Below are 51,683 nucleotides of genomic sequence, written 5' to 3' on the forward strand. Positions count from 1 at the left end.
TGCGTCATGCAAAATCCGACTGGAATATTTCCACCCGGTCAGATTTTGATAGAACCCTAAATGAACGTGGATTTAGAGATGCCTCCAATATGGCTAACCGCCTAAAAACAGCTCCATATTTACCGCAGCAAATACACCACAGTGCCGCTATACGCACTCAACAAACAGCTCAACTTGTCGCAGAAAAAATCAACCTATCCTCAGAATACCTTACCGCCCACCAAAGTTTATATGAAGCCGGAATCAATGAGTGTCTGAAAGTTATCCGTACAATACCGGATACCTTTCAAACAGTATTACTCGTTGGTCATAACCCAACTATTACGCATTTAGTCGGATACCTTACCCCCCAAAATATTACACACATGCCCACATCTGCCATAACCTGTATTCAGTTTGAGATAGGCTCATGGACAGCCATTGAGCCTCTACTGGGAAAATTTTATTGGTTCGATTACCCCAAAAATGAATTTATCCCTGTATATTTGTAAACGTAGCTACGTATTAAATAATAATTATGGATACCGCAATATACATAAGCCAACATACCGAACTGTTAGCCCATACATTAAAAAGCCTTAATGAATGTATTGTTATAGCTGATTCATCAGATATTATAAGATACGTAAATCCGGCCTTTGTGGAAACCTATGGTTATTCAGAGGCGGAAATTATCGGTAAGCCGTCTTCTATAATGTGGTCTGCTAAAAATAAACCTGAAGTTACTCAGAAAATTCTGGAAGAAACAAAGCTATTTGGCTCTTTTAGAGGAGAATTATTTAATCGGAGAAAAGATGGCTCAGATTTTCCTATTTTATTAGTTACTTCAATCGTCCGTGATGACGATAAAAATCCTATTGCTTTTGTAGGCATTTCCAAAGATATAACAGACATAAAGCAATACGAATTAGAATTACAAACCAGAGCCAAGACTATAGAGGAACAAAATAGAGCTATTTCTATTCGGAATGCTCAGTTTGAAATTGGCATCGAATATGCCAAGAGTTTACAGGTTTCATTACTAACCCAGCGAGAAACAATAGAGCGTTTTTTGTTCAATCCAGTATTTTTTCATCATCCAAAAGAGAAAGTATTTGGGGATTTTTTCTGGGCTGACCAAAAATTTGACAGATTGTTATTAGCCTCTGTTGAAGGTGGAGCTTCCGGAATTGCCGGAGCAATGCTTTCTATGCTGATTAATAATTATCTCAACCAAATTGTTTCAGATGAGCACTTAAACCAGCCCAATGTTATTTTGGAAAAACTACATGAAAAACTAAGTATTCATTTTAACAAAGAAGAGCCCTTAAATTTGGAAAAAGGGATTCATATTGGGCTGATTACAATCCCTAAAAATCTACGGTCGTTTAAATACAGTGGGGCGGACACTGATTTGATGTTGCTGCGGGACGGTCGCTGGATAAAACTTTCCGGAGATAAAGCAGATTTAGGATTTTTGGTTCAACGAACACACGGCAATTACAGACCTTGCTCCTTCATAACGCATAATCAATCGCTTAGGCCGGGCGATTATATGTTTATGTTTACCGGCGGAATTGTTCGGCAAATAAACCCCTCCGGTGAATCTCTCGGAGTAGAAAGATTGCTTGACTTTCTACAGACAAAAGAGCACAGTCCCGCCCAACAAGTTGAAAAATCATTAGAAGCCTTTATCCAAAAATGGAAAGGCTCTGCCGACCAAACCGAAGATTGGATGCTATTAGGATACCGGTTCTAAAACACTGATTTTCAATAAAATACCGAATTATAGTTAAATTGGTAAAAACATTACTTTTAGGCTACTATCATAATTTTTGCTGCATAAACCCAAATATCAGCAAACATACTTGCTTTTGGCCTAAATTCGCGCTTTAACTTATTCTATTATGAGCGTTCAAGACCTTCATACATCTGTTAAACAGTACCTTGCAGCAAATCAAGATAGATTTTTGGCAGAATTATTTGATTTATTACGGATTCCGAGCGTAAGTGCTGATCCTAAATATAAACCCGATGTTTTAAAAACAGCCGAATTGGTAGCAACCCATTTTTCCGCAATAGACTTAGAAAATGTTCTGCTGATAGAAACATCCGGATTTCCGGCTGTGTATGCAGAAAAAATATTAAATAAAGACTTTCCCACTGTACTTGTTTACGGTCATTATGACGTTCAACCCCCGGACCCATTAGACCTTTGGCAAACGCCGCCTTTTGAGCCTGTTATCAGAGAAGGAAAAATATACGCAAGAGGATCTTGTGATGATAAAGGGCAGTTTTTTATGCACACAAAGGCTATCGAAATCCTGCTAAAACTACAAAAACTGCCGGTAAACGTAAAGTTTTTAATCGAAGGCGAAGAAGAAGTGGGAAGTGCTAATTTAGAAACCTTACTTCAAAAATATCAAGAGAAACTTCATTGCGATGTTATTTTGATTTCAGATACCTCAATGATTGCCAATGATAGCCCCTCCCTAACGGTGGGTTTACGCGGGCTTGCCTATATGGAAGTAGAAGTCATTGGTCCCAATAGAGATTTACACTCAGGGGTTTATGGCGGCGCAGTAGATAATCCGGTGAATGTCTTGTGCGAAATCATCGCATCCCTAAAAGATGAAAAAGGCCACATCACCATCCCCGGATTCTATGACGATGTACTGAATCTTTCTACCGAAGAACGTAACGAAATGGCAAAACGCCCATTTGACAAACAAGAATATTTGGATCATTTAGATATACAAGATACTCGTGGTGAAGATGGCTATTCAATTATTGAGCAAACATCTATCCGGCCAACCTTAGATGTAAATGGAATTTGGGGGGGATACATTGGTGAAGGTGCTAAAACGGTATTACCGTCTAAAGCAAATGCGAAAATATCCATGCGTTTAGTACCTAACCAAAGTTCAGAAAAAATCATGAAGCTATTCACTGAACATATTCAGAAGATAGCTCCTCCGACAGTAAAAGTTACTATAACGCCGCATCATGGAGGAGAAGCTGTGGTAACATCCACAAAATCAACAGGATACTTAGCTGCCGAAGAAGCTATGTTGCAATCTTTTGGGAAAAAGCCTATTCCTACCCGTGAAGGCGGCTCAATCCCTATTGTAGCATTATTTACCAGCATTTTACAAGCTCCGGTAGTTTTGATGGGCTTCGGCTTAGATTCAGATGCTATTCACAGCCCCAATGAGCATTACGGCGTATTTAACTTTTTAAAAGGAATCGAAACTATTCCGTTATTTTATGCTCATTATGCTCAATTAACCCAAGAAAAGCACTAAGATAATGCTAACACGTTGTTTATACCTCCTTTGTTTGATTTTGGGTGGTTTTATGAATACACTCAATGCCCAGATTTTTCCAAATTTAGGGGGGCAACGGGTAGGTATTTCGGCTCTTTCATTTATGAAGTTAGACCATAATCCCAGAACTAGTGCTATGGGGGGAGCTGCTGCTGCTGTTTCAGGCGATCCATTTGCCTGCCAATGGAATCCCGCAGCTATAACGGACTTAACTTCTATTCATACTGCTGCTTCTGCTACCTTGTGGCCGGCTGGCTTAAATCAAGGAAGTTTTGTAGCCATTTTACCAACGCTAAAAACAGGAACCTTTGGACTATCGGCTGCATCTTTGACCAGCGGCCCTATGGAAAAACGAACCGAGTTTTTACCCAACGGAACCGGAGAAACATTCTATGTAACCAACACGGCTATCGGTGCTACTTATGCCAAAACCCTAACAGAAATGTTTAGCTACGGAATAACTGCACGATACATCAACGAAACAATAGACCAATTTTCAGCCCATACAGTAGCTTTTGACTTGGGATTTGCCTACAGAACAGACTTCAAAGACCTACGTTTCGCAGTGGTAATAAACAACTTTGGCCTAAACTCGAAACTAAAACCCAGATTAAAATCAAATATGGCTCCCGTTGATTTAGAAAGCTACGCCGCCCCAACAATATTCAGTATTGGTGCTTCTATGAACGTTTGGAAAAACGAACGAAACACGCTATTGGCAGCATTTCAGCTGAATCACCCCAGCGATAATGCAGAAAACCTCCGAATTGGTGTAGAATATAGCTGGAGAAATTTGCTCTATTTACGAGCCGGCTACAAAATTAACGTCCCTGACCAAAATTTACCAACTGCCGGAATTGGATTCAGAGGCAGAATAGCCCGAAACCCATTGCAACTCGACTATATGATTGAACCAATGCAGCGTTTAGGTTGGGCTCAACGGCTTGCCTTAACCCTCAGCATTAACCGCGAAAAACGTACCGATCCGGAAAACTCCCAGCCAAAGTAAAACCAACAAAACCCAATGACTATAGACGACCTAACCCGATTCCTCTTTTTTGACATCGAAACAGTTCGCTCAACCCATACATGGGAAGATTTATCAGAAAAATGGCAACATTTGTGGGCACAAAAAGCAGCTACTTTTCCCGAATTTAAACAAGGAACGGCTACTGCCGAGCAACTTTATCTCGAAAAAGCCGGAATATTCGCAGAATTTGCCAAAATAGTCTGTATCTCATTTGGCAGAATAGATAGTTTTAAAAACGAAAATCAAGAAACTTCCTACAAAATCAGCCTAAAAGCTATTCAAAACCACGATGAAAACCAACTCCTAAAGGAAACTTGCACCCTATTAACGTCTTTTTTTGATAGAAATATTAACCTATTAGCCGGACATAATATTAAAGAGTTTGATATTCCCTTTTTAGCTCGTCGCTTATTGGTTCAAAGTGAACCCTTACCTCCCCAAATCCAACAATTACGCGGTCGTTCAAAATTTGAAAATAAACACTTAGATACCTTAGAACTTTGGCGGTTCGGAGATTACAAAAACTACACCCGATTAGACCTAATCGCCGCTTGCTTAGGAATAGACTCTCCCAAAAATGACATAGACGGAAGCCAAGTAGGGGAAGTCTATTGGTCAGAAAATAATTTAGCCAGAATATCCGACTATTGCACATCTGACGTTGAAGCAACAGTTCAGATAGCATTGCGGCTCTTTGGCCATAATATCATAGACAATGTTGAAAGAAAATAACCTAAGAACAGATAAACTGTATTTACAATTACTGTTAGCCAGCGGTGTGTTGATTTGCTGCTTAGTGTTGATGCAGCAAATTGCTGTTCAGGTGATTGGCCCTTTATTTGGTATTTCATCGGAAAATACAGCTATGATGCTGGCTAACTTTACCTTTCAAAATTCCCAAGAAATACTTGCCTTCAAATGTATATTAGCTTCCATCCAAGCAGGGGCATTTGGCTTAGCAACATTGATATTGGTGTTGATTTATCCAGATAGAAAAAAGACTTTGGGAATTTCAACGCCTATTTCTGCTGTAACTGCGTTTTTGGTTATCTTAACATTACTTATTTCTTTACCGTTTATTCAGTTTACGACATTCAATCCGGAGACGTTTCATTTACCGGAAAGATTTAAAGAATGGGAACAAGCACTCAAAGATGCCGAATCTAAAACAGAATTAATGCTCAGGACAATTTTGAAGCAAGATTTAGCGTTGAATATATTGGTTGTAGCACTATTTCCGGCAGTTATGGAAGAGTTATTTTTTAGGGGCTACATCCAGCAGTTATTTCGCCAATATTATTCTGCGAGGGTTTCGATTATCTGTGCGGGATTCATTTTTAGCATAGCTCATTTTCAGGTTTATGGCCTGATTCCCAGAGCATTGTTAGGCATCGGATTAGGTTTTTTGTTGGAATGGAGCGGCAGCTTGTGGTTGAGTATTTTGGCACATTTTACCAACAATGCCATCAGTGTCTTAATTGCATGGTTCGTTTTACAGGGAAATATTTCTGAAAAATTTATGGATAATTCGTTCCAACCGCATTGGACTCTTGTGCTTTTATCCGCAATATTGGTTCTTTTAGGTTTAAATTTTATCAAACGAATTATTCAAAAAAACAACTGATAATGAATAATTTACAACAAAGAATTTTAACCGGAATTATTGCTGGATCGGCTGTTGTAGCCGCTATTTATAGTCATCCGGTTGGTTTGTTGGTTTTCTGCATCATTGTTTCTGTACTTAGCTATATCGAATACAAAAATCTACACGGACTAAGCAGCATAATAACAGCCGCATTGGGCGTTGGCGCAATTGCGCTGTGGGTAAGTGTTACAGCAAATTACTTTTTGCAACCAATTCATAATCAATTAATCTGGATGATACAACTGCTAATTATCTCATTTTCAGGTATTATCATTTTGTATCGTAAACCAATTCAGCAATCTTTTTTGCAATGGGCGGTAGCCTTAGCCGGCTATGGATATATTTTTATTCCATTTGTGCTGCTGTTTTGGCTTTCTTTTCCCAACGATTCTAAGGAATATCACTTTATGGGTTCTTTAGGGTTACTATTTCTTATGTGGACTGCCGACATTGGGGCTTATTTTGTTGGAAAATTTTTGGGAAAACATTATATATTTCCGAGCATAAGCCCTAAAAAAACGTGGGAAGGTTTTATAGGCGGGTTATTGCTAACGTTATTATTGGGTTACTTTCTGCAGCAATATCAGGCATTATCAGACAGAAATTGGGTTATTTGTGGCGGAATAATTGCCGTTTTGGGCTTGTATGGAGATTTATTTGAATCTCTGATGAAACGAAACGCAGATAAAAAGGATTCGGGATCGTTGCTGCCTGGCCATGGCGGCTTCTTAGATAGATTTGACGGCGTTTTTTTGGCAATCCCGCCGGTCTATGTCTATATCCAACTATTAAAAATAGTTTATTGAAAACCAGCAATTCATTTCCATAATTGATTTTGGATTAACTTTGTATCAACTAATTAAACAAATTATCTATGAACCATTATCTAAAACTATCCTTATTTGTGATCCTGATTTATTCTTCGGGCTGTAAGCCTAATGCTCCACAAACGAACAATACCGCTCCTACTGATGACTTTCAGTATTTTTCAGAGCAATTTGCAGATTTAAAGGTTTTACGGTATCAGATTCCGGGATTTGAAAAACTTGATTCCAAACAAAAAGAGCTTTTATATTACCTATACCAAGCCGCTCTAAGTGGCCGAGATATTATCTGGGATCAAAATTATAAGCATAATCTATTGATTCGCAGAACATTAGAGGCTGTACAAGAAAAATATACCGGAGATAGAAATAGCCAAGATTTCAAAAATTTTGAGATTTACTGTAAGCGGGTGTGGTTCTCTAATGGGATTCATCATCACTACTCAAATATGAAATTTATCCCCGAAATATCCCCGGAATATTTTGCGACCCTAATCAAAGAAACCAAAGCAGATTTTCCCAAAGAAGAAAAACAATCTCTGGATGAGTTTATCAAGTTTATAACACCCCTTATTTTTGACCCAAACGTTGCCACCAAGCGGTTAAACCAAGATGCTAAGCAAGATATGATTACAACTTCTGCCGGCAATTACTATGAAGGCGTTACCCAAAAAGAAGCAGAAGCCTATTACAGCAGCATTATAGATAAAAAAGACCATCAGCCTATCTCTTACGGACTTAACTCCAAAATGGTAAAAGAAAAAGGAAAAGTTACCGAAAAAGTTTGGAAAGTAGGCGGTATGTATGGCCAAGCCATCGAAAAAATCGTATTCTGGTTAGAAAAAGCCGTTGCCGTTGCCGAAAATGACGTTCAAAAGAAAACACTGCAATTATTAGTAGATTTTTACAAAACCGGCAGCCTGAAAACTTTTGATGAATACAACATTTCTTGGGTACAAGATACCGCTGCTTCGGTAGATGTCGTGAACGGCTTTATTGAGGTTTATGGAGATCCACTTGGCTATAAGGCTGCTTATGAATCTGTTGTGTCTTTCAAAGATATGGAAGCCACTAAACGTATTGATGCAATCAGCAAAAATGCCCAGTGGTTTGAAGACAATTCACCCCTAATTCCGGAACACAAAAAGAAAAACGTAACGGGAATTTCAGCCAAAGTGATTACCGTAGTAGTAGAATCCGGAGACGCTTCCCCCACAACGCCTATTGGAATAAACCTACCCAATGCTGAATGGATACGAAAAGAGCATGGATCTAAATCTGTGAATCTGGGAAATATCGTCAATGCTTATGACGAATCCGCCAAATCAAGTGGAATGCTACAAGAGTTCGCCGCTTCAGAAGAAGAAATGCAGCGAACCAAGCAGTATGGCGCATTATCAAGTAAACTGCATACCGATATGCACGAAGTCATTGGCCACGCCTCCGGCCAAATTAACCCCGGTATTGGTACTCCCAAAGAGACCCTTAAAAGCTACGCATCTTGCTTAGAAGAAGCCCGCGCAGACCTCGTCGCCCTTTACTACATCTATGACCAAAAACTCATTGATATTGGCGTTCTGCCCAACTTTGACGCTTCCAAAGCAGAATACGATGGCTACATCCGAAACGGCCTAATGACCCAACTTGTACGGATAAAAGAAGGAGAAGAAATCGAAGAAGCACACATGAGAAACCGGCAACTTATTGCAAAATGGGTATTTGAAAAAGGAAGTGCCGATAAAGTTATCGAAAAAATAACCCAAAACAATAAAACCTACTTTGTAGTTCGGGATTATGCGAAGCTAAGAACCCTTTTTGGGCAATTATTACGTGAAATTCAACGAATTAAATCCGAAGGGGACTACAAAGCCGGTAAAGATTTAGTCGAAAATTATGGCGTTAAAGTAGATGCAGAATTACACAAAGAAGTTTTAGAACGCTATAAAAAGCTAAATATCGCTCCTTACGCAGGGTTTATTAACCCAAAATTAGTTCCGGTAGAGCAAAACGGTAAAATAGTGGACGTAAAAGTAGAATATCCGGCAGACTTTACGAAGCAAATGCTTGAGTATGCCAAAGAATATTCATTCTTACCAACCCAAAATTAGTTAAGAACTCCTAAAACAGAATGAAGCCGCCAAAAACATTTGGCGGCTTCATTCTGTTTTATTAAGAAAATCAGTTTTTTTAAGTTATTAGCTAAGCAAACTACTTACTCTTACAAACTTAAATCAGTTCTTTGATAATATCTTCAAGCGAGCGTGTAATCTTAAAACCAGTTACTTGGCACAATTTAGAAATATCGGCAGTTCTTCTATCCATATCTTCAAAGCCTTTTCCATAGGCCTCTTCGTAGCTCATGTAATTTATCACAGAACTACTCTTGGTCATAGAAATAATTTTTTGCGCAAGTTCCTCGATGGTGATTTCTATAGGGTTTCCAATATTAAATACTTCTCCCATAGCTTTTTCTGTGCTCATTAAGGTAGTAATCGCTTGGATTGTATCTGAAACATGAATAAAACTGCGTTTTTGTTTACCTGTCCCATAAATTTGAATAGGTTCATTTTTTAGTGCCTTCTGAATAAAGTTTGGGATAACCATACCATACTGAGATAACTGCTTAGGTCCTACAGTATTAAAAAAGCGAGCTATAACTACCTTTGTACCAAATTCTTTGTAATAAGCCAATGCTAAAAACTCTCCCATAGCTTTGGTATTAGCGTATGCCCAGCGATGATTATATGTCGAACCCTCGATACGATAATCTGTTTCTGATAGTTTTCGAGTTTTTGTTAAATCTAAAAGGTCAAGGCTTTTTCCATATACTTCTGATGTTGAAGCTATTAAGATAGTTTTTTTATATTGATTAGCTAAATTAAGAATTACATCTATACCGCGAATATTTCCCAATATAGCTAATACCGGATTTTGCATGATATACTTAACTCCAACTGGGGCTGCAAAGTGGTATATATGGTCTGCCCACTGAACAAGAGACTCCATAAGGGGTTTATCTGCAACATCACCATAGATAAACTCAAAATTAGGATTCTGCTGCAATGCTTGGATATTTTCAATCCTGCCGGTTGAAAGATTATCTACTACACGAACAATTTGTCCAGATAACAATAAGGAATCAGCTAAATTAGAACCAATAAAGCCTGCCCCGCCTGTAATTAGAATATTCATAGAGAATTACCGTTGTTTTTTAGGATTAACGTCTTTTAGGTCTATCATTAGAGTATCTGTCGTTTCTCCTCTGCGGTCTATCTTCTCTATTATTATTGTGTTGTTGCTCTTCATTAGTACCTTCTTTTGGTGGTAGTAATGCTTTTCTACTCAGGCGAAACTTACCTGTTTTAGGATCTATTCCGGTAATTTTGATTTCAAATTCTTCTCCGATTTCTAAAACTCCTTCCATAGAAGCTAAACGGTCATGAGATATTTCTGAAATATGTAATAAACCTTCTTTACCGGGTAAATATTCCATAAATGCACCAAACTCCTTAATAGATTTTACTTTAGCTAAGTAAACATCACCTACTTCGGGAACTGTTGTAATGCCTTTTATCCAATTAGCAGCGGCATCTAAGCAAGTTTTATCTGGAGAAGATATAGTTACGATTCCTTCTTTACCTACTTCTTCTATCGAAATAGAGGTATTTGTAACGCGCTGTATTTCCTGAATAACTTTTCCGCCTTGCCCAATCACAGCACCAATAGTATCTTGAGGAATTGCCATTTTCAATATTCTGGGAGCATATTGAGATATATCTGTTCTTGGAGAAGCTATGGTTTCAAGCATTTTTTCTAAGATATGGGCACGGCCACGTTTCGCTTGCGCTAAAGCTTCTGCGATAATTTCATACGAAATTCCGCGTACTTTAATATCCATTTGGCAAGCAGTTAGTCCTTGCGTAGTTCCGGTTACCTTGAAGTCCATATCACCCAAATGATCCTCATCGCCCAAAATATCGGAAAGAATTGTATGTTGATTTTCGCCTACGACTAAGCCCATAGCAATTCCGGAAACTGGCCGAGTTATGTTAATTCCGGCATCCATTAAGGCAAGAGTACCGGCACAAACAGTAGCCATTGAACTTGACCCGTTTGACTCTAAAATATCTGAAACAACGCGGATAGTATATTCATTATCAGCAGGAATCATCGGTTTTAAAGCTCTCTCGGCAAGGTTTCCATGCCCTACCTCTCTTCTGGCAGGTGCGCGGAGTGGCTTGATTTCACCCGTAGAATATGGCGGAAAATTATACTGCAGCATAAAACGCTTAACACCTTGAACGGTAGCTAAATCAATCATTTGCTCATCTAATTTTGAGCCAAGCGTAACGGTAGTTAAACTTTGTGTTTCCCCGCGTGTAAATATTGCTGATCCGTGCGCGCGAGGTAAATAAGAAACTTCACACCATATTGGGCGAATTTCATCAGGCTTTCTACCATCTAAACGCAATTTGTAATCTAATACTTGGCTTCTAACTACATGATATTCAACCTCATTGAAGAATGAGGTAATCTCCTCTTTTCTATCTAATATATCAAAGCCGGTACGCTCCGAAAAAGAATCTATTAATTGTTGCAGAATATCTTTAATTTGTTTCCGGCGTTCGTCTTTGGGAAGTGAAGCACGTACAATTGCCGTAAGCGGCTCAGTTGCAAATTCGGCAACAGCTTGGTATAGAACTTCATCTCTTTGTTTTTGCTCATACTGACGTGTAGTTAGATTTACCTCAGAACGAAGTTCTCTTTGCAGTTGATTTAATGATTTAATTGCATCATGGGCAACCTTGATAGCGTCAAGCATGATTTCTTCTGAAACTTCACGCATCTCTCCTTCAACCATCACAATAGAATCATCGGTAGCAGCTACTATCAAGTCTAAATCATTTCCTTCGCATTGGCTTATACATGGATTAATGTAAAAAGTACCATTCTTGCGCAGTACACGGACTTCCGATACAGGGTCAGGAAAAGGAATATCTGAAACCATCAATGCTGCCGAAGCCGCTAAGCAAGCCAATGAATCTGCTTGATGCTCTCTATCAGAAGAAATTAAGTTGATAATCACTTGAATATCTGCATGATAGTCATCAGGAAATAATGGACGTATAGCTCGATCTACCAATCGAGATATTAGAATTTCATAGTCGCTGATTTTGCCGTCGCGTTTGAGAAACCCTCCGGGAAAACGCCCCGTAGAAGAAAATTTCTCTATGTAATCAACGGATAATGGCAAAAAGTCAATTTCCGGGCGAACTTCTTTATTGGCTACAACGGTTGCTAAGAGCATTGTTTCACCACAGCGTAAGACTACGGAGCCGTCTGCCTGCTTGGCTAAACGTCCCGTCTCTATGGAGATGTTCTGGTTTCCGACCGTTACGGATTTGGTAATACTTCGCATAGTTATGCCGTCTCAAAATTAACGGCGAATTCCTAATTTTTTAATCAGTACCCGATAGCGCTCAATATCTATGCGGCTTAAGTAATTTAGTAATCTGCGACGTTTTCCAACTAATTTTAAGAGAGAAAGTTCTGTGGATTTATCGTGCCTATGTTGCTTTAAATGCTCTGTTAAGTGTGCTATTCGGTGGGTAAAAAGAGCAACTTGTGATTCCGGTGAGCCGGTGTCTTGCGCATCTCCGCGGAGGCTATTCTCCTGAAAGATAGTGCGTTTTTTCTCTGTGTTTAAATACATATTTGTACGTCCCTGTAAATGAACCCGCAAAGTAACGGCTTTTTGTGCAAAAAACAAAAAACCTTTTCAAATTTGCAGCATGAACGCTTTCCAACAAACAAGCTATCAATTTCCGCGTCAAACCGCTTTTTATCGGGGAAAAGTGCGTGATGTCTATGAAATTGAAGAACAAGTATTGGTCTTGATTGCCAGTGACCGTATTTCGGCATTTGATGTAATCCTCCCAGCTCCTATTCCACACAAAGGCCAGGTTCTAAATCAAACGGCGGCCTATTTTTTAAATTCCCTAAAAAATATTGTCCCAAACCATTTTTTGGTTTCTCCTGACCCAAATGTAACACTTGCTTTAAAGTGCAATCCTTTTCCGGTTGAAGTTGTAGTACGCGGCTACCTCTGTGGGCACGCATGGCGCGTGTATGCAGCCGGTGAAAGAACCCTGTGCGGAAATAAGTTGCCAGACGGATTACGAGAAAATGACCCTTTCCCAGAGCCAATCATTACGCCAGCCATCAAATCTAAATTTGGCCATGATGAAGATATTTCTGAATATGAAATTCTGAAATCTAAGCTCTTAGATGAAGAAGATTGGTTTCCAATTCGGCATTATGCGCTACAATTATATCACGAAGGAACAAAATCTGCTGAAAAACAAGGGCTTATCCTCGCTGATACAAAATATGAGTTTGGAACTTTTGAAGACAAAATTCTATTGATTGACGAAGTGCATACGCCTGACTCTTCGCGGTATTTTTGGGCTGATGGATTTAGTGAACGCCAGCAAGCCGGCGAATCTCAGATGCATCTTTCAAAGGAATTTGTGCGGGAATGGCTTCTCTCGCAGGGATTTCACGGCCAAGAAGGAGCATCGCCTCCGCCAATGTCTTCCGAAATCATCACAGAAATTCGGCAACGATACATCCAACTGTATGAGCAAATTACCGGTCAGCACTTTGAACCCAGAAATTATTCCGCCAGCACAGAACAAGAATTATTTGAAAAAACAGTACAAACACTACTCGATATGGGGCTAAAAGTGTAACATAAAAAAGAGGCTGCCCAAAAAATTTGGGCAGCCTCTTTTTTATAAGATACTTGTTATTGTGGAATAACAAACGTCATCCCGAGATTAATAGCTCCTACAATATTGGTAGCTGTTTCACGAACTTTGGGTGATGGGTTGTTTGCATCCGGAGTAAACCAAATAAATGGATTAGTAGGGTTATCTCCAAATCGGTGATAACGGTCTTTCCAGTATTTTACGTTGCTAAATGTACCAAGTGTTTGACCACTATTAGTTTTGTAAGATCCGCTAATGGTAGCATCCTTGTTTTCAGCATTAGAAAGGCTGTAATCAAAGCGGACATCGAAGTTAATATGGATTCTATCGCTGACTTTAAAGATAACTCCCATTCCGAATACGGCATCAAAGAGGGTTTTACTAAACTGTGATTCGTTAAACTGAAAGGACATAGTTTGACCTAATGTTTTGTTGGTAATGCTGCCATTTACTCCGTCAATTTTGATGTCTGTGAAGCCGTCATAGCTGTGTTCTTCCTTAGATCCCATTAAAAAAGATAATTGCGGACCTAAGAAAAAGGAGAACATAGTTCCGGCATCCGGCGAGGTATTAAATTTAAGCAATAAGGGCATTTTGAAGTAGTTTAGATTTGTAAGTCCCTTAATATCATGGGTTACCGTTTCCACTGGGCTCTTATAGGTACCTTTCCATTTTTGCCCTTGGCTGGAGTATAAAAAGTTTAATTCCAAACCAATGTTATCCGTAAAGTGGTATCCGCCAAAGATACCGCCTGACAAACCATACTTATAGTCATAATCTAAGGTTGAGTTAGCATCTGCGTCATTTTGGTTTCGCAGCCACGTAGATTGTGGGGAAACTTTAAAACCCAAATGAAATCCTTTTTGGCCAAAAGCGATATTCTGGCTCAGTACATAAACAGTAAGTAGTAAGAGTAATTTTTTCATTTCTCTGTTTTTTTCAAATATACAGCAAATATATGTGAAAAGTATTTATACAAAGGTAGGGGTTTTATTTTTAGGAGATTTTTGGCTTGTGATTTAATAATCAATCATTTCTGTGGGTATCTATTTTCGTATTTGCTTTTTGTAAGAAGGTTTAAAATTCCGTAACTTGCCCCCATGTTTGTTTTTCAAGTTGCCGGTAATAGCTATCAAGTATCTGGTAATACTATAAACAATGTTGATTATCAGCCTAATATATGTAGTTTAGAAACTAACTCATGGCATATTTTGTTGGATAATTTTTCGTATCGAATCCAATTATTAGAATGGGATTCGGCGGAAAAGACTATTCAGTTTCAGATAAACGGAAAATCAATTTTGTATAAATACTTAGATGAGCAAGATATTTTACTGCAAAAATTAGGATTAAATAAATTAGACACACAAAAAAATAGCATCATAAAAGCACCTATGCCCGGTCTAATTCGCAAAATATTGGTAAACCCGGGAGATACTGTGCAAAAAGGAGACTCTTTGCTCGTTTTGGAAGCTATGAAAATGGAAAATGTCCTAAAAGCATCTGCTAACGGAACTGTTCAAACTATAGAAGTAACAGCAATGCAAGTGGTCGAAAAAAATCAAATCTTAATTAAATTCCAATAATATGTTGTTTCAAGGTCTTGGTGTTGCGCTGGTTACGCCTTTTCATGCGGATGGAAGGTTGGACAAAACCGCCCTACGAAATTTAGTAAAGCATACTTTACCACATGTAGATTTTTTAGTTCCATTAGGCACAACGGGAGAAAATCCGGTATTGTCAGATCTTGAAAGCCAGCAGGTTATAGAAATTGTTTTAGAAGAAAATCAAGGGAAAAAGCCAATTTTAGTTGGTTGTGGTGGAAACGATACCCGCAAGGTTTGTTTACGTATTGAGCAATATACCAAACTATATCCGATTCAGGGTTTTTTGAGTGTTACTCCGTATTACAATAAACCTTCCCAAGCCGGCCTGATTTTGCATTACAACCAAGTTGCGCAGGCTACCCAATTGCCGATAGTTTTGTATAACGTTCCGGGTAGAACGTCTGTAAATATGCTTCCTAAAACCGTATTGGAAATTGCCCATGCACATCATAACATTGTAGCTATCAAAGAGTCATCAGGGAGTTTAGAACAAGGGATGGAGATTTTTCGCTCAAAGCCGGCTCATTTTTCGGTTCTTTCCGGTGATGATCCCTTAGCCCTTCCCGGAATAGCACTCGGCTTTTCAGGGCTTATTTCTGTGGTAGCCAATGTTTTTCCGGCAGAAACAGCTCAATTAGTTCGGCTATGTCAAAAACAGTCGTTTGAATCTGCCTTAAAAATCCACTATTCATTACTACCAACTATTTCTTTATTATTTCAAGAGGGAAATCCAACGGGCATTAAAGCCTATCTTGCTGAAAAAGGCATTTGTGGTTCACACACCCGCTTACCCGTTCCCCCGGCATCTAATCAATTAACTAAAGCCATTCAACAAGATATTGAACGAATTCAAGGCGAATTTGTATTGCTATCAACATGATTGCACTGATAACCGCTACGAATCGTTCTAATAGCTATTCCAGTAAAATTGCTGCCATTTATGATAAATTTTTAACAGAATTAACCGAAGAACCTGTTTTTCGGTATTCTTTAGACCAGTTGCCTGCAGATTTTCTGGCCTCAAACCTATACGGAAAAAGAAGCGATAACTTTATACCCATAGAAGCAGCTATGCGTGAAGCGAATAAGTACTTATTTGTTGTTCCGGAATATAACGGGAGTTTTCCTGGCGTTTTAAAGCTATTTATAGATTCATTGAAGCCGCAGGAAACATTTTATGGGAAAAAGGCCGCTTTGGCAGGTGTTTCCAAAGGAAAATTTGGAAATATTCGCGGGTTAGACCACTTAGTATGTGTCTTAAACTACCTGCGAGTTATAGTTCTTCCCAATCGTGTTCATATAATTTCAGTACATCGCATCTATGACGAAGCTACTCAATCCCTTGATCCTACGAATACAGAAGATATTCGTACCCAAATCAAGCAGTTTGTTGAATTATAGTTTTTCTTAAAAACCTGTTTTTTAAATACTTACAAAATAAGTTTATTTTTTCTTTGACATTCAACCTTTTTGTTGCAACTTTGTTGCAACAAAAAGGGTATGCGTAAAATAGGAGATTGGTTGGGAATTTTCAGCACAACGGTTTGTTTAATACATTGTATTGCAACGCCATTGTTGATATTGGCTTCCGGCTTAGTGTTGGGCTATGAAGGTATTGAATATGTTTCTTTGTTGGGGGCTTTTGTTGCTGTATATTTTGTTTGGTCTCATTCTCGCAATAAAGTTACCAAAACTGCATTAGCGTTTGGTTTGGTTTTTTTAACGATTGGAATTTGTGCGGAGCATTTTACAGAGCATTTTATGCAATTAGTTCCCTACGTAAAATATGCCGGATCCGGTATCTTGATAACTACTCATTTAAACAATATTCGCTCAAAACACTAAGGAATTATATTTTGTAATTTTCTTTGAATAAGGAATTTACAAAAAATCACGTAATTCGGGATGGGTTTTCTTTTACAAAGTTTTCCCAATTACTGTTGGCTTTAGGCTTTCGTGATGATGTTTTTGGGTTTAAGGTTTTTTCAGTTTGGTACTGAAATAGGTGGCATACAGCAACGGCTAAGGCATCGGTAGCATCTAATAATAGTTTTTCGGTAGGAAATTGGTTTCCGAATAGTTTTTGGAGTACAAACGCGACTTGTTCTTTGGTGGTGTTTCCATTACCGGTTACAGATTGTTTGATTTTTCTGGGGGCATATTCAAAAATAGGGAGTTTATGCTGCAAGGCAGTTGCCATAGCGATTCCCTGTACACGGCCTAACTTTAAAAGTGTTTGTATATTTTTTCCATAAAAGGGAGATTCTATGGCAAAATAGTGGGGCTGAAATTGCTGAATGATATTATTTAGCTGTTCAAAAAGGGTTCCAAATTTCTCATAATCAGATTGTTCTGTTTTTTCAAGATGAAGTACGCCGATGGTAATAAGTTCGAGGCTATTTGCTTTCATAGCGGCTACGGCATAACCGGTAATTTGCGTTCCGGGGTCAACGCCCAACACAATGGTATTAGTTTCTTTCGTCGTCATCAAAGATGTCATCAGAATAACGTTTTTTTTCGGTTAGTTTTCCTGATTCAGAGTAGTAACGCCAAGTTCCTACTTTTTGTCCATTTTGGTAATAACCGGTTTCAGCTTTTTTTCCGTTAGGGTGGTAAAATGTGTATTTCCCGTGTAAGCGGCCATCTTTGTAGTTAGCAACAATTTTATGGGTTTTATCGGGATAATCTTCAACATATTTACCATTTTGTTTTTCTTTATCTAAATCATTGTTGTTTAGATTGTTTGATATTTCTTCTTGCGTGCTTGAGTCTGGTTCAGAGGTGGCGGCTTGTGTATTTTTCAGGATAGTGTCTTCGGCTTGGTAGTGAAAGCCGAACTTCATTGAGTAATGGTCTTCTTGGCTTGCCCAGTGGATGCCTCCATTTCGGAATGCTTGGATGTAAGGAGCATTTTTTTCGATGCCGGATAAGTTTTCTTTGGAAACATAGTTCGGGATTATGCGGTACAGAGATGGCATATACCAATATGCCCGAATAGTTGATTTCGCAGGTGTATTTTTCCAAAAGGCAGAATAATCTGTCTTCTTAGCCAGAATTTTTTCACTGTTGTAGCTGTCTAAGGTCGCTTTAAGGGTTTCTAAGTCATTGGAAAACAGAACAAAGTTACCAACGGTAGCAAAAAAAGGTCTGTCAAAACTGGCAAATAACTTTCCAAATAGTAGTTTGAAGAGTCCTTTTATTTCGAGGTAACGAATGTCATGGCCGTTATAGTCAAGTAGGTCAAATTTTAGGGGTGTTTTTCTTTTTACCTGCCTGACCATCAGGTCTAATCCTATTTTTGCTTTGTCGGGTTCTGCTGTATGCAGCACCATTAGATGGCCCGGCTTGGTGGAATTGGATTTTGGGATAACTGCCAATGCTATTTCCTGCCCAATCCAAGATAAAAAATGCTTTTCAAGGTCATAATTAAGCCATTTCTGTATTTTGTCTAAGTTTTTTTGCCAATTAGAGGTCTTTGCGTTGCCCTCATTATATTGCTTTTTTAATGCTTGCCAAAATGTATCCCAATCTTCAAAACCAATACTGCAATATAAAGCAGTATTGGTTGGTAAAATATTGTGTATCAATGGTTCAGCAGGAGAAACACCTTGTAGTGCATGAAAGTATGTTTGGTTGGTGTCATTGAGCAAAATAGCTCCTTCTAACCACACTTCTTGGTTGTCTAAATTGATTTGGATACCGGCAAAGGAAAGCATTGTAGCTAAATCTTTGGTAAAATGATCGTCATCTTGAAAATAAATTCTGAGATAATCATCAAAGCGGTTAAATTGGATATAGAGATTAGCTAAGCCGGTTTCTGTAAGTTGTTGTGTTTTAAGTAGATTAGGGTCAGTAGCTAAGGTTGGATTTTGGGCTGCTTCGAGAGAGGCTTCTACCAAAGACGGAGTATAGCTTGCTAATAGATAATTTTGATATAAGCATAAAGTAAGAATATCTCGATTTTTGGGGTCATAGAGTTCAATCAGTTCATTTCCTTGAAAAGATCGTTCTGTAACTTTAAATCCTTGCTGACCGGCAATCGTTCTAATTAGCTTTCCTAAAAAATATATTTTGCTAATTTCTTGTAAATCAACGATATACAGGAAGTCGTAATCTTTAAGGCGGGTTAAATGGGCTGATATTAACAATTGTCTGGAGCCTAAGAAACTAAGCGTACTTTCATTTTGCTGGATTAGGGAATCTAAGAAGAGGCAGCTATTATTTATTTCTGCAAATTCCGGGTGGGTTCTCAGATGTTTCCAAAAGTTAGTTTGCCGAAGTGTGTTCCATGCTTGGATAGGTTCATGGGTTTCTACCACAAACACAGTATTGGCAGGTACTAAGCCCCATGAGCGCGTAGCCGGTGTTTTTTTTAGGAAATATAAATATCCTACGTAACCCAAACCGGCTATTACCAACAAGAAAAAAAGCCATTTAGCTACTTTCATGGTGATTTTTTGTCATTTTGAGTATCTATATCTTGGGGAGTAGGAGTGTTTAGTTTATCCAACATATCCAGCACTATGGTATGTAAATCGCCCCGATTGGGAAGAACTCCCATCATTCCATACATAGCTGCTTGCCGTTTGGGTATTCCTTCACCACCCATATTGCTACCAAAGGAAGTTAATTTGCTAACTACTTTTTCCGGTAATAGTCGGGTTAGTGTTTTGGCTATTCCTACTACTACTTTGTTTGAAACTTTATTAAGGCTAAATTTTTGTACTTTTTCGCAGGCTAAGGATAGGTCATTAATAAATTCATCAACAAAAGGGGTATTTCCGAATGAGATTGTTAGGTGTATAGATGGCGGAAGTTGCTGTCTATCTAATGCCCAGCCTTTTAAGGTGAGTTCATCTGCTACCTGATAGATGTCAAATTTATCTGAAGCGAGGGCAAGTACAGTAGCTTCTGGGTTTGAAATCACATATAAACCGGATATTTTTTTTACAGCTTCTTGGATTTTAAGGCTGGCATCCATCACTGATTTGGTGAGTTCTAAGTAGCCCTCTATTCCTAAGTGGTTGATTAAAGCCCATGCAGAGGCTATTGCGCCTCCTGGTCGGGTACCCGTTATGGTGGCAGAAGCATAAAGTCCGCCCGTCCACTCTGTATAAGCAAAGAACTGATGCCTGCGATAGCTTTTATCTCGGTACAAAACGACCGATGTTCCCTTTGGGCAATATCCGTACTTATGTAAATCAACAGACATAGAGCGCACTCCCGGAACCCGAAAATCAAATACCGGAATCGGATAGCCTAATTTCTCTACAAAAGGGAGCAGCATACCCCCAACACAAGCATCTACATGAAGCCAGATGTCGTATTCTACGGCAAGGTCTCCCAACTCAGCAATTGGATCAACAAGCCCATGCGGATAAGAAGGAGATGAACCTACTATCAAAATGGTATTTGGATTAATTATTTTTCGGACAGCTTCAGTATCCACTCTGCCGTCTGGGCGCAGTGGAGCATGATGAATGGTAAGGTTAAAGTAATGAGCTGCTTTATCGAAGGCGGGGTGTACAGAGACAGGGACTATTATTTCCGGTTTCTGAATGTGGGTTTTGTAGGCACATGCACGCTCGCGGGCAGCAAATACCGCCATCAAAATACTTTCGGTACCTCCGGCAGTCATACTCCCGGCTCCATTTTGGGGCAAATTGAGTAAATCTCCAACCATAGATACTGTTTCTGTTTCAAATTTCCGAAGGCTTGGGAAAGCACTGATATTTAGACCGTTTTCACAGAAAAAACGAGTATAGGCTTCTTTTGCAAATTGCAAAATCTCCTCTCCCGGGTAATATACCAAACTGAATGTTCTTCCTTTTTTCCATACAACATCTTGCTTAGCGGATTCTTCCATACGGGAAAAAATAGTGCTTTTTAAGGTTTTGTTTTGGGGAAATATAATTTTTGTTGATTCCATAGGCGTAAATTAACGCACTTTAATTTCCAAATTTAAAGCATTTTTGTATAATAACTGTACCATCGTGATAAACAAAATAATCAACTGCTACGCGAACTATTTAGTTTTTTTTAAGTAAATAGCTATCAACTTGATAGTAATTTACAGTATAATAATTCTAATGTTCCACCAATGAATTGTTTATTATGATACAGCCATGGTTCTCAGTGTCTTATATGGAGGATTTAGAAGATAGTTTGTATATGTATAAAATTTTTTACATAAATTTGGGTAATTTTTGGCCATGCGCGGATTAAATAAAGTTTTATTAATTGGAAAATTGGGAAAAGATCCTGAAATTCAGACTCTTGAAGGTGGTGTTACTTTAGCTAAGTTCTCATTAGCTACGTCTGAAAGTTACAAAGATGATAAAGGTATTTTACATTCAGAAGCAGAGTGGCATAACATTTTGCTTTGGCGTAATTTAGCAGAGTTAGCTGAAAAATACCTAAGAAAAGGAAGTACTATTTATCTTGAAGGTAAGATAAAATCCCGCAGCTATGAAGATAAAGCCGGTAATAAAAGATATATAACAGAAATTGTGGGTGATAGCTTTATTATGCTGGATAAAAAAACCGAAACTCAACAACCACCGTTGTAAAATAGCCCTTCTAAAAAAACAACAGTAGCCCTAAAAGTATCAAAAATCTTTACTTTTAGGGTTACTACAATATTGTGAAGTTATTAGACTGCTTTGCTCGGTTGTCTTTGAAAGGAGGCAATGAAGATAATCAGCCCACTCAGTAAACTAACGAAGAATAAGTCTCCCAGTAAGGAATAATGGAAAAATGGAATGGCTGCTGCATAGCACATAAATAAGCCGGATAAATTAGGTGCATACATACCGGTTGTGAGCCAAACTCCCAAATTTGTAAGTATAAAAAATACAATACTTGCTAATAATGAAGCTAATATCGTTTTTTTCCAAGTAATTGAGGCTATCCACTTTCCGATAAAAGTAGTTAGAACCACCCCGATATAGACAAACAGCATCGTTTCATGGAAGCCTATCCATAAATCAGAGAGAAAGACTGCTGCTAATGGAATCACTATCGGCAGAACTGTTCCGGAGAGAAACATCCCGCCAAGTAAGGCCATTGCGCCTATGGGAGTAAAATTTGGCGGATGTGGAATTAGGCGCGCAAAGGCTGCCAATAAAATAATAACGGAAATTTGAAAAATAGTTGGTTTAAGTTTCATCACGATGTAGTTAAAGCTCTTGATATAACAATTTTTTGTATCTCGGTAGTTCCCTCGTAAATCTCTGTAATTTTTGCATCCCTAAATAACCGTTCTACGTGGTATTCTTTGACGTATCCATTACCGCCATGAATCTGAACGGCTTCTGTAGCTACGTAATTAGCCATTTTAGAGGCATAGTATTTAGCCATAGATCCGGATAAGTCATAATTGGCGTGCATATCTTTGTCGTGGGCAGCTTTCCATACTAACAATCTGGCAGCGTCCACTTCTGTGGCCATATTAGCTAATTTAAACTGAATAGCTTGATGATTAGCGATTTCTGTTCCGAAGGCTTTCCGCTGTTTTGCATATTCTACGGCAAAATCATAGGCACCTGCCCCAATTCCGAGAGCTTGTGCAGCTATGCCTATACGCCCTCCTGACAACGTTTTCATGGCAAACTTGAAGCCAAAGCCGTCTTCACCTATTCGGTTTTCTTTGGGAACAATAACGTCATTAAACTGCAAAGTATGTGTATCTGAGCCGCGTATTCCAAGTTTATCTTCTTTGGGGCCGATTTCAAAGCCTTTCATACCACGTTCTATAATCAGGCAATTGATTCCGTGATGTCCTTTATTTCGGTCTGTTTGGCACATAACTAAATAAGTTTTGGCGCGTCCTCCGTTGGTTATCCAGTTTTTAGTGCCGTTTACTACGTAGTGGTCTCCTTTGTCAATAGCGGTAGTGCGTTGGGCAGTAGCATCGCTACCGGCTTCCGGCTCTGATAAGCAAAAAGCACCAATATCAGTTCCTTGTGCTAAGGGAACAAGATATTTACGTTTTTGCTCTTCTGTTCCATAGGTTTCCAAGCCCCAGCAAACTAATGAATTATTTACCGAAACCATAACGGAAGCAGAGGCATCTAACTTTGATAACTCCTCCATTACCAGCACATAGGATATTGTGTCTAATCCTTGGCCGCCATATTCCGGTGAAACCATTAGGCCAAGATAGCCCATTTTGCCCATCTCCAATACTAATTCTTGAGGAAACGTCTGGTTATTATCACGTTCAATAACTCCCGGCAGCAAGATGTTTCTTGCAAAATCCCGCGTAGATTGTTGAATCATGGTATGTTCTTCGGACAGTTCAAATAGCATAACAGTTTATATTCTCGTGCAAAAATACATTTTTTAGGTGTTGGTTGCTACAATAATTGGGGTGTAGTTATTTTAATTTTTAGGGTAGATTCCCAAAGATGCTACGGATTTGTATTTCTTCGGTTACGGCGTATTCAGGAAGCGAAAGTGCTGAGACAATCATCTTTGCGATTTCGTTAGGGTTTAAAAGTCTTCCGTTAGGGAAAGAAGAATCTCCCCAGCTTTCGGTTTGTGTTGAGGCTGGATAAACACCTATTACGCGAATTTGGTGTGGGCGTAACTCTTCCCGTAGTGATCTGGTAAAGCCGTCTAAGGCAAATTTAGTGGTGGTATAGCCCACACAGTTAGGTAATATTTCACGGGCAGCTATGCTCACAATGTTGAGAATAGTACCTTGTTTACGGGTTATCATCGCCGGCAAGACCGCTTGGGTTAATTCATAAGGCGTTACTACATTGAGTTGCCATTGCTTACCAAAGTCAGTTGCACTTTCTTTCCAAAATTCTCCTGAGAAAAAGATGCCGACATTATTTATCCAAATATCGAAGGCCGGCAATTCTTTTAGAGAAGTGCAGAACTTTTGCCGTGCTGAAGAATCTGCTAAATCAACTGGATATAGTATGCAATTTGGGTTTTCTGTTTGAAATGCCTGAAAAGCAGTACCTTGCCGTGCGCAGCCGCTTACCTCGTAGCCTGCTTGTAGCAAAGCTAACGCTATTGCTTTTCCAATGCCTTTGGTGATTCCGGTAACGAAAGCTTTTTTCATGGGTTAAAAGAGATTATAAAAATCAAAATTCTACAGGTAAAGTTAGTTTTTTATCTCCTCTGAGAACAACAACTGTTGTTTTGTTACCTGCTTGAAATGTAGCTAAGGCTTTCATATAGGTTTCCACATTGGTAACGGTATTTTCTCCCAGAGCTATGATAATATCACCGGCTTGGATGCCGGCTTTGGCAGCGGGTTTATCTTTGGTAACTCCATCCACCCGAAGCCCATTACCGTCATAGCTATAATCAGGCATAATCCCTAAAGTTACTTTAAACCTTACCCCGCTGCTCTCCGGAGCGCGTGTTTCTAAGTAGGGAAATTTATCTGGATATTGTTTTGTGCCAAGTTCAATTATCTGGATAATAAACTCTAACACATCTTTTTCGCCTGAAAAATTTATTTTTTCAACATCATCGCTGGGTTTATGGTAGTCGCTGTGCTGCCCGGTAAAGAAAAATAGAACGGGAATTTTTTTTAGATAAAAAGAAGTATGGTCTGATGGGCCTATTCCACTGCTATCCGTTTTAATAGAAAAAGTATTGGATATATTTTGAATCAGCGGAATCCAATGTGGGGAAGTGCCCACGCCATAAATCATCAAGGAGCGTGTATGTTCATTCAACCGCCCGACCATATCGAGGTTAAACATAAAGTTAATATTATCTGGTTGAATTACAGGGAGTTCGCAGAATTTTTTAGAACCGATTAGGCCAAGCTCTTCTGCGCTAAAGCAGACAAATATAATGTTGAATGGTTCTTGGATGTTATTTTGAGAAAAGTAACGGGCAAGTTCGAGGATGCCGGCTGTGCCGGAGGCATTATCATCTGCGCCATTATGGATTTTTCCTTCAGGATTAGCTTCCAGCGAGTTATGGTCATGCCCAAGCCCTAAATGGTCATAATGCGCTCCCAATACAACAGTGAATTTAGCGCCGTTATCTAACTTAGCGGCAACATTGTAAGCCGTTCGGGTTGGTGTGCCTTCGGTAGCTGTGCTATGTGGATTTTTGGGCGTTTTGAAAGAAAAAGGGAGCAAATAATCTTTATCTACCGGTTTTAATCCTAATTTTTGGAAGCGTGCGGCAATATATTTAGCAGCTTTTTTTTCTTCTTTAGAGCCGCTGCCCCGCCCTTTGAGTTTATCCGAAGCTAAAAAGCCAATATCACTTTTTAGCCGGTCAGGACAAGCATTGTCTAAAATCTGCGCATGAGCATAAACTACAAACGCACAGAAAATAGTTAGTAAATTAAACTTGATATTAAACTTAATAGCAAACATAACAACTCAGATTTAAACTCCGTTTGCGGATAAATTATTGAAAATGAATTACTTTTATTTCAGTATTATGGCTACTGAACGCCGTGCATCATTTGCAGTAATTTTTTGTAGCTGAGAAACAAGACACCGGAAGCTATTAATGACATGGTCATAAACAGCATAAAAAAGGCGTATAAGCTGTCTATTTCGTAGCCTAAGAAAACCGGAAATGCTTTGCCTGCTTCTGGATAATAGCTACTTAACACACCGGCAAATTTGTTTGCAAGGGCAGTAGATAAAAACCAAACACCCATAAGTAATGAACCAAATTGTGGGGGTGAGAGCTTGGTAACCATAGAAAGCCCAATTGGCGATAATGAAAGCTCCCCAAAAGTGTGCATTAAATACATGGTTACTAACCAAAGCATACTTACTTTGACACCCGGCTCTATACCTTTAACACCGAAAGCTATTATTAGGTATCCCATAGAGAGTAGGAATAAGCCGATTGCCATTTTTAGGGGGGAGGAAGGTTCCAAACCGGCTTTATTCAGTTTGGTCCATAGCCAAGCAAATAGTGGAGCAAATATAAATATTGCTAATGCGTTGATAGACTGAAAGAATGATGCCGGTATAACCTTACCAAAAAGGTTTCGGTCGGTTTGTTCTTCGGCAAAGAAAGTAAGTGATGCTCCTGCCTGCTCAAAAGCTGCCCAGAAAAATATCACAAAAAATGACAGGATAAAAATTACGGCAATACGTTCTTTTTCTTGTTTGGTCAGTGGAGCTTTGGCTGCTCCGCCTTCACCTTTGGCTTTGGATGCAGGTGGTAAACCAACGGGAGTGCCATCAGGGCCTTTGATGTATTGGTCTTTTAAGGCGATAAATACTCCTAAGGAAACAAGCATTCCTAAGCCGGCGGTAAGAAACCCCCATTTAAAATCAGCAGGATTCCCTGTATCTCCCAGAGAACCACATACTAACGGAGAAAAGAAAGCGCCTAAGTTAATCCCCATGTAGAAGATAGTAAAGGCAGAATCCCGCCGAGAGTCCCCTTCCCGATACAAAGAGCCAACCATTGTGGAAATATTGGGCTTAAAGAATCCGTTACCTAAAATAAGTGCAGCTAAACCGAGATACATTATTGGTACTGCTGTACCGGGATTTTCATAGATTAAGCCGGAAGCAAACATTAAAAACTGGCCTATAGCCATCATAAGCCCACCAATGATAATGGATTTTCGGTTTCCCCAAAAGTTATCTGACAAATAGCCCCCTAATAACGGTGTTAGATATACTAAACCGGTGTAGTTTCCATACAAATCAGATGCCTGTTCTTTGGTCCATAACAACGCCTTTACTAAAAATAACGTAAAAATGGCGCGCATTCCATAATAGCTGAAACGCTCGGCCATCTCTGTTGCAAAAAGCAGGTATAATCCTTTAGGATGCCCTTTTTCTGTTGTGTTTGTTTCCACGATATAAAACCTTGACTTGGGCAAAAGTAGAATATTTTTTGCTTACAGTATGATTTCTCATTAACTTTTCATAAGAAAATATCCTTAGAAATGAATTGTATCTTTTTTTTCAGTAAGGTTTTAGCCAAGCGTTACGTATTTTTAGCTGGTTAGTAGTTGGATTTTTAAGTGATTTTACAGCAAAACGTTCTTCTTTTTTGATAACTACCGCTTTGGCTGAGAGTGTGATTAATTTAGGTTTATTATTTTTGGCTGGTCGGTTTACCACTATTTGAAGTTCATCTCCACTGCGAACCTGCCGTAGCCACTCTCTAAATAACTGGCTATAATTTTCCACATCAATTGGCTTTCCGTTAAATAAAATAAGCTCATCACCAATTTTAAAACCAAACTGTTTGCCAAAGTTATCAATATCCTTTAGAGAGCTTATTATCAGCCGGTTATTTTCTAAGTTTACACTTAGGGTAATATTTCCGAGAGAAAACGACTCTGATTCAAATTGGTCATAATATTGGACTCCTATTTTGTTGAATATTTCATTTAGGGGGAGTGGTTCTTTGCCGGCTACATATTTTTGGAGAAAGGTTCCAACTTCGGGAAAGGTATATTCTTCAATAACTTTAAAGAGGGTGGAGTCTTCAAAGGGTTTTTCTGCGCCGAAATTCTGTGATAATTTTCGCAAAAGATGTTGCAAGCCCATTTCTCCTTGTGAAAGATCTCGCAGTAAAATATCTAAGCAAAGCCCAATCAAAGCACCTTTTTCATAAACATTATCATATTGTTTTTCATATTTTGACAAAACCCCTAAGCTCATTTCGGTGAATGGGAGTTTATCTTGATACATTGTGCGGCTATTTTGTATTTTTTGCTGGATTTGGCTCCAAAACTCATCATAACGGATAAGGCCGTACATCATCAAACAATGTTGCGCTTGATATTCCGTAATTCCTTCATAGAGCCATAAATGTCTGGACATTTTAGGCTCTAAAAAATCAAAATAGGCAATTTCTTTGGAGTGAATGTTCAGCGGTGTTAGTATATGAAAAAATTCATGTGCAGCAAACTCTTTGATAATCCGCGATAATTCTTCACTGTCTTCAATGGGCAGATAATACATCGAGGAGTGGTTATGCTCCAAAGCTCCGTATCGGTAACTGCGTTTGTTAGACGGATCAAATAAGTATATCAAAAAAGAATATTGCGATACGGGTAATTTTCCGCCCATATAACGCTCTATCGCTTTGAGTACATCCTGAATATGTTCGGTAATTTGTTTCGCATATTTCTTATTGTCAGGAGAATAGACAGAAACTAAAACAGTGGTATTGGATAATTGAAGAGTTTGGGTATCCGGAACACAAAATAGAATCGGATTATCGGCGAGTTCATAATAAGACGGGGTAAAGAAAACCGTTTCGCTACCGGAAACTATCTTGCCGGGTAATGACGTACTGGCATAAAATCCTTCTGGATATTTGATGGATAGCTCATAATCATCCTCTTCATGACCCTCAAAAAAACCAACTGTTGTGTAAGGATTTAACACGAAAGCAGAATCTTTTTCAAAGCTGCTCCCTGCCGGCTGAAACACAAAATTATCGAAAGCACTTGCATCAAAAGTATCATCTACTCGATATGTGATTTTATGAATATTTTTTTCAGTTTCCCACACATTAGCATTTAAGCGACTGATAATAATTTTGTTACCTATTGAATCAAAGGCTTGAACATCTTTTACAAAACGCCCAAAATCATAAATTGCATAAGTACCCGGAACTATTTTGGGGAAACAAAAACGTTTTCGTCCTTGTTCGGGAGCCGTTAATTCTACCGTAAGTTGGTCCTTTTGCACAGAACGCAAGTCAATATTTACCCGACAAACCTGCCCTCTAAGACTCAAAAAACTAAGCAGTAACAGCAGATTAAAAATTGCTGTAATAAACAGTTTGTTTCTTTTTTCTGTAACCGGATGAAGTACCATTTCTCTAAGTCTTGCTAAGCTGTGCCAAAACAGTGGCAAAAATACCGGATTTATGCAAAGAACATCATGAATAGGTGGCTTTTAGACCCCCAAAGGTTTTAACGTAAAACGGTAACAGACCCCGTTTTGCTACCATACAGAAGTTTTCCGATCCCACTATAAAATTGATAATCAACTTTATAGTAATAAACCCCTTCTGCTACAATAGAACCGGAATACATCCCGTCCCATTTTGGCTTATTTGTTCCAGAAAAAACCAAGTTCCCCCACCTATCAAAAATAAATAAAGAATAATTTTCAACACCCTCTAAATCAGTTGGTTGAAAAAAATCATTTATTCCATCTCCGTTTGGCGTAAAAACATTAACATAACTAATATTGCAATGACCTACTTGTATTTGCAGGGTATCGCAAACCTGTACTTGGCTGGAACAATTTGTGGTATCGGTAGAGCAAAACCGCACAGAAATCAACTTATCTGCTGCATAACAATTGGGTTCTAAGCAAACTGTTACACTAAGTGGATTTCCCAAAGTAGTATCTTCAATAAAAGTATTGCTCCCGAAGCTAAAATCATCATCCCATGATTCACCGATAGGTTCAATGGTTAGCAGTGAGACTGTATCCGGGTCTGTTACTTTTATTTGGTAGCAAAATTTTTCGCCAACAGTTACACTCACCGTGTTTGGCAAAATATATGGCTTGGTAACGTGATGCGAAATTATAGGCGGACGACTGGCTAATTCATCTACCCAAATCCAAATACTGTCATTCACGAAGGAAACCGGCTCACATAAAAATGATTTTTTTCCGATGATATTCAGCAGGATATAATTTTGAAAAAAATCACAAGTTGGTCTCCAGCAGATAGTTGTATGAAGGTTTAAGCTGTCTTTTTGGGTAAAAATTTCCACAGGAATACTTACTCCGGAAGGGGTGTAAGCAGTTACCGTCAGGTCTAATGTTCCGGGGTAATTTGGCTGTATATCTGTTAAAATTAGATTAAAGCAATTTCGTTGATTCGCACGGTAGAGAAGGGTATCATTTTGTGCCGGAATTGAGCCAAACTGGGCCGTTAAAACTGGCTTGATTAAAATAGGAGGAATTAACCGAACTTTTAGGGTATCTGTAATAACATAATCTTGCGAACAAGCACTTGAGTCTATTAAGCTGATGATAACGTAAAAGGTTGCGGGGGTGTATCCGCAAGGTGCTTTCCAGCAGGCTTTTCCTTGCCAGAGAATTGGTGTTTGGGTAGTCCAATATAGCATCGGCGTATTGTTAGTAGATTCTCCGGTAGAGCTAACTACCCGAATAGCCGTAAATAAGCGGCTTGCCGGAAGGCTGTCTGTAATCAATATAGCTGCGCAAAATGCTGAATCCGGATTTAATAAAACGGTATCTCCTGATGTAACTAAGTTATTCAGAGAAAGCTGCAACGTAGGACGCGGGTTTTCAGGAGGAATTATCTGAAAATAAATGGTATCCTGAACGGTAGTTATCTCTTCGCAGGAATTGTGCGCTAATCCAGTCAAGATAACATAATCAACCATTCCTTGTGCGGCGCAAGTAGGCTTGTAGCAAAATTCTCCGGTTAAGGTAGAATCATTTTGGATAAAAATATTGGTTAGTGCTGTTCCTAATCTACTTGTTTTTACCAAAAGTTGGTTGATTTTACCGGTTTTTGAAGTTCGTTTTAGGGAGAATTTTATGCAGGGAGATTCATCCGGTTTTAAAATAATCGTGTCATGATGAGCCGAAAAATTTATAGGAAAAGTGGTGCCTAATGATAGTTCTACGGGTAATGGTGTGGTTATTTTTACCCAAACGGTATCAAAAACACGATTGTAATTCGCACAGTCTGCAACGTCCCAAGCCATATAAACCAACGGAATAGTTTGGCCAATATATTTACAAGAAGGTTGCCAACAAATGGACGTTGTGATACTATCTGAGGCTGTGAAGATATTAGCCGGACTTGCATACGGAGTTGAGAACAGCGTATTTCCGAAGGCAGAACTAATTCCACGTCCTTGTAAACCTCGGCGGTTAAAGCCATCCGCAATCGTTAGCTGATAGCAGAATGGTTCGCCGCCGGCTACCATTATCGTATCTTGTTGAGTAGTAAGCCCGCTTAAATTGTGCTTAATAGTAGGGGCTGCTTCTTGGATTTGACAGTTTAAGACAACAAATTGGAAATCTCGGCGGCTTTCACTGATTAATTTGCCATTACGGTATTCAAAAACGGCGATAGCCACCACAAAAAGTCCAGTTTCTGTTGGGTAAATCTGCAAGAATCCGGTTTGTGGGTTCAGAATAGTGGTGCTGCCCGGGCCAAAGGGTTGTAGATAAGAGTACCCAATATTGAAAGGAGTAGTTAGGTAAGGCGGTGGCCCCATCGGATTGCTGGCAGGAATCCGGCGAGGATTATTTAGGTACACATCCGGCGGATTAGCACCGGGGTTCAACTGGGTGTTATCAACCCCTAAGCCTTGTATATTTAGCCCGTCATAGGGGCGCACAAGTTCATAAACTAAGGAATCACCGTCAGGATCTATTGCGCTATGGTCAAAACTTAACCATTGTTTATTGCATAAAAAAACAGGTGGTAATTCACGAAATTTAGGTTGGGAATTACAGGCAGCGACTTCGGGCCCCGGAATAAATGTGATAAAGGTAATCCCCCGTTCAAGCGGGTTGTATAAGTTGCGTATCGTTTTATTTCGGCAGCAACGCGCCCAGCCAATATAGTATCCCCCCACACGGGCAGGCATATCCATCCGCCACTGATAACGCCCAACTTGTACACAAATATCAGGAGTCCTCGCAACACAAGCACCTAAGTTATTCATCTGCAACTGAGGCGTTTGCAAAGGCTTATAGATTTGCAACACCTTGTACAATTGATTGTTATCACCTAAGAAAATAAACACTTCAATAGGGTCATCAAAGGGAGCTTCTCCATTAATGCAATCACGGTATAAGGTGAGTGTAAAGTCATAGAAATCACCTCCTAAGCAGGTATAATTGAACTCTGCGCCGGCAATGTGGGTAGCATATAGACGGGGCAAAGAACAGATTATGATCCCGATACTTAAAAGTAGTTTCTTAATACAGGTAAGCAATTTCCGGCTGTGGTTTAGAATGTATAACAGATATAAACTTGCTGCGAAAAAATAATGATAACAGCGGATTTCATTCTATTAAAGGCTTTGCTGGGATTTTTAGCTAAAAAAAATCTCAGCATTAGTGTTGCTTGTTGTTAATCTTTTTACTTCTTAATAAGAAGAAAGACTTGCACTTTTGTACTTGGAGGTTTGTATAATATTGAAACTGCATTTGTATTTTATAGATACAAAACAATACTCAAAATCAAGCGTATTTCAAGTAAAAGTTGTACACTCGCTGCGATTCGAACGCAGGACCTTCAGCTCCGGAGGCTGACACTCTATCCAGCTGAGCTACGAGTGCTTATTTAAGCCGCAAAGCTAACACTTTTTGAGGATTCGTGGTTACTTTTTTAGGCTGAATTTTCTATCAATATTTTTGACAATACTAAAAGATGCCCCAAAATGCTTGGTTAAGCTACCCAACTTGATTGTTTTCAGTGTGATTTCTTTTTTTAAGAAAGTTCTAAAATTCATTTTTTGGAATTGATTTGAAACAAAACAGACTTTCTCAAATCAGAGTAAGTATAACGTGATTTTAAGCAATTCTATATTTGGAAATCAACCGGTTACCCATAAGCATGGAGCTATAAAATAGAGAGGGACTGGCCAAACTCTGTTGGTCAGCCCTCTCTATTTTATATTATTTTTATATTATTTAAAAGTTATAGCTATTTTAGCGGCGATTACCCATAAACCGAAGTAAGTATAGGAATAGGTTGATGAAGTCTAAGTATAAAGTTAAAGCTCCGATAATTGCTCCTTTGCGGGCTTCATCACTAGTAGGGTTTAGGCTAAGTCCCATACGCATGATTTTTTGGGTATCATAGGCAGTAAGAGCGCAAAAAATAAGCACTCCTAAAATACTTACGATAAAGGCAAGTGTAGAACTACCTATCCAAATATTGATAATTGAAGCGATGATAATTCCAATTAAGGCCATCATAGCGTAGGAACCTACTTTACTTAAATCCATCTTAGTAAACATTCCGATAAAGGCCATTGCCCCAAAAGTACCGGCAGCAGTAAAAAATGTAGCTGCTATAGAGCCACTTGTGTAAACTAAAAAGATAAAAGATAAACTCAAACCCATTACTACCGCGTAAGCACCAAATAGCAATGTAGCCATTGAATAACTCATACGATTAATACCAAAACTCAACACTAATACAAACGCTAATGGAGCAAACATTAATACATATTTTAAAGGTGTTGTAAATACCGTGAGCATAAATTCTGCGTTAGTCTCCATATAATTGGCAAATAAGTATGCAGAAAATCCAGTAATTACCAATCCCGCAGACATAATAAAATAAACCATTCGTAGGAAATCATTTATTACTCCTGTAGAAAGATGCTCTGTGGGTTTATCATATTCATTCCACCGCTGTTGTCCGTAATAATTATTCATAATATAATAGTTAAACTTGGTTGCAAATATAAACGCAAAAACCATGCAAAATGTTTCAGCCTGCCAAAATAGCAGAACAAAATAATACAGCATTTGCTAATAATAGCTATAATATACCGGTTATTTAAGTACATAATTTTTCTATTTTTTAAGTTTAGATACAAACAAAACCGTAACTTTGCGCGGTTAATTAAGGGATGTTAGCTCAGTAGGTTTAGAGCACTATCTTGACAGGGTAGGGGCCATTGGTTCGAATCCAATACATCCCACAGCAATGAGATACCTTTGGTCTTTTCGGTTCATCCAATACAGTCTCTCTGTATTAGCAGGTTTTTTTTTATTAACTTCTTGCAAACCAGAACCTAAAAAAATATCTGTGGTTAAATATGTTACCCAATTAGATGGAATTAAACTCTATGAAAAACCGGATACATCTTCAAAGGTAATGATGGATTTGCTGTATGGAACAACATTGCATTGCTCCGCTGAAATGCCAGGAAAAGTCAAGTTTGTAGAGAAAGATGCTGACAATAATATAATTACCGAAAAAATATCTGATTGGGTACAAGTAACCTTTAAGAAAAAGACCGGCTGGGTATTAGGATATTATTTGGCAAATTTTTATGATAACCGCCCTAAAACGGAGGCAACTTTGGTAGATTCTCTTACCCAAGAATCTATTCCGGCAGACCACCCCAATGCACGTATTAAATCCCCCCGTGAAAGCAGTGATATTATTAATATTATCCACGACAAGCACTACCCTGCCTTTACTTATAATAATGACATCGAAGACTTACGTGTACCGGGAGATTCTTTGCACGTCTGGAGTTTACCGGACGTTGAATACGTAGGGAAATATCAAGCTGCCTTAGCTTCTAATATTTCAACATTACAGGTAAGTTTAGAAAACGGAGCGCTGAAATATACCCTAACCTACACTTCCGAAAATATCTCACCAGAAGGAATGGTAGATGACGAAGTTCACGAAGTTACCCTAAAGGCCACTAAAAAAGGATCATTTGTTAGCTGGGAAAAAATTCCGGATATAGATGAAACCTACGGAGAATTTGTCTATTGGAATACCGCAAACGGAAAACATGAATATGGATTTTTAATGTACCAAGTTCACGCCAGAATCCCTAAACTAATCTTACTACACCTAACATCGGCAGATTAACGGATGCCTCAAAAATAGATTTATGTCTCTTATTTTGGGTACAGACCCCAAAGACGGGCTTAAAAAACTCAAAAATATGGTTCAGCATTGGGAATTTTGCTACGGGCAGAATATTTCCGAAAACGTAGCCTTTGTGAGTGTTAGCCCAGATGGTAAAAAAACAGAATATTCTTTTAAAGAAATCCATGCACGCCAGCAATGTTTAGCAGCCTTTTTGGTACAGCAAGGTGTAAAAAAAACGGATGTAGTAACTATAATCGCAGAAAACACCCCTACCAGTATATTAAGCAGCTTATCCGTAACCTATGCAGGCGCAATACTATCTCTACTACCGGCAGATATCCCCATCCCACAGCTAAAGAAAATAACCCAAACACTTCCCTCCAAAGTTATAATCTTCACCAGCTATAAGCTATTCAAATACTTTCAAAACGAAATATTTCCGCTACCCAAAGACCAAATAGCTGTTGTTTGGACAGAACACTATGACGAAATTTCAGAAGATGACAAAATTATTACTGCCGAAATAGCCATAGAACTTGGAAAAAATTTCTGGAGAGAAGATGTAGCACTAATACGCTCTGTTCGAGAAAACATAAACTCAAATGATATTTATTGCATTGAATGGAATCGAGATTCTAAAAATAACTTTAGCGGATATTATATTTCACACACGAACTATCTAAAAGCAATCATACGTTGGTTAGATACATTCAAAAATTTCCCACAAAAGAGCAATATCGGCTTACTAAAATCCCCGGCAGAACCTCACCTAAGAACAATTGGGGTTTATGCAGCCATGAGTTATTTCAATGTTGTGTGGTTCTTGAAAATATCCCCCAGAGCACTCAAAATACTATCTAAAGAAGATATAAAAGTGCTGATAACCAATGGATCTGCAATGAATCTTTTTGCTACATGGATAACAAATAAAGTAAATTACTTAAACTGGTTATCTAAAAAAGTAGCACAATCCGGATTCAAAACAAATGTTCAATACACCTCATATCTTGATAAACAACTCTCCCCTCCCATCGGAATTAAAGCCCGAAAGTGGTTTTCATACCAGTATGTTTTAAGAAAACTAAAACAGCAACTAATCGGGAAGAAAAATATCATCATTATTACCAATGATTTAAAACTTCGACCAGATTCTCAACTTATTTTAGAAACCCTTGGCATTCAAGTATTTATTGGCTCTTCGGATGCTGCGGTTGCCGGATTCTGGGCAGTTAATACCCCCAATGAAAAGAAAACATATTCTATTGGTAAAATATTTAAAGATATTCAACATATTCTCAAACTTGACCAACAGGAAAAAAGCGATAGTGAGCAAATTTCTTTGGGGAGAATAATTTTAAAAGGTGAAGAGACCTCAAACCGGCCAACAGAAGGTAGCCTTGCTAAGGAAGGAGTTATTGTAAGCGGCAGATTCCATGTAAAAGACGGTTTTTTATACCGATATACCAGCTCAAGCAACAAAGAATAACGCTCCCAAAAATTATGGTTTTTTTGATAATAATTCCAAAAAGAAAACTTACCTTTGTTGCCTAAAATAATAGGAAGTTAGGAGATATGATAACTACAAAAAGCAGACCTTTTTATGCGGCATCTATCGGCAAAAAGCTGATGGTGGGCATAACAGGTCTTTTTTTATGCTCATTTTTAATTGTTCATTTAAGCGGAAACTTTCTGCTTCTCAAATCCGATGGTGGCTCTGCGTTTAATACTTATGCAGATTTTATGGCACATAGCCCGCTTATCCGAATTATGGAACTTGTATTAGTAGCAGGTATTGGATTCCATATTTTCTTTGCGATCAAGTTGTTACGCGAAAACAACGAAGCCAGACCCCAAAAATATACCTTTTCTAACCCTAACGCCAATTCAAGTGTATTCTCAAGAATTATGGGACCTACCGGAATGGTAATATTGATATTCGTGGTAGTTCATTTATTAAACTTCTTTGCCAAACATCGTTTTGGAGAACCGGGGGAAACAATGTACGAAACCGTAAAAAATGCGTTTGAATGCTGGTATTATGTGCTGTTTTATGTTACTTGTATGGTTTTTTTAGCCTTCCATCTAAGTCATGGTTTCCAAAGTGCTTTTCAAACATTAGGCTTAAACAGCTCCACAAGTGCTTTTCATCAACGCATTAAACTCTTAGGAAAAATATTTGCCTTTGGGATATTTGCAGGATACGCATCTATCCCATTATTTTTCTTCATAAAATCATTCTTAAATTAATTAGGAAAAATAATATCAAACATGAATTTAGAGTCTAAGATACCGGAAGGAACTATTGAAGAGAAATGGAAGCGATATAAGTCTTCGATTCGCTTAGTAAATCCGGCCAATAAGCGAAAGTTTGAAGTTATTGTAGTAGGAACAGGTCTTGCAGGGGCATCAGCAGCCGCAACCTTAGCCGAATTAGGCTATCAAGTGAGTGCATTCTGTTTCCAAGATAGCCCACGCCGCGCCCACTCCATAGCTGCACAAGGAGGTATCAATGCTGCCAAAAACTATAAAAATGACGGAGATAGCGTTTACCGGCTATTTTATGATACAGTAAAAGGAGGCGATTATCGAGGACGAGAAGGAAATATTTATCGCTTAGCCGAAGTCAGCGTCAATATTATTGACCAATGCGTTGCGCAAGGTGTTCCATTTGCCCGTGAATACGGCGGAACCTTAGATAACCGTTCCTTTGGCGGCACACAGGTATCCAGAACTTTTTATGCACAGGGGCAAACAGGTCAACAACTTTTATTAGGAGCTTATTCCGCTCTAAGCCGTCAGATTGGCTTAGGTACGGTAAAAATGCACCCCAGAACAGAACTCTTAGACCTCATTATTATTGACGGCAAATGTAGAGGAATTGTTGTCAGAGATTTAAAAACAGGCGAAGTTTCTGCTCACCACGCTCATGCCGTTTTACTTTGCACAGGCGGCTACGGAAACGTATTTTATCTTTCTACAAACGCAAAAGGCTCAAACGTAACCGCAACATGGAAAGCCCACAAAAAAGGAGCATTCTTTGGAAACCCCTGCTACACCCAAATTCACCCAACTTGTATTCCCGTAAGCGGTGATTACCAGTCAAAACTAACCCTTATGTCCGAATCCTTACGGAATGACGGCCGCGTATGGGTACCCAAAAACCCCAATGATACCCGAAAACCACAGGATATTCCCGAAAATGACAGAGATTATTATTTAGAGCGAAAATACCCCGCCTTTGGTAATTTAGTGCCACGAGATATAGCCTCCAGAGCTGCCAAAGAACAATGCGACCTCGGAAAAGGCGTTGGCCCCTCTAAGATGGCCGTTTACTTAGATTTCGCAGACGCAATCAGCCGGCTGGGAGATGACAAAATCAAAGAACGTTACGGAAACTTGTTTGAAATGTATGAACACATTACAAATGAAGATCCTTATAAAACTCCCATGCGGATTTATCCAGCAGTTCACTACACAATGGGCGGCCTCTGGGTTGATTACAACCTGATGACTACCGTTCCCGGACTTTTTGCCCTTGGTGAAGCTAATTTTTCTGACCACGGAGCCAATAGATTAGGAGCAAGTGCCTTAATGCAAGGCCTTGCAGACGGATATTTCGTAATTCCTTATACTCTCGGAAATTACCTCGCCGGTGAATCTTCCGCAACCATCGCCGCAAATCATCCCGCCTTTCAGCAAGCAGTTCAGGAAGTTAATGATAGAATTAAGTTACTTCTGAGTATTAAAGGAAAAAAAACACCCGATGAATACCACCGTGAACTCGGCAAAATCATGTGGGACTACTGTGGTATGGCCAGAAATGAAAAAGGTTTAGAATATGCCAAAGCTCAAATCCGTGCTTTACGTGAAGACTTTTGGAAAAATGTACTCATTCCGGGAAATGCACAAGAACTAAATGTAACTCTTGAAAAAGCCTTGCGCGTGTCAGACTTTTTGGAACTGGGAGAACTTATGGTTATTGACGCATTACACCGCAAAGAATCCTGCGGTGGCCATTTCCGCGAAGAATATCAGGAAGACGGAGAAGCTAAGCGCGATGACGAAAACTTCACCTACGTTGCCGCATGGCAATATCAAGGCGAAGGAAATGAACCTGTCTTACATAAGGAAGACCTTGTTTTTGATTATGTTAAACCTACTAAACGCAGCTATAAATAATGAGTGCCACTCGTAATTACACACTTCGAATTTGGAGGCAATCTTCCGCAAATCAGTCTGGATCTTTGCAAGAATATAAGGCAAGCAATATTTCTCCAGATACATCTTTTTTGGAAATGTTAGATATTGTTAATGAGTCTATTTTGAAATCCGGAGGAGACCCAGTAGCCTTTGATCACGATTGCAGAGAAGGTATTTGTGGAATGTGTAGCTTATACATAAACGGTCGCCCACATGGGCCGCTACAAAAAACGACTACTTGCCAGCTATTTATGCGTAACTTCCCAGACGGTGAGGTTATTTACATAGAACCTTGGCGAGCAAAAGCCTTTCCGGTTATTAAAGACTTAGTTACAGATAGGTCTGCATTTGACAGAATCATGGCTGTCGGCGGTTTTGTTTCTGTCAATACCGGTGCTGCCGTAGATGCTAACGCAATCTTAATTGGAAAAGAGCTTGCAGACCAAGCCTTTGATTCTGCGGCTTGTATTGGCTGTGGAGCATGTGTAGCTGCCTGCAAAAATGCTTCTGCTATGCTTTTTGTGTCTGCAAAGGTAAATCAGTTAGCCATTTTGCCGCAAGGCGCACCCGAAAGAAGAAAACGGGTGGAAGCTATGGTCGCCCAAATGGATGCCGAAGGCTTTGGTAACTGCACCAATACCGGTGCCTGTGAAGCTGAATGCCCCAAAGGAATTTCAGTAACGAACATCGCAAAAATGAACCGTGAGTTCATCTCGGCTACATTAGATTTACTTTGATAACAGCAGTACCCAAATAACTGCAACGTATTACCAACAATTTTATCGTATAAGCTATCCAATAAGATAAGCTCAGATTTCGAGATTTTATGGCCAGCGTAGTCCAAATTCAATCTGTTTCTAAATCCTATGCAGATAAGGTTGCTGTTAATCAGATAAGTATAGATATTCCGGAGGGCATTATATTTGGGTTATTAGGTCCAAACGGGGCAGGTAAAACAACCCTAATTCGGATGCTAACCCGAATTACTTATCCAGATTCTGGAAGTATTCTTTTTCAAGGAGAAATATTACAGGAAAAACACCGACAATTAGTTGGTTATATGCCGGAAGAACGCGGCTTATATCGTAGAGATACACTCTTCAACCAATTATCATACCTACTCCAGCTAAAAGGATTTTCCCCTCTCGAATCCAAAACACGTATTGACTACTGGTTAGAGCGATTTCAGGTTGAAGATTGGGCAAGTAAAGAGTTAGGAGAACTTTCTAAGGGAATGCAGCAAAAAGTTCAGTTTATAGCTACGGTTGCCCATAGCCCCAAATTACTGATATTAGATGAACCCTTTTCCGGATTAGACCCATTAAATTCAAAAATAATAGAAGACATTCTTTTTGAATTGAAAAGTAAGGGAACAACGATAATTTTTTCTACCCACCGGATGGAGCAAGTTGAATACCTTTGCGACCAAGTTGTGCTGATACACCAAGGACGTATTTTGGTAAACGATACCATCAAAGAGCTAAAATACCGTTTTTGGAATCAATCATATCAATTAGAAACATTAGATGTATGTGATTGGTTATCAACAGATTCACGCTTGAATGTTACTGTACATACACCCAATCGGTTAAGTTTTACATTGTTAGAAAATACTACTATAAAAGATATTTTGAGCGAGATAATTCAAAAAAACACCATAATTTCTTTTAGCCAACAGCTTCCTCCATTAAGCGATATTTTCATAAAACTGGTTCAAAACTAAGATAAAAATACAAAGCATAGGCAAACAAGTTCTTTTACAAGTTGCTTATTTCTCTGATTTTGGTATTGAGTTAAGCTAACTTAAATTGTAAGTAGTTTCTAATTATGGTTATACCAAAAATTCGCAAATTATTTTTTATAAATTATATTTTTGGTAGCAAAAAAAGTTATATATTTGTGCATTAATTGTATTCTTACAGAAAATTATGAAGAATCTCGTATTATTATTTGCTTTATTCGTAGTATTTACTACAGTTCGTGTTCAAGCTGCACCCTGTGTAGGTTGTGCTACAGAGTCTTTCATCTTAGGTGGAGACGAATCTTCAGTAATGGTTTTAAATGTGAGCCAAGTTAAAGGTTCAGAAAAGAAAGCCCACAAACTGAAAGAGTCTTTATTGAAAGTAGAAGGCATTACCGATGTTGATATAAACGTTGCAGAGGGAACTGTTAAAGTTGTCTATGAAAAGTCAAAAATCGGATGCTGCTCACGCATTACTTCTACTGTTAAAAGTGCTGGTTGTGACTACAAAGTAGTTTCTAACGACGAGAAAGGTGCTGGTAATGGTGCTTGTTCAGGAAGCAAAAAATCTTGCCCATCCGAAAATAAGTGCTGCTCCAAAAAATCTAAGGAATCTTAATCAAAGTCAAAAGTTTAAAAACAGGAATGGCTGCCCAAAAGGCAGCCATTCCTGTTTTCAATAAGCTTATAGCAAAAACAATCAAGCTGCACTTAAATAGAAGCCCCAAAAAAATGTAGTTTTGTTTTTTACTTCATTACTTCAAGAAATGTTTCAGGAAAATACCCTAAAAGGGAAAACCATTATAGTTACCGGAGGCGGGAGCGGTTTAGGCTTCTTTATGGCAAAAGCTATGGCAAAGGTAGGAGCTAATATTGCCATTTGTGGCAGGCGAGAATCTGTTTTGCAATCTGCAAAAGAAGAATTAGCATCAATGGGTTGCAGAGCTAATGCTTATACATTAGATGTCCGTAACTATAACGAAGTAGAATCAGCATTTAAACAAATTGCTTCAGATTTTGGAACTATTGATGGATTAATTAACAACGCAGCCGGAAATTTTCTCTCTGCATCAGAAGATATTTCACCTAACGGGTTTAAAACTGTGGTAGATATTGTACTCCACGGAACGTTTAATTGCACTCAAAACGCAGCTAAATATTGGATAGCCAAGAAGCAACCGGGAGTTATCTTGAATATTGTAACAACTTATACCGAAACGGGTTGCGCTTTTGTGCTTCCATCAGCTTGCGCCAAAGCCGGTGTGTATGCACTAACCAACACTTTGGCCTACGAGTGGGCAACTTACAACATTAGGGTAAACTCAATAGCTCCGGGACCTTTCCCAACAGAAGGAGCTTGGTCTCGGCTAATGCCCGATAGTAGCTTTGAATCTACGTATCTCAGTAACCTACCCATGAAACGATATGGGAAACCCGAAGAATTAACCAATTTAGTGGTATTTTTAATGTCAGATATGGCACCATATATCACTGGAGAATGTATTAGTATAGACGGAGGCGAAAGACTTAGTGCGGGTATGTTTAACTATATGGCTACCCAGATGCCCCGCGAAAACTTAAAAGCTGCCTTTGCAGCAATGCGTAGTATAAAAAAATAATAACATGACAGAAAGGAGCAGTATTTTTGATATGATAGGACCCGTTATGATTGGTCCTTCGAGTTCACACACCGCAGGAGTAGTTCGGATAGGGCGCGTAGCACGAAGAATATTAGGAGCAAAACCTGAAACCGTACTGGTTACGTTTTACAATTCTTTTGCCACCACCTTTGAAGGGCATGGCAGCGATAGAGCCGTATTAGCCGGCCTCTTAGACTATGCCACCGATGACCCCAAAATCAAAGAAGCATTACAAATTGCCATAGAGCAAAATATAAACTTTACGTTTAAACCGGTTATTTCTCAGGCAATGCCCCACCCAAACACCGTCCGGATAAAAGCCTCTACGAATCAAAAAGAAGTAGAAATAATTGGTATCTCCAGAGGGGGCGGACTTATATCTATTATCGAAGTAAACCATTTCTCCTGCAATTTTACAGCCCAACTACACACATTGATTATCTTCGCTGACGATATAAAAGGAAGTATTGCTTTCATTACAGACATAATAGCACATGACGACTGCAATATTGCAACCATGACCGTTACCCGAAAAGCCAAAAACAACCTCGCCAGCTTAATATTAGAAATGGACTCCGGCCTTAAACACACAACAATAGCATATCTTAAAAATCTATCTTGGGTAAAAGAAGTAATCTACTTTCCAGATATAGATACTCCCTATAACCCGGTATGAACCAACCCAAAGTATCAATCATTACCATTGTCTATAATGGAGAAAAATATTTAGAAAAAACCATTCTCAGTGTCATCAATCAAACGTATCCGGCCATAGAATATATCATTATTGACGGAGGTTCTACGGATAAAACACCCTCAATTATTAACCAATATCGTTCTGAAATTCAGATAGTTGTTTCAGAGCCAGATAAAGGAATTTATGACGCAATGAATAAAGGTTTGCAGAATGCTACCGGAGATTTCGTGTGGTTTATGAACGCAGGCGATACTATTTATGAGCCTGAAACATTAACAAAAGCTATACAACAATGGCGTGGAGAGGACGCTTTGTACGGAACAGCTGCTATTGTGGATGAAACCGGAAATTTCTTAGGTATGAGAAGACTACAAGTTCCCGAAGCCCTTACATGGAAATCTATGCAAACGGGAATGGTAGTATGCCACCAAGCATTAATCATAAGACGTTCTATTGCAGCATTTTATGACTTATCTCATCCCTATTCAGCAGATATTGACTGGGCTATTCGCAGCCTTCAAAAAGCCCAAAGTACTTTAAACACACATTTACCCCTATGTCGCTACTTAGAGGGGGGATTTTCAGCTAAAAATCGTATTGAATCACTTCTTGATCGGTGGAAAATCATGACTAAACATTATGGATTAGCTACAACAACCCTAAACCATTTCATAATTCTCTATAACTTAATTTACTACCGCTTAAAAAGCCTTTTTGTAAAACCTTCCTGACTATTTCTTACATCATCGTAACTACTCAAAGAAGTTATATGGATATTTGAGTATAATCTGGAAAATTATCTGCCAATAAATGTATCTGAACGGTAAATGAATTCCTTAAAGGTTTGTATCTTTGCCCGATTGTAAGTGTATGTCTATCCATAAACCAAATCCCAAAAAAATAACTACTTACACTCTATCCGAGATGAAAGCGCGGGGAGAGAAGATTTCGATGCTCACTGCCTACGATTTTTCATTTGCCCAGATTTTAGATGATGCCGGAATAGACGTATTGTTGGTTGGAGATTCAGCCTCTAATGTTATTGCCGGCCATGAAACGACCTTGCCCATTACCTTAGACCAGATGATTTATCATGCTTCATCAGTAGTACGAGGCGTAACAAGATCTCTTGTTGTGGTAGATTTACCTTTTGGAACATATCAGGGGGATTCCTTAAATGCACTTAAAAGCTCTATCCGAATTATGAAAGAATCCGGAGCCCACGCTATTAAGTTAGAAGGCGGAGAATATGTATTAGAATCCGTCAAACGAATTACGGCCTCCGGAATACCGGTAATGGGGCATTTAGGGCTTATTCCGCAAAGTATCTATAAGTTTGGTTCTTATGTAGTAAGAGCCAAAGAAGAAATCGAAGCCGCTCGGTTATTGGAAGATGCTAAGTTATTAGAAGAAGCCGGTTGTTTTGCTATAGTTTTAGAGAAAATACCGGCCTCATTGGCAGCAAAAGTAACCCGTTTGATTTCTATTCCGACTATCGGAATCGGAGCCGGCTCTGAATGTGACGGCCAAGTATTAGTAACCCACGATATGCTCGGGATCACCCACGAATTTGCCCCCCGATTCCTACGCCGCTACAATAATTTATATGATTCAATGAAGGCTTCTTTCCAAGCCTATAGCCAAGATGTTAAAAATCGCAATTTTCCCAATGAAAAAGAAAGTTATTAATCAGTTACTTATAGCCACATTGCTCGGTATCTTTATTACCGGATTTGCTTTTGCACAAAAAGGGAAATCGGAAAAAGAAACTAAACCTAAAAAAGAAAAGACTGCTAAGTCCCAAAAACAATCTGAACAAGATACAGCAGCCCCTGACTCACCGCCGGTAAATACAACCGGTAATGATCCAAATTTTCAGTACCACTTTGAAGCCTATGATGATAGGTATTCTGTTTCCAAACCTTGGGAGTTAGCTATTGCTCCGCAAATTACCTTTTTGCACAGCAGCCAGCAGGGAAAAATTGGTGGCTATGGAAATTATGATTATCACGTAGTAGAAAATACCAAGCCGGGGTTTGGAGGCATGTTAGGCGTATGCCGCCATTGGGCGTCTGATAACAAACGCTGGAACGTAGGAGCAGGACTGTTCTTTTCTTACAACTCCGCTTCTTTTGTTTACACACATACACTCTACCACACACGGGTTGCCACAGATTCTATACACGGCAAAGTAAATTATGGCGTAGTTTCGGCTTACCTGCCCGTAATGCTCCGCTGGTACGTGAAACCAAGTAAATTTTACCTTTCCACCGGACCATACTTTATGCCAGCACTCATGAATCTAAACAAAACTGACTTTTTTACTTACCAAAATGCCGCTTCAGGAAGCGAAAGCCACCAAAATATAAATGTGCCGCCTAAGACTAAAATGAGCATGGGGCTTCATGCCGGCATTGGAGCACATCTTGGAAGTACTTTAGAGTTAGAACTTAGGGTAAATAAAAGTTTGATGGTAGTTAGTGAATCCCCCAATTTGGGTACTATCATGGTTCAAGCTATTATTGGTCTTCGTTTTTAATTAAATTTTTCTCCTCGATTATGAGTTGGGAAACTATTCTTGCAGAAAGCATTCGTTCTGCGATACCAGCAGCCTTGTGTCTATTAATGGCATGGATAGTTTTTCGGTCTATGCACCGCCAAGCAGAGTTAAAAGACCTCCGCAGACTTAGGCTGAAAGCATTTGCTACCTATGTTCCGATGAAAATAGCTGCTCATGAGCGTATTATTTTGTTTTTAACAAGAACAGAAATTATCCCCTTAATTCAGCGCTGCGACCCAAATAACAAACCCGTAGAACTATTTCGTGCTCAATTAGTTGAAGAAATTAAAGCAGAATTTCAGCATAATATCGTTCAGCAACTTTATGTTTCTGCTAAATCTTGGGGATTGGTTACCAGCGCAAAAGAACAAATAATTTCATTTATCAATCAAGGTTCAGCCTCTTTACCGCCCGAATCTCCGGCTATCGAGTTAGCTAAAATTCTAATCACGTCTGCACCGGAATTAGAACCCTCTTTGATTCAGCAAGCGGTTGACTCTTTAAAACAAGATGTTTCTGAACTTTTTAACTATTAAAAAAACAACCGGCTATTTTTAAACCATGTTATTATACGCTATAGCATCCTATCAATATCTTGCTGATGAATTATTAAGTCATCATAATTTTGAGCAAGGATTAATTGAGCGCAAGATTTTCCCGGATGGGGAGTTGTATCATCGAATTATAGATGATGTAGCCGATAAGGAAGTGGCTCTTATTGCTGGAACTCCCACAGATTACGACCTTGTAGAGCTTTATGATTTGGCAACGGCATTGGTTATGGGCGGTTGCAGACGGCTGCAAATTATTATCCCATACTTTGGCTATTCAACTATGGAACGTTCTGTAAAGTCGGGTGAAATCGTTAAGGCCAAGAACCGCGCCAATATTTTATCGGCTTTACCGCATGGAAATAAACCTATTGAATTTACCCTATTAGACCTTCATGCTGAGGGGATTCCGTATTATTTTCAACTCCCGATTGCGCCACACCATCTATATTGCAAGCAAGTTGTGCTTGAAGCTGCTACTTCTTTGGGTGGTAAAAACTTTGTTTTGGCCTCAACAGATTCCGGTAGAGCCAAGTGGATAGAATCTTTAGCAAAAGATATGGAAATTGAGGCTGCTTTTGTTTATAAAAGACGCCTTAGTGGCAAAGAAACCCAAGTAACCGGAATCAATGCAGATGTGTCTGGCAAAACAGTGGTAATTTATGATGACATGATACGAACCGGAGGCTCATTACTCAAGGCAGCAAAAGCTTATCAAGAGTATGGTGCTAAGGATATTTTTGCCGTCTGCACCCATGCCATTTTACCGGATAATTCTCTTGATATACTACAAAGCAGCGGATTAATAAAAAAGATAATCGCTACAAATACTCATCCACGCTCTATTATATTGAAAAATAGTTTCTTAGAGATTCGTTCGGTTGCCTCTATCATTAAAGCACATTTGCTAAAAGGGCAATCTCGTTGATTCTATCAGCACATCTTTGGCTTTGATTAGTTCCTGCAATAATATTTCAGTCGGCTGATTTTTCGGATAAACAGCTTCTATTCTGGTATTTTCACGGTTTTGCAAGCCGGTAGCGTATGTTTTGTCATAATAACGTAAGGCGATTTGGCAGGCTTGGGCTAAATCTTGGCTTTGAATAGCGTTAATAGCTTGTTGGATTGCTTGTGGTCCTAATTTTTTCTGAATTTTTTGAAATGCAGTTTGTAAACTTTCCGAAGATATTTTTCCATAACATTCAACCAAATAGCGTGTTCTCTCTTCTAAGCTGCTGTTTATCTGAACGATAGGGGCTTTTCGCATAGAATTCCAAACTCCTTCCGGTATGGTTAATTTACCGATTGTTCGGCTTTCATCTTCTATCCAAAAATATTTTTTGGGGTCTAATAATCTAATAGAATGAGCAAGCAGGTTTTCAAAATGCTCTTGGCTTGGCTGCAGGATATTTTCTAAATTTCCAAAAGCAGAGCCTTTATGGTTAGCTAACTTTTCTAAGTCTATTACCGGTTCTTGGGCATCTGCAAGTTTGCTCAGCAACATAGTTTTTCCCGTTCCGGTAAAGCCACTCAATACCACAAGAGCAAAATCTGCATCCAAGCTGGTTAAAACCCAATTTCTAAATGATTTGTAACCTCCTCGCAGCAGATAGGTATCAATTCCATATTGGCTTGCTAACCAAGCTACTGATTTGCTGCGCATTCCGCCTCTCCAGCAGTATAAAAATAGTTTTCCGGAAGAATTTGCCGCACGTAATTGCCGAGCTAAATCCGCTAATCTACTTCCTAATAAGTTAAACCCTGCATCAATGGCATTATTTTTTCCTGATTTATGGTAAATAGTTCCCAAATAAGCTCGTTCGGTATTTGAAAATAGCGGTATATTTATAGCATCAGGAATATGCCCAGCCAGAAACTCGTCCGGTGAACGAACGTCTATAATGCAATAATTCCGGGCATTGGATAAAAATGTTTGAATGTCTAAATAAGTATCTACATTCATCCGACCCATTTAGTAATAACTTCTTTTCCCAGCCATAACGCTAATAACCAGACAATTCCCTTTATTAAAAAAAAGAGAAAAGCACCAACCCCCATTCGTTTTAGCCAATATAACCACTTAGGACTGTTCATTATATTGCTGGATTATGGTACGCATCTCAAGCGCTTTTTCTTCAGGAGAGGTTGGATTTCCGTGTACCCAAGCTCCTGTTTCTGAAGAAGCATTAAATTTTTGAGTGTTTGCAGTACGTAATGGAGGGTAAAACTCAACATGAAACCGGTAATAAGAATAATCTTTACCGGTATTTATCGGGGCAGCATGAAAAACCATCATATAAGGAAATAAAGATTGATAAATTTGGTCATACATCCAAACAATTTGCTGTAGTAGCTTTCCAAAAGCTAACAAATCATTTGTTGTAAAGTTCGATAAAGTTAAGAACTTTTTTTTCGGAATTACAGTAAGTTGGTAAGGATATTCTGCCCAAAAGGGAACAAAAACGCCCCAAGAATCTGTTTCAAAAACCATTCTTGACTGAACAGCCTTTTCTGCCAAGAGCCAATCATCGTGAAAATTACGATGATTGGCAAGATTATAGTTAGAGCAAAAATCTAATTCTTCTTGCATCTTTCTGGGAATGAATGGGTAAGCATACAGTTGTCCATGTGGGTGAGGCATGGTTACGCCTACTGCTTCCCCACGATTTTCAAAGATATAAATATAGTTAAAATCAGGATTTCTGCTTAGTTCATCAACGCGGTTTTGCCAAAGTTGTACTAACCGCAGCAGATGTTTTTCCGATAAGTCATACAAGCGGCCAAAATGATCCGGAGAATACAAGATAACCTCGCACTGCCCAATAGAAGGTTTCTTTTGAAAGATTCTATCTACTAAATCCTGATTTTCAGGATTTAGTGAAATTTCTGGATTAGGGGTGCTTGGTTTAGTAAGAAGTATCGGAAAGTCATTTGGATAAACATAAACTTGGTAGTCATCCGGTACTTTAGTGCTTTTGGGGCAAAATGGGCACCAGCCTTGAGGCATTAAGGGGCGATGCTGACGATTTGTAGCCAACATCACCCACCATTTATGCACTGGATTCCAACGTAATTCTTGCATCAGCAGGAATTACTAAGATTCTGTAATGTTTTGAGCGTGAATGAAATTTTATGAAGTGCGCTTTGCACCATATTTTTGCACTAATTGGTCGTCGTAATGGTCTGCATAGTTTCCAATACGGAAAATCATATCAGCAGCTTCGTCATAGTCTAAGCCACGAACTTCGCGTATCATTTTGATATAGATTACGTCATTGTATTTTGTAAAAGCTACGCCAAAAAGCTGGTGGTTCGTTTCCAATAATTCTTGCATAAATGCAACTTGATTACCCGCTGGCATATAGCATATTGGAGACATCGTCTGAAAATAGGAACGTTTTTCGCTTTCTAAATAGAAAATATCAACCCAAACGGGAGCAGATCCTTTCACTAAATTCCATTGTCCGGGTTTTTCACCTCTACAGCCCGCAGGATCAATGCCTAAGTTAGTAATAAATTTTTCTACGATGTCGTAGTACACTTGTAAGTCTTCCATAAAAATTTCAAAAAATACGTGGCAATTTATAAAAAAAGTTAGTACAGACAAAAAATCCGTAAAAAAACTTGTCGGTTTAAATGATTTGCGGGGTATAAACTTTTTCTTTTAGAAAGCTATTGCGCCTCCCGCTTTAAAGTCAAAAGGACGTTCTTGGTAGCCATACCAACGATAGTATTTGGTATTGAGTAAGTTATTTGCTGCTATAAACACCGAAAAACGTTTAGAGAAGCGGTAATCTATATGTGTGAATAAATCTAAAAAGCCATTTTCGGTTATTAATTTTTGCGTACTCTGGTCGTAGGCCATAGCTCTACTGCCTACAAATGCTCCTCCAATAGTTGCGGTTAGTTTGTCAGCAAAGCGATAGGATCCGCTAAATTGCATCCGAAGAGCCGGTAAATGAAAGGCGGCTTGTAAGTTACTGGTTTTTAGGTTGTAATAACTAACTTTGGCATTAACGCGAGTTTTTAGTTGTGAATCATAGTTAAATTCTGCTGTGAATCCAGTTTGCTTAAAGTTTTTCTCATAGATAGGAATAAGGTATCCTAAATTTGGCATCCACGTTGATGAATCTACACTTTTAGGAGTAGCAAAAATAACAGCTTGTTCTACGTTTCGGGTATGGAAAGCTACGTCATAGCTAATTCCCTGTCCGGTACTCCCGCGTACGCCAATGCGGAGATTAAGTTTTTCTGAACCCGGTAGTACATTGAAAGATTGATATAGATACCGATTTTCTTGAAGAATACTTTCTAATGTATTAACAATCAAGCCTCCGGAATAAGACACATAAGGTGTAAGAATATCTGGAACAGCCAAGTAGCTTAATTCTGCTATTGGGGCAAACCGAAATACGCTGCTATCCCCAAAAGATAGGTTGCTTAACCGAAACCCACCTTGAATCCGAAACTGGTCTGTCAAATCATATCGAACTTGCGGCTGGAAATCTAACGCTATCCGGTTGTAAGAAGTGTCTGTAATAGACGGAAATCTAAACTGCTGATTTGCTTTGTAATACGTAGCCGAAAGCGGAAGTATTATTCCTAATTGGTCATCAATCTTGATAGTAAGGCTTGGGCTAATACCAACTGAAAGTTCTTTTAGATTAGATTTAGTAGAAAAGTGATTGATATTCAGGCGAGTATTGTGAATTACCTTTTGGGTGGCGGAAAAATTACTCCCGAGATTAGCCACAAACCCAAATGATTGTAACCAATTTTCAAAATCCGGAAAAGGCAATCTATCTCTATCTGATGTAGTATCTGCAAAATACCGGTATCCCGTTCGGTTGTAATAAATTTGAGCTGAAAGTGTGTGTTTGGCTAAATAATAACTTGTTTTGGCAGAGAGTTTTAGCTGACTCCGTTTTGTGTTGGGCAGATATTGGTTTTGGAGGCTGGAATAATCTACATGAATGCCCCAATCATAATCATCATTGCGGCCATTGGATAGAAACAGTTGAAGAAAAGGGTTGTCAAACCGTCCGTAGCCAAACTTTAAGTAATTGGGCAATAGTTTTTCCCACTTAGGCTTAGGAAGCGGCGTTGGTGTGATAGCCGGAGCCGGAAAAGTTGGCATAAACTTAGTCTCTATAGGATTGTAACTCAATGGCTTTGTCTCTAATTTAGAAACATTAGGTTCGGGAATATCCAGATTGATTTTCGAGCCAATTATAATTTCTTCTTGGCGTTCTTTTTCCAGCAGCATAGTGTCTTTTCCTGCAAGAGGGTTGTTTTTCTGGGCATTTAAGTCCGAAAACATTACACAGAAGCATAACAAAAACAGAAAATGGCGAAAGCTATAATCCATAGCACAAAAATATATTTCAGCTACGGCAACAGCGCTATTTTGGGGAAAAAATGCTTCTTAATATAAAGCACATTATTTTTGGGGATAACCTTTGTTTTTTAGACTGGGGTTAGCTATCTTGAGCGTGTTGCACAACCTCTAAATTTTAAAAAAGCCCAAATTTTCTCCCGTTCAAAATAAATTTTGAT

General features: G+C 38.9%; 47 protein-coding genes and 2 tRNA genes. 29 read left to right on the top strand and 20 right to left on the bottom strand.

Going from position 1 to position 51,683, the window contains the following annotated elements; genetic code table 11:
* The 8 genes from LC115_07350 to LC115_07385 form a co-directional block, all read left to right on the top strand.
* Nucleotides 1–491: histidine phosphatase family protein (locus tag LC115_07350; GenBank protein ID MCZ2356487.1), on the top strand; the 491-nt coding region annotated here is incomplete at its 5' end.
* Between the two features lie 26 nt (nt 492–517).
* Complete coding sequence (locus tag LC115_07355) at nt 518–1,738, top strand: PAS domain S-box protein (GenBank protein ID MCZ2356488.1); 1,221 nt, start codon at nt 518–520, stop codon at nt 1,736–1,738.
* Nucleotides 1,739–1,886: 148 nt separating this feature from the next.
* Nucleotides 1,887–3,284, top strand: a complete 1,398-nt coding sequence (locus tag LC115_07360) for a dipeptidase (protein ID MCZ2356489.1) — start codon at nt 1,887–1,889, stop codon at nt 3,282–3,284.
* A gap of 52 nt (nt 3,285–3,336) precedes the next feature.
* Entirely contained in the window at nt 3,337–4,314 is a 978-nt protein-coding gene (locus tag LC115_07365) for a PorV/PorQ family protein (protein ID MCZ2356490.1), read from the top strand.
* Between the two features lie 15 nt (nt 4,315–4,329).
* Nucleotides 4,330–5,067: a ribonuclease H-like domain-containing protein gene (locus tag LC115_07370; GenBank protein ID MCZ2356491.1), complete on the top strand. Its 738-nt coding sequence runs from the start codon at nt 4,330–4,332 to the stop codon at nt 5,065–5,067.
* Nucleotides 5,051–5,959, top strand: a complete 909-nt coding sequence (locus tag LC115_07375) for a CPBP family intramembrane metalloprotease (protein ID MCZ2356492.1) — start codon at nt 5,051–5,053, stop codon at nt 5,957–5,959. The genes LC115_07370 and LC115_07375 overlap by 17 nt, the downstream gene beginning before the upstream one ends.
* 2 nt (nt 5,960–5,961) lie before the next feature.
* Nucleotides 5,962–6,786 carry a phosphatidate cytidylyltransferase gene (locus LC115_07380; GenBank protein MCZ2356493.1) on the top strand — a complete coding sequence of 275 codons (825 nt, stop codon included), beginning with the start codon at nt 5,962–5,964 and terminating at the stop codon, nt 6,784–6,786.
* Between the two features lie 68 nt (nt 6,787–6,854).
* Nucleotides 6,855–8,912, top strand: coding sequence for a dipeptidyl peptidase 3 (locus LC115_07385; protein ID MCZ2356494.1), 2,058 nt, complete (start codon nt 6,855–6,857; stop codon nt 8,910–8,912).
* 118 nt (nt 8,913–9,030) lie between these two features.
* Here LC115_07385 and LC115_07390 read toward each other — a convergent pair whose 3' ends face one another.
* From LC115_07390 to rpsO, 3 genes are read right to left on the bottom strand one after another with little or no spacing between them, the layout of a single operon-like run.
* Nucleotides 9,031–9,996, bottom strand: coding sequence for a GDP-mannose 4,6-dehydratase (locus tag LC115_07390; GenBank protein ID MCZ2356495.1), 966 nt, complete (start codon nt 9,994–9,996; stop codon nt 9,031–9,033).
* A 25-nt stretch (nt 9,997–10,021) separates the two neighbouring features.
* Entirely contained in the window at nt 10,022–12,223 is a 2,202-nt protein-coding gene (locus tag LC115_07395; protein MCZ2356496.1) for a polyribonucleotide nucleotidyltransferase, read from the bottom strand.
* A gap of 18 nt (nt 12,224–12,241) precedes the next feature.
* Complete coding sequence (gene rpsO / locus LC115_07400; protein ID MCZ2356497.1) at nt 12,242–12,517, bottom strand: 30S ribosomal protein S15; 276 nt, start codon at nt 12,515–12,517, stop codon at nt 12,242–12,244.
* Nucleotides 12,518–12,596: 79 nt separating this feature from the next.
* Here rpsO and LC115_07405 point away from each other — a divergent pair, with 79 nt between their 5' ends.
* A complete protein-coding gene (locus LC115_07405) occupies nt 12,597–13,556 on the top strand; it encodes a phosphoribosylaminoimidazolesuccinocarboxamide synthase (GenBank protein MCZ2356498.1) in 960 nt (319 codons plus the stop codon).
* A 56-nt stretch (nt 13,557–13,612) separates the two neighbouring features.
* On the opposite strand, the gene LC115_07410 is transcribed toward LC115_07405, so the two are convergent.
* Entirely contained in the window at nt 13,613–14,500 is an 888-nt protein-coding gene (locus tag LC115_07410; protein MCZ2356499.1) for a PorT family protein, read from the bottom strand.
* A 174-nt stretch (nt 14,501–14,674) separates the two neighbouring features.
* Here LC115_07410 and LC115_07415 point away from each other — a divergent pair, with 174 nt between their 5' ends.
* The 4 genes from LC115_07415 (at nt 14,675) to LC115_07430 (ending at nt 17,026) form a co-directional block, all read left to right on the top strand.
* A complete protein-coding gene (locus LC115_07415) occupies nt 14,675–15,160 on the top strand; it encodes an acetyl-CoA carboxylase biotin carboxyl carrier protein subunit (protein MCZ2356500.1) in 486 nt (161 codons plus the stop codon).
* Between the two features lies 1 nt (nt 15,161).
* Complete coding sequence (dapA, locus tag LC115_07420; protein MCZ2356501.1) at nt 15,162–16,061, top strand: 4-hydroxy-tetrahydrodipicolinate synthase; 900 nt, start codon at nt 15,162–15,164, stop codon at nt 16,059–16,061.
* Nucleotides 16,058–16,582, top strand: coding sequence for an NAD(P)H-dependent oxidoreductase (locus LC115_07425; protein ID MCZ2356502.1), 525 nt, complete (start codon nt 16,058–16,060; stop codon nt 16,580–16,582). The genes dapA and LC115_07425 overlap by 4 nt, the downstream gene beginning before the upstream one ends.
* A 99-nt stretch (nt 16,583–16,681) precedes the next feature.
* On the top strand, nt 16,682–17,026 hold the full coding sequence (locus tag LC115_07430) for a MerC domain-containing protein (GenBank protein ID MCZ2356503.1): 345 nt from the start codon (nt 16,682–16,684) through the stop codon (nt 17,024–17,026).
* 46 nt (nt 17,027–17,072) lie between these two features.
* Here the strand turns inward: LC115_07430 and ruvC are convergent, their stop codons facing one another.
* The 3 genes from ruvC to LC115_07445 are packed head-to-tail and all read right to left on the bottom strand — an operon-like array spanning nt 17,073 to nt 21,110.
* On the bottom strand, nt 17,073–17,669 hold the full coding sequence (ruvC, locus tag LC115_07435; GenBank protein ID MCZ2356504.1) for a crossover junction endodeoxyribonuclease RuvC: 597 nt from the start codon (nt 17,667–17,669) through the stop codon (nt 17,073–17,075).
* The gene (locus LC115_07440; GenBank protein ID MCZ2356505.1) at nt 17,650–19,629 is read right to left on the bottom strand and encodes a DUF3352 domain-containing protein; all 1,980 of its coding nucleotides are present in this window, start codon (nt 19,627–19,629) and stop codon (nt 17,650–17,652) included. The genes ruvC and LC115_07440 overlap by 20 nt, the downstream gene beginning before the upstream one ends.
* On the bottom strand, nt 19,626–21,110 hold the full coding sequence (locus LC115_07445; GenBank protein MCZ2356506.1) for an aspartate aminotransferase family protein: 1,485 nt from the start codon (nt 21,108–21,110) through the stop codon (nt 19,626–19,628). The genes LC115_07440 and LC115_07445 overlap by 4 nt, the downstream gene beginning before the upstream one ends.
* Before the next feature lie 283 nt (nt 21,111–21,393).
* On the opposite strand from LC115_07445, the gene ssb reads away from it, so the two are divergent.
* A complete protein-coding gene (gene ssb, locus LC115_07450; GenBank protein ID MCZ2356507.1) occupies nt 21,394–21,750 on the top strand; it encodes a single-stranded DNA-binding protein in 357 nt (118 codons plus the stop codon).
* Between the two features lie 83 nt (nt 21,751–21,833).
* Here ssb and LC115_07455 read toward each other — a convergent pair whose 3' ends face one another.
* From LC115_07455 to LC115_07495, 9 genes are all read right to left on the bottom strand, one after another.
* Nucleotides 21,834–22,349, bottom strand: a complete 516-nt coding sequence (locus LC115_07455; protein ID MCZ2356508.1) for a hypothetical protein — start codon at nt 22,347–22,349, stop codon at nt 21,834–21,836.
* A complete protein-coding gene (locus LC115_07460; GenBank protein ID MCZ2356509.1) occupies nt 22,349–23,491 on the bottom strand; it encodes an acyl-CoA dehydrogenase family protein in 1,143 nt (380 codons plus the stop codon). Before LC115_07460 ends, LC115_07455 begins: the two co-directional genes overlap by 1 nt.
* Nucleotides 23,492–23,570: 79 nt before the next feature.
* A complete protein-coding gene (locus LC115_07465; GenBank protein MCZ2356510.1) occupies nt 23,571–24,257 on the bottom strand; it encodes an SDR family oxidoreductase in 687 nt (228 codons plus the stop codon).
* 22 nt (nt 24,258–24,279) lie between these two features.
* Nucleotides 24,280–25,539, bottom strand: a complete 1,260-nt coding sequence (locus LC115_07470; protein ID MCZ2356511.1) for a M20/M25/M40 family metallo-hydrolase — start codon at nt 25,537–25,539, stop codon at nt 24,280–24,282.
* Nucleotides 25,540–25,610: 71 nt separating this feature from the next.
* A complete protein-coding gene (locus tag LC115_07475) occupies nt 25,611–26,996 on the bottom strand; it encodes a peptide MFS transporter (GenBank protein MCZ2356512.1) in 1,386 nt (461 codons plus the stop codon).
* Nucleotides 26,997–27,105: 109 nt separating this feature from the next.
* Nucleotides 27,106–29,016: a peptidase M61 gene (locus LC115_07480; protein ID MCZ2356513.1), complete on the bottom strand. Its 1,911-nt coding sequence runs from the start codon at nt 29,014–29,016 to the stop codon at nt 27,106–27,108.
* 59 nt (nt 29,017–29,075) lie between these two features.
* Complete coding sequence (locus LC115_07485) at nt 29,076–32,048, bottom strand: gliding motility-associated C-terminal domain-containing protein (GenBank protein MCZ2356514.1); 2,973 nt, start codon at nt 32,046–32,048, stop codon at nt 29,076–29,078.
* A gap of 326 nt (nt 32,049–32,374) precedes the next feature.
* Nucleotides 32,375–32,448 (bottom strand) — tRNA-Arg (locus tag LC115_07490).
* Between the two features lie 372 nt (nt 32,449–32,820).
* Complete coding sequence (locus LC115_07495) at nt 32,821–33,555, bottom strand: Bax inhibitor-1/YccA family protein (protein MCZ2356515.1); 735 nt, start codon at nt 33,553–33,555, stop codon at nt 32,821–32,823.
* Nucleotides 33,556–33,749: 194 nt separating this feature from the next.
* On the opposite strand from LC115_07495, the gene LC115_07500 reads away from it, so the two are divergent.
* The 15 genes from LC115_07500 to prs all read left to right on the top strand — a co-directional run bounded on the left by LC115_07500 (nt 33,750) and on the right by prs (nt 47,055).
* Nucleotides 33,750–33,824: transfer RNA gene (locus LC115_07500), tRNA-Val, on the top strand.
* 107 nt (nt 33,825–33,931) lie between these two features.
* Entirely contained in the window at nt 33,932–34,735 is an 804-nt protein-coding gene (locus LC115_07505) for an SH3 domain-containing protein (protein ID MCZ2356516.1), read from the top strand.
* Nucleotides 34,736–34,757: 22 nt separating this feature from the next.
* Nucleotides 34,758–36,224, top strand: coding sequence for an AMP-binding protein (locus LC115_07510; protein MCZ2356517.1), 1,467 nt, complete (start codon nt 34,758–34,760; stop codon nt 36,222–36,224).
* Nucleotides 36,225–36,310: 86 nt separating this feature from the next.
* Nucleotides 36,311–36,985: a succinate dehydrogenase cytochrome b subunit gene (locus LC115_07515; protein ID MCZ2356518.1), complete on the top strand. Its 675-nt coding sequence runs from the start codon at nt 36,311–36,313 to the stop codon at nt 36,983–36,985.
* Between the two features lie 21 nt (nt 36,986–37,006).
* Nucleotides 37,007–38,917, top strand: coding sequence for a fumarate reductase/succinate dehydrogenase flavoprotein subunit (locus LC115_07520; GenBank protein MCZ2356519.1), 1,911 nt, complete (start codon nt 37,007–37,009; stop codon nt 38,915–38,917).
* The gene (locus tag LC115_07525) at nt 38,917–39,675 is read left to right on the top strand and encodes a succinate dehydrogenase/fumarate reductase iron-sulfur subunit (GenBank protein ID MCZ2356520.1); all 759 of its coding nucleotides are present in this window, start codon (nt 38,917–38,919) and stop codon (nt 39,673–39,675) included. Before LC115_07520 ends, LC115_07525 begins: the two co-directional genes overlap by 1 nt.
* Nucleotides 39,676–39,764: 89 nt before the next feature.
* Entirely contained in the window at nt 39,765–40,661 is an 897-nt protein-coding gene (locus LC115_07530) for an ATP-binding cassette domain-containing protein (protein ID MCZ2356521.1), read from the top strand.
* A 205-nt stretch (nt 40,662–40,866) separates the two neighbouring features.
* On the top strand, nt 40,867–41,298 hold the full coding sequence (locus tag LC115_07535) for a hypothetical protein (protein ID MCZ2356522.1): 432 nt from the start codon (nt 40,867–40,869) through the stop codon (nt 41,296–41,298).
* Between the two features lie 148 nt (nt 41,299–41,446).
* Nucleotides 41,447–42,298 carry an SDR family oxidoreductase gene (locus LC115_07540; protein MCZ2356523.1) on the top strand — a complete coding sequence of 284 codons (852 nt, stop codon included), beginning with the start codon at nt 41,447–41,449 and terminating at the stop codon, nt 42,296–42,298.
* 4 nt (nt 42,299–42,302) lie between these two features.
* Complete coding sequence (gene sdaAB / locus LC115_07545) at nt 42,303–42,995, top strand: L-serine ammonia-lyase, iron-sulfur-dependent subunit beta (protein MCZ2356524.1); 693 nt, start codon at nt 42,303–42,305, stop codon at nt 42,993–42,995.
* Nucleotides 42,992–43,747, top strand: a complete 756-nt coding sequence (locus LC115_07550) for a glycosyltransferase (GenBank protein ID MCZ2356525.1) — start codon at nt 42,992–42,994, stop codon at nt 43,745–43,747. The genes sdaAB and LC115_07550 overlap by 4 nt, the downstream gene beginning before the upstream one ends.
* 139 nt (nt 43,748–43,886) lie before the next feature.
* Nucleotides 43,887–44,705, top strand: coding sequence for a 3-methyl-2-oxobutanoate hydroxymethyltransferase (gene panB, locus LC115_07555; GenBank protein ID MCZ2356526.1), 819 nt, complete (start codon nt 43,887–43,889; stop codon nt 44,703–44,705).
* The gene (locus LC115_07560; protein MCZ2356527.1) at nt 44,686–45,555 is read left to right on the top strand and encodes a PorT family protein; all 870 of its coding nucleotides are present in this window, start codon (nt 44,686–44,688) and stop codon (nt 45,553–45,555) included. The genes panB and LC115_07560 overlap by 20 nt, the downstream gene beginning before the upstream one ends.
* 20 nt (nt 45,556–45,575) lie before the next feature.
* On the top strand, nt 45,576–46,112 hold the full coding sequence (locus LC115_07565; protein MCZ2356528.1) for a hypothetical protein: 537 nt from the start codon (nt 45,576–45,578) through the stop codon (nt 46,110–46,112).
* 25 nt (nt 46,113–46,137) lie between these two features.
* Complete coding sequence (gene prs / locus LC115_07570) at nt 46,138–47,055, top strand: ribose-phosphate diphosphokinase (protein MCZ2356529.1); 918 nt, start codon at nt 46,138–46,140, stop codon at nt 47,053–47,055.
* Here the strand turns inward: prs and mnmH are convergent.
* The 4 genes from mnmH to LC115_07590 all read right to left on the bottom strand — a co-directional run bounded on the left by mnmH (nt 47,035) and on the right by LC115_07590 (nt 51,447).
* A complete protein-coding gene (gene mnmH, locus LC115_07575; protein MCZ2356530.1) occupies nt 47,035–48,099 on the bottom strand; it encodes a tRNA 2-selenouridine(34) synthase MnmH in 1,065 nt (354 codons plus the stop codon). The two genes, prs and mnmH, sit on opposite strands and share 21 nt — an antisense overlap.
* Nucleotides 48,100–48,207: 108 nt before the next feature.
* Entirely contained in the window at nt 48,208–49,209 is a 1,002-nt protein-coding gene (galT, locus tag LC115_07580) for a galactose-1-phosphate uridylyltransferase (protein ID MCZ2356531.1), read from the bottom strand.
* Nucleotides 49,210–49,257: 48 nt separating this feature from the next.
* On the bottom strand, nt 49,258–49,683 hold the full coding sequence (locus LC115_07585; protein MCZ2356532.1) for a YbjN domain-containing protein: 426 nt from the start codon (nt 49,681–49,683) through the stop codon (nt 49,258–49,260).
* A 108-nt stretch (nt 49,684–49,791) separates the two neighbouring features.
* A complete protein-coding gene (locus tag LC115_07590; GenBank protein ID MCZ2356533.1) occupies nt 49,792–51,447 on the bottom strand; it encodes a TonB-dependent receptor in 1,656 nt (551 codons plus the stop codon).
* Nucleotides 51,448–51,683 lie beyond the last annotated feature (236 nt).

The organism is Bacteroidia bacterium (assembly GCA_026932145.1).
Lineage (GTDB): Bacteria > Bacteroidota > Bacteroidia > J057 > JAIXKT01 > JAIXKT01.

Coding starts and splice junctions, on each gene's coding strand:
- LC115_07460 (MCZ2356509.1), bottom strand. CDS start 23,491: ATGCTATTTGAACTGTCCGAAGAACATACCATGATTCAACAATCTACG.
- LC115_07585 (MCZ2356532.1), bottom strand. CDS start 49,683: ATGGAAGACTTACAAGTGTACTACGACATCGTAGAAAAATTTATTACT.
- dapA (MCZ2356501.1), top strand. CDS start 15,162: ATGTTGTTTCAAGGTCTTGGTGTTGCGCTGGTTACGCCTTTTCATGCG.
- LC115_07565 (MCZ2356528.1), top strand. CDS start 45,576: ATGAGTTGGGAAACTATTCTTGCAGAAAGCATTCGTTCTGCGATACCA.
- LC115_07410 (MCZ2356499.1), bottom strand. CDS start 14,500: ATGAAAAAATTACTCTTACTACTTACTGTTTATGTACTGAGCCAGAAT.
- galT (MCZ2356531.1), bottom strand. CDS start 49,209: ATGCAAGAATTACGTTGGAATCCAGTGCATAAATGGTGGGTGATGTTG.
- ssb (MCZ2356507.1), top strand. CDS start 21,394: ATGCGCGGATTAAATAAAGTTTTATTAATTGGAAAATTGGGAAAAGAT.
- LC115_07445 (MCZ2356506.1), bottom strand. CDS start 21,110: ATGGAATCAACAAAAATTATATTTCCCCAAAACAAAACCTTAAAAAGC.
- prs (MCZ2356529.1), top strand. CDS start 46,138: ATGTTATTATACGCTATAGCATCCTATCAATATCTTGCTGATGAATTA.
- LC115_07465 (MCZ2356510.1), bottom strand. CDS start 24,257: ATGAAAAAAGCTTTCGTTACCGGAATCACCAAAGGCATTGGAAAAGCA.
- LC115_07415 (MCZ2356500.1), top strand. CDS start 14,675: ATGTTTGTTTTTCAAGTTGCCGGTAATAGCTATCAAGTATCTGGTAAT.
- LC115_07515 (MCZ2356518.1), top strand. CDS start 36,311: ATGATAACTACAAAAAGCAGACCTTTTTATGCGGCATCTATCGGCAAA.
- LC115_07370 (MCZ2356491.1), top strand. CDS start 4,330: ATGACTATAGACGACCTAACCCGATTCCTCTTTTTTGACATCGAAACA.
- LC115_07470 (MCZ2356511.1), bottom strand. CDS start 25,539: ATGTTTGCTATTAAGTTTAATATCAAGTTTAATTTACTAACTATTTTC.
- LC115_07455 (MCZ2356508.1), bottom strand. CDS start 22,349: ATGAAACTTAAACCAACTATTTTTCAAATTTCCGTTATTATTTTATTG.
- LC115_07425 (MCZ2356502.1), top strand. CDS start 16,058: ATGATTGCACTGATAACCGCTACGAATCGTTCTAATAGCTATTCCAGT.
- LC115_07540 (MCZ2356523.1), top strand. CDS start 41,447: ATGTTTCAGGAAAATACCCTAAAAGGGAAAACCATTATAGTTACCGGA.
- LC115_07360 (MCZ2356489.1), top strand. CDS start 1,887: ATGAGCGTTCAAGACCTTCATACATCTGTTAAACAGTACCTTGCAGCA.
- panB (MCZ2356526.1), top strand. CDS start 43,887: ATGTCTATCCATAAACCAAATCCCAAAAAAATAACTACTTACACTCTA.
- LC115_07525 (MCZ2356520.1), top strand. CDS start 38,917: ATGAGTGCCACTCGTAATTACACACTTCGAATTTGGAGGCAATCTTCC.
- mnmH (MCZ2356530.1), bottom strand. CDS start 48,099: ATGGGTCGGATGAATGTAGATACTTATTTAGACATTCAAACATTTTTA.
- LC115_07395 (MCZ2356496.1), bottom strand. CDS start 12,223: ATGCGAAGTATTACCAAATCCGTAACGGTCGGAAACCAGAACATCTCC.
- ruvC (MCZ2356504.1), bottom strand. CDS start 17,669: ATGACGACGAAAGAAACTAATACCATTGTGTTGGGCGTTGACCCCGGA.
- LC115_07405 (MCZ2356498.1), top strand. CDS start 12,597: ATGAACGCTTTCCAACAAACAAGCTATCAATTTCCGCGTCAAACCGCT.
- LC115_07430 (MCZ2356503.1), top strand. CDS start 16,682: ATGCGTAAAATAGGAGATTGGTTGGGAATTTTCAGCACAACGGTTTGT.
- LC115_07520 (MCZ2356519.1), top strand. CDS start 37,007: ATGAATTTAGAGTCTAAGATACCGGAAGGAACTATTGAAGAGAAATGG.
- LC115_07560 (MCZ2356527.1), top strand. CDS start 44,686: ATGAAAAAGAAAGTTATTAATCAGTTACTTATAGCCACATTGCTCGGT.
- LC115_07590 (MCZ2356533.1), bottom strand. CDS start 51,447: ATGTTTTCGGACTTAAATGCCCAGAAAAACAACCCTCTTGCAGGAAAA.
- rpsO (MCZ2356497.1), bottom strand. CDS start 12,517: ATGTATTTAAACACAGAGAAAAAACGCACTATCTTTCAGGAGAATAGC.
- LC115_07440 (MCZ2356505.1), bottom strand. CDS start 19,629: ATGAAAGTAGCTAAATGGCTTTTTTTCTTGTTGGTAATAGCCGGTTTG.
- LC115_07530 (MCZ2356521.1), top strand. CDS start 39,765: ATGGCCAGCGTAGTCCAAATTCAATCTGTTTCTAAATCCTATGCAGAT.
- sdaAB (MCZ2356524.1), top strand. CDS start 42,303: ATGACAGAAAGGAGCAGTATTTTTGATATGATAGGACCCGTTATGATT.
- LC115_07550 (MCZ2356525.1), top strand. CDS start 42,992: ATGAACCAACCCAAAGTATCAATCATTACCATTGTCTATAATGGAGAA.
- LC115_07355 (MCZ2356488.1), top strand. CDS start 518: ATGGATACCGCAATATACATAAGCCAACATACCGAACTGTTAGCCCAT.
- LC115_07365 (MCZ2356490.1), top strand. CDS start 3,337: ATGAATACACTCAATGCCCAGATTTTTCCAAATTTAGGGGGGCAACGG.
- LC115_07375 (MCZ2356492.1), top strand. CDS start 5,051: ATGTTGAAAGAAAATAACCTAAGAACAGATAAACTGTATTTACAATTA.
- LC115_07535 (MCZ2356522.1), top strand. CDS start 40,867: ATGAAGAATCTCGTATTATTATTTGCTTTATTCGTAGTATTTACTACA.
- LC115_07390 (MCZ2356495.1), bottom strand. CDS start 9,996: ATGAATATTCTAATTACAGGCGGGGCAGGCTTTATTGGTTCTAATTTA.
- LC115_07495 (MCZ2356515.1), bottom strand. CDS start 33,555: ATGAATAATTATTACGGACAACAGCGGTGGAATGAATATGATAAACCC.
- LC115_07385 (MCZ2356494.1), top strand. CDS start 6,855: ATGAACCATTATCTAAAACTATCCTTATTTGTGATCCTGATTTATTCT.
- LC115_07380 (MCZ2356493.1), top strand. CDS start 5,962: ATGAATAATTTACAACAAAGAATTTTAACCGGAATTATTGCTGGATCG.
- LC115_07510 (MCZ2356517.1), top strand. CDS start 34,758: ATGTCTCTTATTTTGGGTACAGACCCCAAAGACGGGCTTAAAAAACTC.